Raw genomic sequence first — 54,517 nt, 5'->3', positions numbered from 1 at the left:
GCGCTGATGCTCGGCGCGGGCCGCGTGATCGCGATCGACGAGGTGCCCGAGCGTCTCGCGATGGCCGAGGCAGGCGGCGCGGAGACTATCAACTTCGCCGAGGTCGACAGCGTCTATGACGAGCTCCAGTTCCGCACCAAGGGCCGTGGCCCCGACAGCTGCATCGATGCGGTCGGCGCAGAGGCTTCGGGGCATGGCGCGATGGATGCGGTGATCGACAAGGTGAAGGCGGCGACGTTCCTCGCCACCGACCGCGTACACGTACTGCGCGAGGCGATCATGAGCTGCCGGATGGGCGGCACGGTGTCGATCCCCGGCGTCTATGTCGGGATGGGCGACAAGATCCCGATCGGCGCGATGATGAACAAGGGGCTGACGATCAAGACCGGCCAGACGCACGTCCAGGCCTATACCAAGCCATTGCTCGCTCGGATCGAGGCCGGCGACATCGACCCGAGCTTCGTCGTGACGCACCCGGCCAGCCTCGAGGATGCGCCCGAGATGTACCAGAAGTTCCGCGACAAGCAGGACGGCGTCATCAAGGTCGTGCTCCGGCCGTAACCCCTTCCCCGACCCGGTCCGCTCTTAATGAGCGGCCCGGGTCGGTCTGTTTTTGACCGCTACATTCAGAAGGACATACCGATGAGTGACAAGGTTCAGACCCCTGTGCCCGGCAACTCTGGGAGCAAGGGCGCGCCGGACGGCGTTTCGGACTCGCCCCGCGGCAACGACGATGTTCACGGTCGCAGCGAAGGCGGCGAAAGTGGCGGTGGGTCCTATCCCAACCCGCATGCCGGCAAGACCGAGACGAACACCGGCTTCATGGCGCATGGCGGCCAGACCGACATCGCCTATCACGGTGGCGGTCAGGCCGGCGAAGACGGCGGCAGTGCGGCCAACGGCGTCGCCGGTTCGGGCGGCAGTGACGGCACGACGATCGCCGCCGACCCGGATGCGGACCGCGAGCCGCATGCGATCGCGGCCGAAGGTCGCACGATTGAGGTCGTCGAGACATCGGGCATCGCCGAAGCCGAGGCCAACGGCAAGATCGGCACCGATGCGGACTATGAGGACGAGCAGAAGCAGCCAGGCGCCGGCTGAGGTCGCCGCGCTTCGATCCGCGTTTCCCAAGTTTCAAAACCAGTCGCCGCGCATTCCGCCGGTGAGCCCATAAGGATGGCCCCATGTCTGCACCCGAAGATCTCCAGGAAATCTACACCGACGAGCTGAAGGATCTGTGGTCCGCAAACGACCAGATGAAGAAGGTCCTGAAGAAGATCACGTCCAAGGCAAGCGACGCATCGCTGAAGGAGATGCTGACCAAGTCGCAGGCGGATATCGAGACGCATACCGACCTGCTCAAGGACCTGATCGCGTCGAACGACGAAAAGGTTTCGAAGGAGCATTGCAAGGGCATGGAAGGCCTCGTCGCCGAAGCCACCAAGCATGTGCTCGAAGAAGGTCCCGAAAAGGGTCCGCTGCTCGATGTGATGATCATCGCGCAGTATCAGCGGATGACGCATTACGGGATTGCCGGGTTCGGCACGGCGACGGTGTACGCCAAGGCGCTAGGTCTCAAGGACGACCACAAGAAGCTGAGCGCGGCCACCAAGGACATCTACGGTGGTGATGAATATATGACGAAGCTCGCCGAGACGACCGTCAACATCGACGCCGAAGACGAAGACGAGTGATCTCGAATGCCCGCCGGCATGCAGTCGGCGGGCATCCGCATCCCATACAATGTTGGACGGAAGAGATGAGATCCATGACGACCTATCCGCTGAGTGAGCCAGCCACGATCTACCGCACCGACAAATCGGGCGAGGAGCGGAAGAGCGTTGCACGCGGGTCCTTGGCCGATTGTGCCGACATCCTCGCCGGTTGGTCGTCGGAGGATCGCGCTACGGTCGAGATCGAAGTGGACGACATGACACTGCGCTATGAATCGGATGAGATCGAGGAGCTTCTCCAGTTCCTGCGCGAGGAAGACGCCGATCGGAAGTCTGCCGCCGGATGACGCGTTTGCGGCTATGCGGTCGCATTGGCCTCGGTGGACCAGGTCTACGCGTGCGCGTCAGGCGGAAATGGATCGCTGCACGTGATCCGGCCCGGCGCATCGACGCGACCGGATACGCGACGCCGAAAATGGGGAGCCGTCGCAGTGGTAACCGTGATGTCGTACCAGCCGAAATTGTCGCGGAGAGGCCAGCGATAGCGTGTTTCGGCCAATGGTATCACCTTGGGCGGCATGCCGATCGCCGCAACGCTCGCCACCAGACCATGATCGCGCTGGCTGCCAGGCAGTCGCAGAACGAGATCGTCCGCGGTGGTGATCCACTGCATCCGGTACAGGTGCGCTGGATCGTTTCCGCTGCCGGCGAAATGGCGGTGGAAGCCGTTCGGGCCGAGCACCCACAGATCGTAAAGGCCAGCGTCGTCGAACGGCCAGTGCCCGTCCAACGCGTGCCCGGGCTCGACGGTGAAGCGGCGCGGCGCTTGGGCCAGGTCGGCGCGGTCGTAGACGTGGAACACCGCCGCCTGCGTCCCTTCCGCAGTGAATCGTAGATGGATCGCGCGATCCGCGATTCTCTCGCTGACGGCCAAGGCATAGGGTAGCGGACGAGCGCGGCGAATGCCGGGTTCCTGCCATGGGTGCAGCGACCCGGCTGGTGCCTGGGGGCTTATCTGCTTGGGGATCGCCGCGGCCCGGACGGCATCGGGCCGTGGACCGGGCATCGCGGCGAACGGCGCAGGGTCGGCCGCGGTGAAGTCGAACGCGGACGTCAGGTCGCCGCAGACCGCGCGGCGCCACGGCGCGATGTTGGGTTCGTGAAAGTCGAACCGGCGTTCAAGGAAGCGGATTACCGAAGTGTGATCGAACACCTGCGAGTTGACCCACCCGCCCCGGCTCCACGGCGAGACGACGTACATCGGCACGCGCGGGCCCAGCCCATACGCCCGGCCGCGATACGCGGGCAGATCAAGCGCGGCATCGCTCTTGCTCGGGTGGAGGTGATAGCTGCCATCGAGATCGACCGTCGATCCCCCGAGCAGCGTGCCGTCGGCGGCGTGCGAGGGTGGCGCCGGCGGCGGGACGTGATCGAAGAAGCCGTCATTCTCGTCGAACATCACGAGCAGCACGGTCCGCGCCCAGACCTTGGGGTCCGCGGTCAGCGCGTCGAGCACGTCGGCGGTATAGGCAGCGCCTTGCGCGGGGCTCGAAGGGCCGGGATGCTCGGAGCCTTTCGCGGTGGCGATGACGTACGACACTTGTGGCAGCCGCCCGCCGAGCACGTCCGCGCGCAAGACGTCGAGCCCGCGGGTCGTCAGCGCGCGCTCTCGTAATGCAGGATCCCCATCACCCCGGTGCGCGTCCCGGAACGCGGCGAAGCCGACCAGCGGGTTGTCGGTGAAATTGTCGGCCATGTCCTGGTAGATGCGCCAGTCGACACCCTTCGCCTGCAACCGCTCGACCACCGTCGTCCAGCGATACGGATCGGCAGCGCCGCCGTCCGCGGGAAAACTGTCGTGCGAATTGCCGATCGCCGGACCGCCCAGCGTGCCGCCGGGATCGTTGGTGCCGCTCCACAGGAACAGGCGGTTGGTGTTGGTCCCGGTCTGGACCGAGCAATGATAGGCGTCGCAGACGGTGAACGCCTCCGCGAGCGCGAACTGGAACGGGATGTCCTCGCGCCGATAATGCCCCATCGCGCGCTGGCTCTTCGCCTCTGGCCAGTGCGCCATCCGACCGTCGTCCCAACTGCGTTGCGCATCGGGCCAGCTATGCGGCGTGCCCTCCATCCGCATCAGGTCGAAATTCGTCCGCGTGGCGAGGTGGAACGGCAGGACCGTGCGTGCGCCGCCGGGGGCGGTTCGATCGCCCTGGTACCAGACCGGCGCCGGCTTCGTCGCATTGGCCTCGGACGGGACGGGGATCGGCAACCGGTCCGCAAACCCGCGGACACCGCGCAGCGACCCGAAATAATGATCGAAGCCGCGATTCTCCTGCATCAGGATGACGACGTGCTCGACATCCATGATCGAGCCCGTCTTCACGTCGGGTGCGATCGCCGCCGCCCGCGCGATCGCCGCGGGAAACGCGGACAGCGTCGCACCGAACAGGCCGGCGGCGAGCAGCGTGCGACGAGAAACTTCTGTCATGGCCACGATCCGAATAATGAACGCGCACGATCCGCAAAAGCGTGGGATCGCACAAGATACTGCGCGCCTGCTCCGTATTCCCGATGCGTGTCAGGTCCGTGACACGAGGCGTCGCGCGGGGCGGAGCGTACGTACCGATGATTGGCCCGACGATCGCATCGCTCCGGTTGAGCCTGTGGACCCGCTGCCATATGCTGTGATCGCCGTGCCGGGCGACCCCGGCATTTCGCTCGATCGATCCGGCGATTGCCACGTACGACCCCTCGATCACGTCTTGGGTCTTACCGCGGCGACGATCGACGACGACATGACCGTTCAGCCGAACGCGACGCCAACAACGGAGACGATTATGACCACCGCCTATGACACCAAGCTCGGGCTCTACATCGCCGGCGAATGGCTGAGCGGCGACGGTCGCGAGACTCGCGACGTGCTGAACCCGGCGACCGGTGCGGGACAGGCGGCGTTGCCGCTCGCCAATGCCGCCGACCTCGATCGTGCGCTGGAGGCGGCGCAGCGCGGCTTTATCGCATGGCGTGCGACCCCGCCGGAAAAGCGTGCCGCGATCCTGGTCCGGACCGCGCAGCTGCTGCGCGAACGCGGCGATCACATCGCGCGTATCGCAACGCTCGAGCAGGGCAAGATTCAGGCCGAGGCGAAGGGCGAGGTCGCGTTTGCCGCCGCGCTGCTCGATTTCCACGCCGCCGAGGGCCTGCGCGTCTATGGCCGCGTGCTGCCCCGCCCATCGGGTACGCGCAGCCTGGTCCTGCACCAGCCGGTCGGCCCGGTGGCGGCGTTCTGCGCGTGGAACTTCCCGATCATGAACGTCGTGCGGAAGATCGCGCCAGCGGTCGCGGCCGGCTGCTCGATCATCATCAAGCCGTCGGAGGAAACCGCGGGTAGCGCGGTCGAGGTCATGCGCTGCTTCCAGGACGCGGGGTTGCCCGGGGATGTCGCGCAGTGCGTGTTCGGCGTCCCCGACATGGTGTCGCGCCATCTGCTCGCCTCGCCGATCACGCGGAAACTGAGCTTCACCGGATCGGTGCCGGTCGGCAAGGCGCTGATGAAGCTGGCCGCCGATACGATGATGCGGACGACGATGGAGCTGGGCGGGCACGGCCCGGTGCTGGTGTTCGACGATTGCGATCTCGAGAAGACGCTCGATACGCTGGTCGCGCACAAGTTTCGCAACGCCGGCCAGGTCTGCGTCGCGCCGACGCGCTTCCACGTGCAGGACGGCATCTACGACCAGTTTGCCGCCGGTTTCGCCGAGCGGACGCGCGCGCTGAAGATCGGCGACGGCATGGATGCGGCGAGCCAGATGGGCCCGATGGCCAACGCCCGCCGGCCCGATGCAATCGCCGAGCTGGTCGGCGACGCGACGGGGCACGGCGCCAAGCTGCTCGCGGGTGGCGACTATGGCGGCCAAGGCGGGTTCTTCTTCCAACCGACCGTGCTGGCCGACGTCCCCCTGTCGGCGCGCGCGATGAACGAGGAGCCGTTCGGTCCGGTCGCGTTGCTCAGCCGGTTCGCGACGGACGAGGACGCGGTGACCGAAGCCAACCGCCTGCCGTTCGGGCTGGCAGCATATTGCTTCACCGAGAATTGCCGTCGCCAGAACATGCTCGGCGACGCAATCGAGGCGGGGATGATCGCGATCAACAACGTCCGGCTGAGCTATCCCGACAGCCCGTTCGGCGGCGTGAAGGAGAGCGGGCACGGTTCCGAGGACGGTCCGGAGGGCATTGCCGCGCATCTGGTCACGAAGGCCGTGCATATCAGCTGACCGGGCTGCAAGGCCTTCCGCGGACGGTCGGCCTTGCACGCCGTTGCACTGGATATCGGGTTACGCCGCCCGCCCGTTCGCTCAAGGCTATCCGTCGTCGGCACCGTCTACCGTTCATGTTCGGCTCGCTAATCAGGGCGCGGCTTACGGTGACGGGGATGTGACGATGACGACGATCAAGGGAAGCATGCTGGTGTCGATGCTGGGGCTGGCGTGCCTCGGAGCCTGCGCCTCGACCGGCACGAACGACCGGGCGACGACTGGACTATGCCGCCCCGATGCCGCCGCGGCGCTCGTCGGGCAGAGCGCGCCTAGCGACACGGATATTCTTCGCCGGACGGGGAGCGCCGTGGTCCGTCGGCTCGCACCCGGCGATCCGATGACGCGCGATTACCGGCAGGAGCGCGTGACCGTCATCGTCGCGGACGGCCGGGTGGTCTCCGCGTCCTGTGGTTGAGCGTGGAGCCTGGCTGCTGGCGGCAATCCTGGCATTGGCCGGGACGTTCATCACGGGTTGTACGGCGCATGTCCCGGTCGAAGGTCCGATAGCGCTTGGGCAGACCGCGTTCGTCGACGGACCGAAGGTGCGCGCGGACCGGGTCATCGAAGACAGTCGCTGCCCCGTCGATGTGCAGTGCGTCTGGGCGGGGCGGCTCGTGGTGCGCGCGACCGTCATGGGTGGCGGCTGGTCCAGGCAGATCGATCTGACGCTCGGCATCCCCGTCAACGTCGCGGACGGCGCGCTGACCTTGGTCGCGGCCAGCCCGGTGCGGCGAGTGGATGCTCGTCCCGCAAAGGATAGCGCCTATCGCTTCACCTTCGCATTTCGAGGCGGCCGGTAACGTTGCGAGGCGTTTATCGGGTGGTACGCGGTGCCCTCTGCGTTGCCCCGCGGGACGTCCGGGCCTACACCGTCGACGATGCTGACGTCGACGATCCACCAGATTCTTGTGCTGCGATCGGATTCAGGCGGTCGACCCGGTTTGCGACCGGGCGCTAAACGCAGACGACGCTTGCGGCTTACGGCGAGCGTCGCGCTATTCGCCGGGTGCGGGGTGCTCGCCGCGTGCGATCGGCGGCCGGATACCGGCGCAGTGGTGGTCAGCGCGATCGGCGGGGTCCCGCACGTCGCCGATGCCAGCCGCGTCGCACTCGACACCCCTGCCCGCCTGCTGATGGATTCGACCGCGCAGGGGCTGGTGCGGTTCGATGCCGCGGGGCAGATCGAGCCGGGAATCGCCGAGCGCTGGATCGTGATCGACGGCGGGATGAGCTACATCTTCCGCCTGCGCGAGGGCGACTGGGGCGACGGTACGCCAGTCACCGCCGAGCAGGTGGTGACGATGCTCCGGCGACAGATCGGCGGCCCCGATACCGCACGGGCGGCGGCGGGCGCACGCAATCCGCTCGCCCCCTTCCTGACCGCGATCGACGAGATCGTCGTGATGACCCCGCAGGTGATCGAGGTGCGGCTGTCACGGCCCCGCCCCGACCTGCTGAAGCTGTTCGCGCAACCCGAACTCGCGCTGCTGCGGCTGCGTCCGACCGGCGGGACCGGACCGTTCCGCGTGGCACATCGCGGTCGTGCACCGTTGCTGCGCCCGGCGTTCGATCCCGGCCAAGCCGATCCCGACGACCAGCGCGAGGCAAAGCCGCAGGAGGACGTTCGGCTGATCGGCGAGCGTGCGGCGCGCGCGATCGCGCGGTTCGCCAATCGCGACTCCGATCTGGTGAGCGGGGGCAGCTTCGTCGACTGGCCGTTGCTCGCGATGACCAGTATCGCGCCGGCGAACATCCGCGTCGATCCGGCGGTGGGGCTGTTCGGACTGGCGATCGTCCGGCGCGACGGGTTCCTGGCCGATGCCGCCAACCGCGCCGCCGTGTCGCAGGCGATCGATCGATCGGCGGTGACGGCGGCGGTCGCGCCGAACTGGGACCCGGCGGACCGTATCCTGCCCGATATTCTCGATTCCGCCTCGCTGCCACAGGTGCCGGCATGGACGCTGTTGACGCAGGACGAACGTCGCGCCGCCGCGCGCCAGAGGGTCGCAGGCTGGAAACAGCAGATTCCGGGACCGATCGAACTGCGGGTCGCGCTGCCCACCGGGCCGGGGGCGACATTGCTATATGCGCAGGTCGCGGCGTCGCTGATGGCGATCGGGATCGTCCCCCGGCGAGTCGGGATCGACGACGCGGCCGAACTGAAGCTGGTCGATGCGGTCGCGCCCTATGACAGCGCGCGCTGGTATTTGGCGGCGGCCTGCGTCGCGTGCGGCGATGCGGCGCGAACGGCGCTGGAGGCGGCACGCGAGGCGCCGACGTTGGCCGAACGCGGCGCCAGGATCGCGGCCGCCGATGCCGCGATGAACGAGGACGTGGCGTTCATCCCGCTGGCGCGGCCCTTGCGTTGGTCGCTGGTCTCCACACGCCTCAGCCAGTGGCAGGCGAACACCCGCGCGTGGCACCCGTTGAACCGGTTGCGCGCCGATACCAACTAGGGTCGATGAACCCGCGCACCACCCGCATCGCCCCCGGCGAGATCTTCCAGACGCTGCCGCTCGGCAAGGACGCGCTGTCGGTGCGCCGCCGGGTCGAGGCGATGGAGCGCGTGATGGAGGGATTGTTCGTCATCCCCGGCACCAACCGCAAGGTCGGCATGGACGTCGTGCTGGACCTCATCCCGTTCGCCGGCAGCACGATCGCGGCGGCAGTGGGCGCGTGGATGGCTTGGGAAGCGCGCAACATCGGCATGTCGAAGATTCAGATGGCGCGGATGTTCGGCAATGTCGGGATCGACTGGGCGTTCGGGATGATCCCGTTCGTCGGCGCGATTCCCGACTTCTTCTTCCGCTCGAACACGCGCAACTTGCGGATCATCAAGCGCCATCTTGACAAGCATTATCCTTCGACGACGACGCTTCAGGGGTAGCTCACCACCCACCGTCATTCCCGCGAAGGCGGGAACCCATACTGGCTGGCTTTGCGAGAAATTTCCGATGTCAGCCAATATGGATGCCCGCCTGCGCGGGGATGACTCAACGACGGACGAGTTAGAGTAGCCGTTACGGCCCGACATCCGCATCACGCGCCGCCGGCTTGTAGCTCGCACTCGTTCCAAGCCCCAGCGCGACCGCGACGCGGTCGTTCCAGCCATAGGGATCGGCGCGGATGACGGGCTCGCCGGCGTCGTCGAACAGCACGGTCTGGTACAACAGACGCACCGGTATCTCCTTGGGCAGCTTGACGAACGTCTCCTTGCCGGTCGCGCGGGCGGCATGCCACTGATCGGTCACACCCTCGTCCTTCGCGAGCAGCTCGGCGAACCCGAGCGCATCCTCGACGCGGACGCAGCCATGGCTACGTTGGCGCTGAATCTCGGCGAACAGCTGTTTTGCGGGCGTGTCGTGCAGGTAGATCGCGTGTTCGTTGGACATGTCGAACTTGACGAGGCCGAGCGAGTTCTTCGGCCCCGACTGCTGGACCAGCCAGCCGTTCTTCCACGCAAGGTTGTTGGCGCGCAGATACCCGGCGCCCTTGCCCGCCATCTCCTTCTTCTCGACCGAGCGCGGCACCGTCCAGGTCGGATTGGCGACGAGGCGGAAGATCGGCGACCCGAGTTGCGGCGTTTCCTTGTCGGGCTCGCCGACCACGACCTTGCGGCTGTCGACCAGCTTGCCGTCGCGCCAATAGCTCAGCCGGGCCGCCGCGAGATTGACGTCGATCCGCGTCGTCGGCGCGTTGCGATCGAGCCAGCGGAGCCGCTCCATGTTGACCGCGATCGCGCGTGCGCGGTCCGCATCGGACAAATTGAGGATGCCGAGCGCCGCGCTGCCGATCATGCCGTCGGGCTTGATCCCGTAATCCGCCTGCATCTTCTTGATCGCGAGGATCATCGCCGGCGTCAGGCGGTCGCCCTGCGCCGCTGCCTTGTCGAGATAATCGAACACGACGAGCTGATGCGCGATCGCAGGCACGCGCGGATCGGCTTCGCCCGGCTTAATCTGCTTGCCCGTGTCGGGAATCGCGGACGCCGGCGTCTGCTCCCATTTCGGCGTCGCGAGATAGGCCTTCGATAGGCGCGCGTAATTCTCGTCCTGCGGCGCCAGTCCGGCGAGCCACTTGCCGACGTCGCCGGCCTGAAGCGCCGCAGCGAGGCCACGGCCGAGATCGACCTGCGGGCGCGGCACGGTGTAGACGTCGAACAACTTGGTCGGATCGGTCGCGCCCTGCGACAGCGCCTTGCCGTATGCGAGCGCAGCCTTGGTCAACGCGTCGTCGCCTGCACCGGGCTGCGCGCTCGCATCGAAGCTCATCCGGTCGAGGCCGTGAGCGCCGCGCGCCGCGATCGCCTTGCGCAACTGCCCGGCGGTGGTGGTGGTCCACCCGGTCGACGCAGCCGCCGGAGCCGCCGCCGCCGCGGGCTGCTGCGTGTTCGAGGCGGTCGTCGTCTTCACCTCGCACGCCGAGAGTGCACACGTCATCGCCAGCAGCGATGCACCGATCAAACCAAGACGCACCAGCAATTCCCCCACAATCTGGACATACAACGCTCGGGTGTCGGTCTCCGCTCCACGACGGAGGAGCGGAGACGTAATTCTTCCACCAGATCGACCGCCCGTGCCTTTTGCATGTCACGCACCGTCATTCTGCAACCCGGATCGCGCCCGTCGCGTTATAGGGCCCACGCATGATCAAGGTCGCCAGCTACAATATTCACAAGGGCATCGGGCTCGACCGTCGGCGCAATCCCGAACGCGTGGTCGAGGTACTGCGCGAGATCGATGCGGACGTGATCGCGCTGCAGGAGGCGGACAGGCGTTTCGGGGCCAAGGCCTGCGTGCTGCCGCATCACCTGCTGGAGGAGCATAGCGACTGGAAGCCGGTCGACTTCGGCCTGCGCGCGCTCAGCATGGGCTGGCACGGCAACGTCATTCTCGTCCGCAAGTCAGCGCGCGTGGTCGATAGCGAACCGCTCCACCTTCCCTCGCTCGAACCGCGCGGTGCAGTGATGGCCGATGTCCAGTTCGCGGGCGGCATGCTCCGCGTGCTCGGCATGCATCTCGATCTGTCCGGCCTGTGGCGGCGCAAGCAGGCCGCCGCGATCATGAACCATGTCGATACCTGCGCGCAGGCGCATCCGACGGTGATGATGGGCGATCTCAACGAATGGAGTGCGGGCGCCGGCTGCCTGCGCGATTTCGGCCGCGACTATGCATTCGCGGAGACCGGGGCGAGTTTCCATTCGCGGCGCGCGGTCGCTCGGCTCGACCGGATCATGGTGTCGTCGGACTTGAACGTGGTCGAGTGCGGCGTGCATGCGAGCCCGGCGGCGCGGAAAGCCTCGGATCACCTGCCGATCTGGGCTATCCTGGAGCCAACGACACCGACGAACCGAACCGGCGCCACCGGATAAACCCCGAGCGATCACGCCCGAGCGATCATGTCGGCATGAGGATGTAGAATGCGCGAGAAGGAACTGCGACTGGCGCTCGTCTGCTATGGCGGGATCAGCCTTGCGGTCTACATGCACGGCATCACCAAGGAGATTTGGCGCCTCGTCTGCGCCAGCCGCGCCTTCCACGACGGCGACACGCCGAAGGGCGGCAGCGAGGGCGTGTATCACGCGCTGCTCCAGGAGATCGAGGCGCATGGCGCGATCCGCGTCCGCGTCCTCGCCGACATCATCGCAGGCGCCAGCGCGGGCGGAATCAACGGCATCTTCCTCGCGCAGGCGATCGCGACCGGGCAAAGCCTAGACCCGCTCACCGACCTGTGGATGACATCGGCGGACGTCGAGGCACTGATCGATACCGAGGCAGCACCCAAATCGCGGTTCTCTAAGGCGTGGGCGATGCCGCTCGCGTGGATGGCGGCGGGGCGGAGCACCGACAAGGTCGACGCGCTCGATGATCCGACGCGTGAAGAGGTGCGGACCAAGCTGTCGCATTTCATCCGCTCGCGCTGGTTCGAGCCGCCGTTCGGCGGGAAGACGTTCACCAACCTGCTGCTCGACGCGTTCGACGCAATGGCGGCAAGCGAACGCGGGCCTCGCCTGTTGCCGCCGGGCCAGCCGCTCGACCTGTTCGTGACGGTCACCGACTTTTCCGGGCACCCCGAGCGGTTGCAACTCAATTCACCCGCCGAAGTGGTCGAAACCGAGCATCGCCTGGTGGTCGACTTCACCGACAATGGCGGCGCATGCGACACGCTCGCGCCACCTGCGGAACTGGCGTTCGCGGCGCGCGCGACGTCGAGCTTTCCGGGTGCGTTCCCGCCGTTTACCGTGGCCGAATTGGACGGCGTGCTGAAGGATCGCGCGATCCATTGGCCGGAGCGCCCCGCGTTCCTCGCGCGCGTGCTGCCGCGTCATACGGCGGCCAATGCGGCGGAGAGCGCGGTGCTGATCGACGGCTCAGTGCTCGCCAACGCGCCGTTTCGGCCCGCGCTCGATGCGCTCAAGGAACGGCCGGCGCGGCGCCAGATCGACCGGCGCTTCATCTACATAGACCCCTCTCCCGACATCAAGCTGCGGCTGAACCGCGGCGGCGGGACGCCCGGCTTCTTCCAGACGATCATCGGCGCGATCAGCGACATTCCCCGCCAGCAACCGATCCGCGACAACCTCGAGGCGATCGCCGAACGCTCGGCGCGGATCGACCGGATGCGCGGGATCCTTACTGCAATCCGTCCCGAGGTGGAGGCCGACGTCGAATCGCTGTTCGGCCACACTCTGTTCCTCGACCGGCCGACCGCGCCGCGGCTGATCGCGTGGCGGCGTCGTGCGCAGAAGGCCGCCGCTGTCAGTTCGGGCTATGGCTTCGTCGCGTACGGCCATCTGAAACGCAGCGCGGTGATCGAGACGCTGGCGCTGCTGTTGTTCGACGCCGGGGAGCACCACCGCCCGCAGCGGCTGGCACAGATCCGGGCGGCGATCGTCGCGCATGTCGCAGCCTCGGGCGCGGATCAGCTCGGATCGGGGCATGCGGGCGGCGCAAGTGCCGCGTCGATCGCGTTCCTGCGGACGTTCGACATCGGCTTTCGTATTCGTCGGCTGCGGCTGATGGCGCGGCGCCTGTCGGAAGTTGAGACCGCCGCCGACGAGCCGGAACTGGGGCCGATGCGTGATGCGATCTACGAATCACTGTCGCCGTATCTCGATCGGTTGCGCGCCGAGATGCATGCCGGGCTGCACGATGCGGTGCGAGCGATGCGCGGCGATTCGACCGCGGTGCTGGATACGCTCGGCCGGACGTTCGACCTGGAGCGCCTCGATGCAGAAACCGACCAGCGGCTGGCGGAGGCGTTCGCCGCACTCGCCAAGCCGACGCGGCGCACGCTGTTGCTGGCGTATCTCGGCTTTCCGTATTTCGATACCGCGACGCTGCCGCTGCTGCAGGGCGAAGGGCTGGACGAGTTCGATCCGATCAAGGTCGACCGGATCGCGCCCGACGATGCGACCTCGATCCGCTCCGGCGGCGCCGAGGCGACGTTGAAGGGGATCCAGTTCGGGACGTTCGGCGCGTTCTTCAGCCGTGCCTACCGCGAGAACGACTATCTCTGGGGGCGGCTGCACGGGTCGGAGCGGATGATCGACATCACCGTCTCGACGCTGCCGTCGACCGTGCGGATGAAGCCGGGTCGCGTCGCGGCGATCAAGCGCGCCGCGTTCCTTGCGATCCTCGACGAGGAGGAGCCACGGCTCACCGCGATCCTGCCGCTGATCGCGCAGTTGCGGACGGAAATCGGCTAAAGCTGGCCAAAACGCCGATGTGGCGGTAGCTCTGCATTTCCGAGGGCGTTTCGACGCGATTGGAGCACAAAAGAGGGTCGCCGCATGCAGTTCCTGAAAATCCTGTTCTGGTGCCTGCTGGCGTTCATCGCCGCGGTCTTCACCATCAGCAACTGGAACGCCGTCCAAATCCAGCTCTGGGGCGGGCTGATCGCGGACGTGAACCTGCCGCTGCTGCTGTTCGTGACGTTCCTGATCGGGTTCGTGCCGACGATGCTCTACAATCATGCGATCCGGTGGCGGCTGCGCCAGCGGCTGTCGACGTGCGAGCGCGAGCTGCTGGACCTGCGCACGCCGCGGCCGGAACCGGTGGCGTTCGTGCCCGCCGAGACTCCCGCAACGATCGCGCCGATTGGCACGCCGACCGCTACGCCGCCGGGGTCGCTCCTGTGAGCAACCGGATCTACGTCGCACTCGACACGCCCGACCTCGCCCGTGCCAAGACGATGGCGACGCGCGTCCGCCACCATGTCGGCGGGATCAAGCTCGGGCTCGAATTCTTCTGCGCGCACGGCCAGTCCGGCGTGCATGCGATGGCGGAACTCGGCCTGCCGATCTTCCTCGACCTGAAGCTCCACGACATCCCGAACACCGTGGCCAAGGCGGTGCAGGCGTTGGGCGCGCTGAAGCCGGCGATCCTGACCGTGCATGCGAGTGGCGGGCGGGCGATGCTGGAGGACGCGAAGGCCGCAGCGCCGCTCGGCACCAAGGTGATCGCGGTGACGATGCTGACCAGCCTCGACGCGACCGATCTCGCCGCGACCGGCGTCGTTGGCAACGCGCACGACCAGGTTTCGCGGCTCACCGAACTCGCATGCGAGGCGGGGGTCGACGGGATCGTGTGTTCCGGCGCAGAGGTTGCGGCGGCCAAGGCGATCTGGCCGAAGGGGTTCTTCGTGGTGCCCGGCGTGCGCCTGCCCGACGGCCAAATCGGCGACCAGAAGCGCGTCGTAACCCCGCGCCAGGCGATGAACGCCGGCGCCTCGATCCTCGTGGTCGGTCGCCCGATCACCCAAGCCGAAGACCCAGACATCGCAGCCCGCGCGATCGGCGCGACGCTATAAGCCCGCCCCGTCATCCTGACTTTCGTCAGGATGACGGGGCGGGTTGCTCCCCCAAGGAACGCGAATGACCACCGCCAAGATCTGCGGCCTCTCCACCCCCGCCACGCTCGACGCCGCGATCAAGCACGGGGCGAGCCATGTCGGGTTCGTGTTCTTCCCCGCGTCCCCGCGCCACGTGACGTTTGCGAAAGCCGCCGAACTCGCCGCACGCGTACCGCGCCACGTCGCGAAGGTCGGCGTGTTCGTCGATCCCGAGGACGACATGCTCGAACAGGCGGTCGGCTCGGCGGCGCTCGACGTGTTGCAACTCCACAAGGTGTCTCCGCCACGCGTCGCCGCGATCCGCGCGAAGTTCGGGATCGAGACCTGGGTCGCGGTCGCGGTTCGTACGCGCGGCGATCTCGATGCGGCGCACGGGTTCGTCGGAGTCGCCGATCGCATCCTGTACGACGCGAAGACGCCGGACTCGGCAGCGTTGCCCGGCGGGATGGGCTTGCGGTTCGACTGGGACTTGCTCGACGGGTTCCGGCATCCGCTGCCCTGGGCGCTCTCCGGCGGGCTCGATCCTGCGAACGTGGCAGAGGCCATTCGTCGGACAGGGGCGGAACTGGTCGACGTGTCCTCAGGCGTGGAAAACGAACCGGGCACCAAGGACGAAGCAAAGATTGCGGCGTTCCTCAGGGCGGTCGCCGCCTGAGTTGTTCACCCGCGAAGGCGGGTGCCCAGACTGGATCCCCGTCTTCACGGGGATACAAGGGCTTGGCGCACCGTACCGAGGTGCTAAAGCGCTCAGCATGAACGCTCCTACCCTCGCCCCCAACTCCTACCGCGCCCAGCCCGACGAGCGCGGCCATTTCGGCGACTTCGGCGGCCGCTATGTCGCCGAGACGCTGATGCCGCTCGTCCTCGAACTCGACGAGGCGTACCGCGCGGCCAAGGCCGACCCCGCCTTCAAGGCGCAGTTCGACGACCTGCTCGAACATTATGTCGGCCGCCCCAGCCCGCTCTACTACGCCGAGCGCCTTACCGAGGCACTTCGCGAGTCCGCCGCCGAGGGCATGGGCGCGCAAGTCTGGTTCAAGCGCGACGAGCTGAACCACACCGGCGCGCACAAGATCAACAACTGCATCGGCCAGATCCTGCTGGCGATGCGGATGGGCAAGACCCGGATCATCGCCGAAACAGGCGCGGGCCAGCACGGCGTCGCGACCGCTACGGTCTGCGCGCGCTTCGGCCTTCCTTGCGTGATCTATATGGGTGCCAAGGACGTCGAGCGTCAGGCGCCCAACGTGTTCCGCATGAAGCTGCTCGGCGCCGAAGTCCGCCCCGTGACGAGCGGCGCGCACACGCTGAAGGATGCGATGAACGAGGGCATGCGCGACTGGGTCGCCAACGTCCACGACACCTTCTACATCATCGGCACCGCCGCCGGTCCGCATCCGTATCCCGAGATGGTCCGCGATTTCCAGAGCGTGATCGGCACCGAGGCGCGCGCGCAGATGCTGTCGCGCGTCGGTCGCCTCCCCGACATGCTGGTCGCGGCGATCGGTGGCGGCTCGAACGCCATCGGGCTGTTCCATCCGTTCCTCGACGATGCCGACGTGCAGATGCTCGGCGTCGAGGCAGCGGGCCACGGGCTCGACAAGCAACACGCCGCCAGCCTCGCGGGCGGCTTCCCGGGCGTGCTCCACGGCAACAAGACCTACCTGTTGCAGGACGAGGACGGCCAGATCACCGAGGCGCACTCGATCTCGGCCGGGCTCGACTATCCCGGCATCGGCCCCGAGCATGCGTGGCTCCGCGATATCGGCCGCGTCCAGTATGACAGCGCGACCGACACCGAGGCGCTCGACGCCTTCCAGCTGCTGTGCCGGACCGAGGGCATCATCCCCGCGCTGGAGCCAAGCCACGCGATCGCCACGGTGACGAAGAAGGCCCGCGAGATGCGGCAGGACCAGATCATCCTGGCCAACCTCTGCGGCCGTGGCGACAAGGACATCTTCACCGTGGCCGAAGCACTCGGGGTGGCGATATGATCGCACTTCTGCTCCCCTCCCGCCTGCGGGAGGGGTCGGGGGAGGGCCTGTTCGCTCCTCAGACCTTAACTGTGCGGCTATGTCAGCCCCTCCCCCACCCCCTCCCGCGAGCGGGAGGGGAGCTGTGAGCCGCCTCGCCGCCACTTTCGCGCGCACCGCCGCCGCTGGCCGTGCCGCGCTCGTCGCGTTCGTGACCGCGGGCGATCCCACCACTGAGGCCACCGGCCCGATCCTCGACGCGCTCGTCGCGGGCGGGGCGGATGCGATCGAGCTCGGCATGCCGTTCACCGATCCGATGGCCGACGGCCCGGCGATCCAGGCTGCGAACATCCGCAGCCTCGCGCAAGGGACCCGCACCGCGGACATCCTCGCCACCGCCACCGCCTTTCGCGCGCGGCATCCGGACGTGCCGCTGGTGCTGATGGGCTATGGCAACCCGATGCTCCGGCGTGGCGCGAACTGGTTCGCGCAGGCGGCTGCCGACGCTGGCGTCGACGGCGTGATCTGCGTCGACGTGCCGCCCGAAGAGGACGATGCGCTCGGTCCGCAGTTGCGTGCCGTCGGGATCGACCTGATCCGCCTCGCCACGCCCACAACCGACGCTGCCCGCCTGCCGACCGTGCTCGACGGTGCGAGCGGGTTCCTGTATTACGTGTCGGTCGCCGGCATCACCGGTCTCCAGCAGGCGCAGCAATCCTCGATCGAGGACGCAGTCGCTCGCCTCAAGGCACAGACCGACATCCCGATCGCGGTCGGCTTCGGCATCCGCACGCCTGAGCAGGCGGCCAATGTCGCCCGCGTCGCCGACGGCGTCGTCGTCGGCTCGGCGATCGTCGAACTGGTCGCGCAACACGGTGCCGCTGCAGCCGAACCGGTCCGCGCCTATATCAAGTCTCTCGCCGACGCCGTCGCGAGCGCAAGGAAAGTATCCGCATGAGCTGGCTGAACAGCGTCCGCAACGTCCTGCCCTTCGTCGCGAAGCGCGAGACGCCCGAGAATCTCTGGCACAAGTGCAAGGGCTGCGGGCAGATGGTTTTTACCAAGGAGCTCGAGGACAATCTGTACGTCTGCCCGAAATGCGATCACCACGACCGCATCGGGCCGAAGATCCGCTTTGCGCAGTTGTTCGACGAGGGCAGCTGCAGCGAACTCCCTGCACCGAAAGTGCCCGAGGATCCGCTCAAGTTCCGCGACCAGAAGCGGTATACCGATCGCCTCAAGGCGGCGCGGACCAACAACAGCGAGCAGGACGCGCTGATCAACGCACGCGGCGCGATCGACGGCCACCGTGTCGTCGTCGGCGTGCAGGATTTCGGCTTCATGGGCGGCTCGATGGGCCTGGCCGTCGGCGAGGCGTTCGTTCGCGGCGTCGAGGCGGCGATCGAGGACCGCGTGCCCTATGTGATCTTCACCGCGAGTGGTGGCGCGCGCATGCAGGAGGGCATCCTCAGCCTGATGCAGATGCCGCGCAGCACGGTCGCGATCCAGATGCTCCACGACGCCGGCCTGCCGTATATCGTCGTGCTCACCGATCCGACCTCGGGCGGCGTGATGGCGGCGTATGCGATGCTCGGTGACGTGCAGATCGCGGAGCCGAAGGCGACACTGGCGTTCACCGGGCGCCGCGTGATCGAGAGCACGATTCGGGAGAAGCTGCCCGAGGATTTCCAGACTAGCGAATATTATCTCGAGCATGGGCTGATCGACATGGTCGTCCACCGCAAGGACCTGCGCGAGCAGCTCGGTACGGTGATCGGGTATCTCAGCGCGCGCGAGGCCGCGTAATCTCTACTCCCTCTCCCTCCGGGGAGAGGGTCGGGGTGAGGGTAGCCACAGACGCGGCGCTCGGAACTGCCCCTCACCCCAGCCCTCTCCCCGGAGGGGAGAGGGAGCCTAGAAGAATGCCCGACCACGCGACGTCCTCGTCCCCCGCAGTGCAAGCGCAGCTCGACCGATTGACCGCGCTGTCACCAGGCGCGGACATTCTCGGACTGGAGCGCATCACCGCACTCCTGAGCCGCCTTGGCGACCCGCACCTCGATCTCCCCCCGGTGTTCCACGTCGCCGGCACCAACGGCAAGGGCTCGACCTGCGCCTTCCTCCGCGCCGCGATCGAAGCCGCAGGCCACAGCGTCCACGTCTATTCCTCGCCGCACCTCGTCCGCTTCAACGAACGCATCCGCCTCGCCGGATCGCTGATCGAAGACGACCTGCTCGCCGCCTTGCTGTCGGAAGTGCTCGACCACGCCGCCGACCTCCAGGCGAGCTTCTTCGAAGTCACCACCGCCGCCGCCTTCCTCGCCTTCGCCCGCACGCCCGCCGCCGCGACGATCGTCGAAGTCGGTCTCGGCGGCAGGCTCGATGCGACCAACGTCATTCCCAACCCCGTCGTCACCGGCATCGCCGCGCTCGGCGTCGACCACCAGTCGTTCCTCGGCGACACGCTGCTGGAAATCGCCGGCGAGAAAGCAGGCATCGCCAAGTCCGGTGTGCCGCTCGTCACGATGGACTATCCCAAGGCCCTCCGCGCGAAGATCGCCGCGGTCGCCGATTCCGCCGGCGCTCCAGTGTTCGCCCGGGGCACCGCCTGGACGAGCGAGACCGCACGCTCGACCGTTCGCTACGAGGATACCGGCTTTTCGGTCGTCACCAACCGCCCCCGGCTCGTCGGCGCGCACCAGTCGCGCAACCTTGCGCTCGCGATCGCGATGCTTCGTCACCAGGGCGCGCTGCACGTTCCCGAAGCCGCGATGCGCGCCGCCGCGGACTGGGCGCACTGGCCCGCGCGCATGCAGCGATTGTCGGATGGCCCGCTGCTCGCGCAATTGCCCGACGGCAGCGAGCTGTGGCTCGACGGCGCACACAATCCCAACGCCGCACAACCCGTCGCGCGCGCGCTGAGGACGCTCGCCAAGGGCCGCCCGGTAACGCTGATCCTGGGCATGCTCGCGAACAAGGATGCGGACGCCGTGATCCGCATCCTGTCGCCTTCGGTCGGCCACGTTATCGCGATTCCCGTCCCCGGCCACGCACATCACGCGCCCGAGGCCCTCGCGATGCTCGCCCGATCGTTCGGAAAGACCGCAGGAACAGCCGCCACGCCCAGTGAAGCGCTAGCTTCGATCGCCGCGCAAACCGACCAGCCGCAACTCGTGCTGATCGCAGGTTCGCTCTACCTTGCCGGTGAAGTGCTCGACGCAAACGACCAACCGCCGGACTGAGCTCTTATTGCTATTGACTATCAATAACCAACACGCGACGTTGTGGTCACCACCACGGAGTCGCGTGAATGACCGATACCCGCCCCAATTCGACGACCAACTCGACGGCCGCCTCGACACAGACCATCGCCAGCGCGACCTCGCTGCTGCCCCATGCGCTACCGCCTTGTGAAAACGCGCGAATCGCCTTGTTCGCGATGCGGCGCATGGGCGCACACGGGCTCGCCGATGCCCGCGCTTCGCACACGATGTTCACTGCGTTTGGGCAAGGCTTCCGTCGCCCGCTGGTCCTGCTGAGGGCGCTGATGGCGGACCTTGCCGGCACCTCGGCGGGTACGATCGCGATCGCCCCGTGCTGCTGCGCACGGATGACGCCGGCGGAATCGGCGATGCTGTCGGTGCTCGCGCGCGTCGAGACCGCGCCCGAGATCGCACGCTATCTGATGGCCGACCTGCTCGGCGTCCGCCGCATCGACGGCGTCCTCGCCAGCGCCGCCGCTGTCGCAGCCGCCTTCGCCGACGAGGGTCGCCCGATCACGGTATAGCGGCGGGTGCGTCCGGGGTTTCGTCTGCGCGCGCCCGCCGGACGCTCTCGACCACGAACCCTTGCCGCCACAGGATCCACAACAGCACGAGGCCGGGGATCGCGACGACCATCGTCAGCATCCAGAACCCCGGCCACCCGAGCGCGGTGGCCGCATAGCCGGCAGGGGCCGCTAGCCACGTCCGCCCGACCGCGGCGAACGAGGACAGCAGCGCGAACTGGGTCGCTGTGTAGGCCAGGTTCGACAGACCCGAGAGATACGTCACGAACACGGTCAGGCCGATCCCGCTGGTCACCTGCTCCGTCGCCACCGCGATCGTCAGCCACGTGTTCGAATGGCCGTGCCAAGCGAGGATCACGAAGGTGAAGTTGCTCAGCATCATCAGCACACCCGAGACGAACAGCGCGCGGCCGAGACCGAGCCACGCCATGAACGGTGCACCGAGCGCGGTGCCAACGATCAGCCCCCAGAACCCGACCAACTTGTTGATCGCGATGAATTCGGTGTCACTGAACCCGAGCTCGACGATCATCGGGTTGAGCATCCCCTGCCCCATTGCGTCGCCGAGCTTGTAGATCAGCACGAACAGGAGGATGAGCACTGCGCCGCGCCGCTGGAAGAACTCGCGGAACGGGCCGATGATGGTATCTTCGAGCCAGCGCCCGCCGGTCTCGTGCGGCTGCTTGGCCAGCACGCGATCGTGAAGGCCTCGCCCGGCCCAAAGAGCGGCGAGCGCGCCGGGGATGACGCAGAACGCGGTCAGGCCGTAGCCCAGCGCCCAGCCTAGCCCGAGGCCTTCGGACGAGGCGATCGCGATCGTGCCGACGCCTGCAGCCAGATTGCCGAGGCGGTAGCCGAACTGGTTGTTGGCAGTGCCGTGCGGGAGTTCGTCCTCGGGCAGGATCTCGATCCGATAGGCGTCGATGACGATGTCCTGGGTTGCGCCGAGGAACGCGGTGACGATCGCCCAGAACGCGAAGACGCCGAGATGCTCCTGCGGCGCGCTGAACCCGAGCATCCAGACCGATCCGAACAACAGCGCCTGGACCACGAACAGCCACGCGCGTCGCTGTCCGACCAGGCGGGTCAGCACCGGGATTTCGAACCGGTCGATGAACGGCGCCCACAGGAACTTCAGCGTGTACGGCGTGGTCAGGCCGATCGCGAACCCGATCGTCTTCTTGTCGATACCGACCTTCGAGAGCCAATAGCCCATCGTCCCGAGCAACAGGGCAAGCGGAAAGCCGCTCGATATGCCGAGCAACAACGCGGCGATCGGCCTCGGCCGAAGATATGGTGCGAGCGTGGCCAGAACGGAGCGGCGTTCGACAGGATCGGGGGCTACGGTATCGGTGGACATGCGCCAACCATAGCGCGCTGTCCGAGCGAGGGAAGACGTTAGCAGACCAGCGTCACGCCGTCCGCGGAAACAACGTGAAGCCAGACGGCACGCGCGTCGGCTTGCCGCCACCGAGCATCGCCTCAATCGCTTCGATCGCCGCGATCAGGTCGCGCGGCATATAGGGCTTGGCCATGCAGCCGGCGGCGAGCGTGGTCGCCTCGACCGGGCAGCTTCCCGTCACGAACATCACCGGCACGCCCCGGGCCTGTGCCGCGCGTGCGACGTCAATGCCGGAGCCGTCTGCGAGGTTCACGTCGACCAGCACCAGATCGATCACCGTGTCGCTCGCCAGGATCGGCAAGGCCTCAGCGACCCGGTCGATCGTCGCGACGATCGTGAACTTCGCATCGGTCAGGAAATATTCGGTATCGAACGCGACCAGCGGTTCGTCCTCGACCACCAAAAGCCGGACGATCTGCCGCTTCTTCTTCCCGAACAACATTGCCGAAAGGCCCCCGGACGCGAACGAAAGGTCGTTACGCTCGCGAGTTCTAACGCACCGCCGCACGAACGGTCGCAAATATTTTCGCGCTGAGCGCCGATCCATAGTATCAGCCGCGCCATGACGACTTCAAAAGACGATAACCCGACTGCCAGCCCGTCGAACGACGCGCCCGCAACCTCCCCCGAAACGCCGACCGCACCGATCAAGGGCGACCGTATCGCCAAGCTCCTCGCCCGCGCCGGGATCGCCTCGCGCCGCGATATCGAGCGGATGATCGCCGAGGGGCGCGTCGCGCTCAACGGCAGCATTCTCGACACGCCGGCGACGATCCTGCGCAACCTCAACGGCGTGACGGTCGATGGCGACTCGGTCGAGGCTCCGAGTTCGGCGCGGCTGTTCCTGTATCACAAGCCGACCGGGCTGCTCGTCACCGAGCGCGATCCCGCCGGCCGTACGACGATCTACGACCGCCTGCCGCAGGATCTGCCGCGGCTGGTGCCGGTCGGCCGCCTCGATCTCAACACCGAGGGGCTGTTGCTGATGACCACAGATGGTGGGCTCAAGCGCCAGCTCGAGCTGCCCGCGACCGGGGTCGAGCGTGCCTATCGCGCGCGCGCTTACGGCAACATCACGCAGCCGCAGCTCGAGGAACTGATCGAGGGTATCGAGATCGAAGGCGTCCGCTACGGCTCGATCAACGCGAATATCGAGCGGCGCACTGGCGCGAACGTCTGGATCGAAATGATCCTGACCGAGGGCAAGAACCGCGAAGTCCGCCGCGTGCTGGAGCATCTTGGGTTGCAGGTCTCGCGGCTGATCCGCACGCGCTACGGCCCGTTCGTGCTCGGCGACCTGCCGCCAGGGCAGATCGGCGAAGTGCTCCAGCACGACGTCGTCGCGTTCCAGAAGGAACTGGCCAAGGGTCGACCCGAGGGTCCGGGTGCGCGCGCGAACATCGGGATCAGCGCGAGTGCCGGTGCGGGGGCCGGGATCGGCGCGCGGTCCAGCCAGCGAGGCAGCAACGCGCCGCGGCCTGCGCCGACGGCACGGCCTGCACCGGGTGCGCGTCCGGTTTCGAGCGCGCGGCCTGCTACTGGCGTGCGTGCGCCGGTTCGTAGTCCGTATGCGGCGCCTGCAAGCTCGGGCTTTTCGAGCGGCGCGGTACCGACCGATCGGCCTTCGCGACCGGCCCGTCCGGAGCGGATCCGTCCGACCGCGGCGATGCAGCGCGGCGACGTCAACGATCCCTGGGCGCGGCCTGATGTGCGGAATGCTGCTCGGCCGACGGGGACGCATCACGCCCGGCCGACGAGTGGCGAGACGTCCAAGCCGTACGTGCGGCAGGAGCGTGCGGATCGCGGCGAGGAACTGAGCACGAGCCCCAAGATCAAGCATTTCCGCGCCGCCAAGCCACCGCGGGAGCGCGCTGCGCCGTCGCGAGTCGGCGCTGGTGCTACGGCGCAGCGTCAGGAGCAACCGCGGGGCTTCCGTCCGCAGGCGGACGATTCGCGGGGGCGCAGTTCGCTCGACAAGCGCGCGGCGCGGAGTGCCAGCGGGCGTCCGGGTGCCGAGCCACGACCCGTGCGTTCGGAGGGCCCGGCGCGGCCTGAACGCGGCACTCGTCCTACTGCACCCGGCAAGGGTCCGTCGGGAGGGCGCGGTCATCCGCCCCGTGCACCACGTGGAGGGAAGCGCTGATGCGGATCATCGCAGGACTGTACCGCGGCCGTCAGATCGCCGCGCCCAAGGGTGACACCACCCGTCCCACCGCCGACCGGATGCGCGAGACCTTGTTCTCGATGCTGACCAGTCGCGTCGGAAGCTTCGAGGGGTTGGCGGTTGCCGATCTGTTCGCAGGCTCGGGCGCGCTGGGGATCGAGGCACTCTCGCGTGGCGCGGGGACGTGCATGTTCGTCGAATCGGACAAGCTGGCGGTCGACGCGCTGAAGTCGAACCTCGCCAAGCTGGAAATCCGCGGTGACGTCCGCGCGACGTCGGTGATGGCGCTCGGGCCCGCGCCGGCGCCGCTCGACGTGATCCTGATGGATCCGCCCTACAACACCGGTGCCGGACTGGTCGCGCTCGACAGATTGTCGCGGCTGGGTTGGGTCGGACCGGCGACGTGGATCAGCCTGGAGACGGCAAAGGCCGAAGTCGTCGAACTCGCCGGCTTCGAGGTCGACGCCACACGCGTGCACGGCAAGGCGCGGCTGACGCTCTTGCGGCCAGTGTCCGCGTAAAAGAATGCTCTCCCGCCAAGGCGGGAGAGCATTCTACTTTTCGGTCGTGCGGCCGAGGATCAGCAGCCCGCCAAGGCTCAGCACCCCGGCCGCCATCAGATACCCTCCGACCAGCCACAGCCCATGTGGCGCCAGCGCCTCCGCGACGATCGGCGCCAGCGCACCGCCAAGCACGCCGCCAAGATTGAACGTCATCGACACGCCGGTGTAGCGCACCCCCGCCGGGAACAGGCTCGGCAACCAACCGCCGAGCGGGCCGTAGGCGAACCCCATCACGAACAGCGCGCCCGACAGCCACAGCCATACGGTGAACAGCGATCCCGACCCAAGCATCGGCCCCATCAGCGCGCCGACGCCGATGCACCCGGCAAACCCGATCGCGAGCATGCGCGCTGCCGAATACCGATCCGCGAGCACGCTCGCGACGATCACGCCGCCTGCCAGGAACCAGATCGCGACGAGTTCGACGCCGAGGAACGCCTCGCGCGAATAGCCGAGCGTCTTGGTGCCGTAACCAAGCGCGAACGCGGTCGCGAGATAGAACAGGGCGAAGCATGCGATGACCCCGAACGTGCCCGCCAGCGTCGCGCGGAGATGCTGCGTGAGAAGCGTCGCGATCGGCACCTTGGGGAGCGCTTCGGTCGCTTCCGCTTCGAGGAACGCGGGCGTCTCGGTCAGCTTGAGCCGCACCCACAGGCCGAGCCCGACGAGGATCGCGCTGAGCAGGAACGGGATCCGCCAGCCCCAGGCGATGAACTGCGCCTCGTCGAGCACGAGACCGATGATCAGGAACAGCCCGTTCGCGGCAAGGAAGCCCACCGGGGCACCGAGCGGCGGGAACATGCCCCAGGTGTTCTTGCGGTGCGGCGGCGCGTTCTCGACCGCCAGCAGCGCCGCCCCGCCCCATTCGCCGCCAAGCCCGAGCCCCTGCCCGAGGCGCATCAGGCACAGCAGCGCCGGAGCGATCCAGCCGACTTGTGCATAGGTGGGGAGGAAGGCGATCCCGACGGTCGATCCGCCCATCAACAATAGCGACGCAACGAGGGTGGACTTACGCCCGATCCGATCGCCGAAATGCCCGAACACGATCGCCCCGACCGGGCGTGCAACGAAGGCCAATCCGAAGGTGGCATAGCTCAGCAGCAACTGCGCCGACGCGGACTGGCCCGAAAAGAACAGCGGCCCGAACACCAGTGCCGCGGCGGTCGCGTAGATGTAGAAATCGTAGAACTCGACCGCGGTGCCGACGAGGCTGGCGGCGAGGATGCGGCGATGGGAGGCGAGCGTCGTCATGAACACGGTCTCGCCGCGGTCGCTGTTGAGGTCAACCGGTTGCGGCTTTCGATCCTTCCCCGCCAGGGGGAGGTGGCGCGTAGCGACGGAGGGGGAGGACACGCAACCGACCTCCCCCTCCGTCTGGCAAGCGCCGGCCACCTCCCCCTTGCGGGGGAGGATCAGAGTGGGAGGACTATGCGGGCGACGAGACCGGGCGCGTTGTCGGCGAGTTCGAAGTGGCCATCGTGCAGGCGTGCGACGGCCTCGATCAGCGCCATACCGAGCCCCGCACCGGGGGTCGAGCGGGCGCTGTCGAGGCGGCCGAAGCGCTTCAGCGCCTGGGCACGGTCGGAGGCGGCGATGCCGGGGCCGCGGTCCTCGACCTGGATCGCGACGCCGTCGGTGCGGTGGACGATCCGCAGCGTGACTTCGCCACCGCCGGCGCCGTGACGGAGCGCGTTGTCGATCAAGTTGGTGATCGCCTGGCTGATGAGTTCGCGGTGCAGCTTCATCGGCGGCGGGCGGTCGTCGATCGCGATCGTGAATACCAGGCCGGCATCCTCCGCGACGGGCGCGTAGAGTTCGCCGATCTCTTCGAGCAGGTTCGCGGGCGCGACCTCGATGAAGCGGTCGCGCGAGACCGAGCCCGAGCGGCTGATCTCGATCACCATCGTCAGCATCCGCATCACCAGGTCGGTTTCGACCAGGAGGCCGCCCAGCGCCGCCTCCCGAGCGTCGGGATCGGCGATCAGCACCGCCTGCTCGGTCTTGGTCCGCAGCCGCGCAAGCGGGGAGCGGAGGTCGTGCGCGAGGCTGTCGGTGACGATCCGCAGTTCGGCCATCACGCCTTCGAGCTTGCCCAGCATGACGTTGAGGCGGGCGGCAAGACGATCGAACGCATCGCCGCCACCCGCGATCATGTCGACGCGGCGAGACAGGTCACCTTCGCCCGCCGCCTCGATAGCCTTGGCGATGCCGTCGAGCCTGCGGCTGACGTATCGCGTGAGGACCAGCCCGCCGACCACGCCAAGTGCTAGCGACAGGAACACGGCGACCGCGAGCGCACGTTCGATCGCGCGTTCCTCCGCGGCGATCAGGTCGAGATTGCGGCCTGTCAGGAGCCAATAGCTGCCGAGCGGGTGGAGCGCGTACCCCGTCTCGCGCGCGGACCAGAGTTCGTCTGCACCGAGTCGTGCAATGCGAAACTGCGTGATGCGGAGCGGGACCGCGAGGCGCTCGGGCGCAATGCCGACGACTGCCCTGCCCTTCGGGTCGACCACCGCGAGGACGAGCGAAACGTCGCCGGGGACGACTGCGCTGTCGATCGCCTGACGGATCGCGGGGAGGCCACCGTTACGCCAGACCGCGCGCAGGGCTTCGGATTGTTCGGTGGTCTCGCGCCGGATCGCGTCGATCGCGTCCGCGCTGGTGGTCTTCCAGACGAAGCCGACCAGCGCGAGGTTGGAGACCAGCGCCAGCGCGATCGAGAGCAGCGCAATTCGCGCTGTTACCGAGAGGCGAATCACCCTTCTACGGCGAGCCGGTAGCCTGCGCCGCGGACCGTGTGGAGGATCGGCGTCGGGAACCCTTCCTCGAGCTTGCGGCGGAGACGGCCGATATGGACGTCGACCACGTTCGAGCCCGGGTCGAAGTGATAGTTCCAGATCTTCTCGAGCATCATAGTGCGCGTCACCACCTGGCCGGCGTGGCGGGCGAGGAACTCAAGCAGGTTGAACTCGCGGGCGCCAAGCGGGATCGAGCGGCCGGCGCGCGAGACCGCGCGGGCGAGCAGGTCGATCTCAAGGTCGCCGACGGAGAGCTTGGTCTTCTGCGGCTCGGTCGCGGCACGGTCGGAGCGGCGCAGCATGGCCTCGATCCGTGCGGACAACTCAGCGAATGAGAAAGGCTTGCACAGATAGTCGTCGGCGCCGGCCTTGAGCCCATCGACGCGGTCGTCGACGGCGGCGAGTGCCGACAGGATCAGGACGGGCGTGGCAATGCCTGCGGCGCGAATCGCGCTGACCATCGACAGGCCATCCAGGCCCGGCAGCATGCGGTCCGCGATGATGAGGTCGAAGATGCCCTCGCTGGCGAGGAACAGGCCGTCACGGCCGTCTGCACAGGCTTCGATTGCATGGCCGGCCTCAGCCAAGCCCTTGGCAAGATAGGCGGATGTCGAGGCGTCGTCCTCGACGATCAGGATCTTGCGGCTCAACGCGGTATCACCTTCCCTGCCACCGATTTCGGTCACCATCTCCTGCCCTTATAAACGGAAAGGCCGGCGGAAAGAACCCTTCCCGCCGGCCCCCACGGTACCCCCGGGAGTGACGGGCACCGATCTCTGGAAACTCATGCGACCGTTGCTGGCCACGTGTTCGTTCTAGGATCGGGCGGGGGTCAGGGCGATGACCGAGGGGTGACAATTTCGTCATGTTGATATTGTTGTATAAAGCACTTGATGACGCGGACACACGATGCTCCTCCCCGTCATCCCGGCGAACGCCGGGACCCATGGTTGCGGAGTGGGTAGTGGTCACGCGCCATCATATGGTCCGCCGTATCCGTGGGTCCCGGCGTTCGCCGGGATGACGGATGAGGGTGCGACCGATACATGCGCGATCCGCAGCTCCCGGCGCCATGTCCCCCCGGGCGGCGCCCTTACTTAGCGTCTAGAATCGCAGCGATCGCCGCGCCGACATGTGCAATGTCGGCCATGCCGTCGACCCGGTGGACCAGGCCCCGTGCGTCGTAGATCGGTAGGATCGGCGCCGTCTTCGCACGATATTCGGCCATGCGGTTATGGACAGTTTCCGCATTGTCGTCGGGACGGCGCTTGAACTCGGTCGAGCCGCAGACCTCGCAGACCCCGGCCACGACCGGCTTCTTGTAGCGATCGTGATAGCCAGTGCCGCACTTGGCGCAGGTGTAGCGGCCGACGACGCGGTCGATCAGCGCGGCTTCGTCGACGCCCAACTCGATGACGTAGTCGAGCGTGCGACCGCGGTCTGCGAGCAGGCCGTCGAGCGCTTCCGCCTGTGCCGCGGTGCGCGGATAACCGTCGAATATGACGCCGTTCGCCGTGTCCGGCTGGTCGAGACGCTCGCCGATGATGCCCGACACGATCTCGTCAGACACGAGACCGCCCGATTCCATAACCGACTTAGCTTGAAGGCCGACCGGCGTTCCGGCGGCGACGGCTGCACGCAGCATGTCGCCGGTCGAAAGCTGCATCATGCCGCGCTCGCTGACGAGCGTGGCGGCCTGGGTGCCCTTGCCCGCGCCGGGCGGTCCAAGAAGGATGATATTCACGAAACGCACTCCCCTCGTTCGTGCAGGAATTAAACCGGGTTAGCCCCGCAACTTAACGAAGTCGATTGCCCTTGAGCTTCGCCTTCTTGATCAGGTCGCCATATTGGTGCGCCAGCAGGTGCGACTGGATCTGCGTCACCGTGTCCATCGTCACGTTGACGACGATCAGCAGGCTGGTGCCACCGAGGTAGAACGGGATCTGCAACGCGGTCACCAGATATTCGGGCAACAGACAGATGATCGTCAGATACGCCGCACCGATCACGGTGATGCGCGTCAGCACGTAATCGAAGTAATTCTCGGTGTTCTTGCCTGGGCGGATGCCGGGGATGAACCCGCCATTGCGCTTCAGGTTGTCGGCGGTTTCCTCGGGGTTGAAGACGACCGCAGTGTAGAAGAACGAGAAGAAGATGATCCCGGCGCCGTACAGCAGCATGTACACGGGCGAGCCGTGCTGCAGGTACTGGTTGAGCGTGATGATGAAGTCACCCCACTTCGACTCACCCGCGACACGCTGGCCGGCGAACTGCGAGATCGTCAGCGGCATCAGCAGCAGCGACGAGGCGAAGATCGGCGGGATCACGCCGGCGGTGTTGATCTTCAGCGGCAGATGGCTGCGATCGGCCTGCATGCCGCGCTGCGTCTGGCGCTTGGGATACTGGATCAGGATGCGGCGCTGCGCGCGCTCCATGAAGCAGATGAAGAGGATCAGCACGACCACCGCGACGACGATGCCGATCAGCTTGATCGGATCGAGCGAGCCCGAGCGGCCGCCTTCGAGCAGGTTGACGAGCGTGACGGGGAGATGCGCGACGATGCCGGCCATGATGATCAACGAGACGCCATTGCCGATGCCGCGGCTGGTGATCTGCTCGCCGAGCCACATCAGGAACATCGTACCGCCGATCAGCGAGATGACCGCGGCGACGCGGAACATCATGCCGGGCTCGATGACCGCCTGGATGCCCTGCGCGGCACCGAGCGTCTCAAGGCCGACGGCGATGAAATAGCCCTGCACCGCGGTCAGGCCGACGGTGCCGTAGCGCGTGTACTGGTTGAGACGCTTGCGACCCGACTCACCGTCCTTCTTGATAGCGGCGAGCGTCGGCGACAGCGAGGTCGCGAGCTGCACCACGATCGAGGCGGTGATGTAGGGCATCACGCCGAGCGCGATCAGCGACATGCGGCTGAGCGAGCCACCCGAGAAGGTGTTGAAGAAATCGAGCACGCCGCCCTGCGTCTGCTGCGACAGCAGGCCGAGCGCGGTCGGGTCGACACCCGGCAGCGGGACATAGCTAAGCAGGCGGAAAATGATCAGCGCACCGATCGTGAACCACAACCGCTTCTTGAGGTCGGTCGCCTTCGCGAATTTCGAAAGGCTGATGCTTTGCGCCATCTGGTCGGCTGCGGATGCCATGCGTGTGATCGTCCTGGAAACAAAGAAGGCGGGATGCGTTGTGACCGCCCCCGCCGCTCATATAGGCGCACGGGCGCGCTTGTCTAATGGCTAAGGCTACTTCCGTTCGCCCCCGATACCGTTCGTCCTGAGCGAAGTCGAAGGACATTGCCCCGAGTGACGTACCCTTCGACTTCGCTCAGGGCGAACGGAGGAAGGAAAATCGCTCAGCGGCGGCGGATCAGAAGTGGGCGACGGGAAGGCGCCAAGTCAGGCAAATAAAAAGGGGGCCAGCGCTTTCGCACCCGCCCCCTTTGTCCGGCTTAAGCCTTGAACGACGCCTTGTGCGCCGCACGCTCCTTGTACTTCACGCCCTTCTTGGCGGCAGCCTTCTCGGCTGCGGGGATGAAGTGGATCACCTCGACCTTGCCGCCGATCTTCTCGACCGCTTCGATCGCGCCCTTCGACGCACCGTCGACGGTGAACGAGAGAACCGTGGTCAGCTCGCCCTTGGCGAGGAGGCGGACGCCGTCCTTGCCGCCGCGTGCCAGGCCAGCGGCCTTCAGCGCGTCGTGGTCGAGCGTGGCGTTAGCCTCGATCTTGCCGGCGTCGACCGCGAGCTGGATCGCGCCGAGGTTGACCTCTGCGAAGTCCTTGCGGAAGATGTTGTTGAAGCCGCGCTTAGGCAGACGCATGTGCAGTGGCATCTGGCCGCCTTCGAAGCCGGCGATGGACACGCCCTCACGGCTCTTCTGGCCCTTCTGGCCGCGGCCTGCGGTCTTGCCCTTGCCCGAGCCGATGCCGCGTCCGACGCGCATCTTGGACTTACGGGCACCTTCGTTATCGCGGAGTTCGTTGAGCTTCATGGTAATGCACTCGCTTTCGCTTGTTACGCGCTGGTTTGAAATCGCCGGGTTCGAATCTGGAAATAAGGAAGGGGGCCGTTAGCCCCCTTCCCGGTATTTGTCACTAGGTAGCGTGAAGGCTCAGCCTTCGACCGACACCATGTGCTGCACCTTGCGGATCATGCCGCGGACCTCTGGGCTGTCTTCCAGCTCGCGGGTCTTGTGCATCTTGTTGAGACCGAGACCGATCAGCGTTGCGCGCTGATCCTTCTCGCGGCGGATCGGCGAACCGGTCTGCGTGATCTTGATGGTTGCCATGATCGCTTACTCCGTGATCGCAGCTGCATCGGCCTCGGCGGTCTTCGAACCACCATGGCCGAGCAGGTCGGCGATCTTCTTGCCGCGACGCTGTGCGACGGCCTTGGGCGAGGTCTGCTCGCCAAGGGCCTCGAACGTGGCGCGGATCATGTTGTAGGGGTTCGACGTGCCGACCGACTTGGTCACAACGTCCGCAACGCCCAGCGATTCGAAGACTGCGCGCATCGGGCCACCGGCGATGATGCCCGTACCCTGAGGCGCCGACCGCAGCGTGACCTTGCCGGCACCGAAGTGACCGTTGCCGTCATGATGCAGCGTGCGACCGTCCTTCAACGGAACGCGAACCATCTTCTTCTTGGCAGCAGCCGTGGCCTTCGAGATGGCTTCCGGCACTTCGCGTGCCTTGCCATGACCGAAGCCTGCACGACCCTTGCCGTCGCCGACGACGACCAGCGCTGCGAAGCCGAAGCGCTTACCGCCCTTGACCGTCTTCGAGACGCGGTTGATGTGCACCAGCTTCTCGATCAGCTCTTCGCCGCCATCGTCCGCACCGGGACGACCGCCACGATTGTCGCGACCGCGACCGCCGTCGCGACCACCGCGGTTGCCGCCTGGGCCTCCGCTGCGGTTGCCGCCGGGGCCACCACGACCACCGCCGCCGCCGCCACCGGGACCGCCGCGACCGCGACCGCCACCGTTGTTGCCCTGGTAGCCAGTGCTCTGCGGGACATTCTGAGCCGTGACGTCCTGTGCGGTCGTCTCGGGAGCGATTACTGCCGGCGTGTTGTTTTCGTCAGCCATGTCTTAGAACTCCAATCCGGCTTCGCGCGCGGCATCGGCAAGAGCCTTCACGCGACCGTGGTAGAGGAAACCGCCGCGATCGAACACGACCTGGGTCACGCCCGCTGCCTTGGCAGCCTCGGCGACGCGCTTGCCGACCGAAGTCGCCGCGTCGATGTTGGCGCCGGACGTGCCGCGCACGTCCTTCTCCAGCGTCGAGGCCGACGCGACCGTCGTGCCAGCGGAATCGTCGATCACCTGGGCATAGATGTGCTTGCCCGAGCGATGCACCGACAACCGCGGACGGGTGCCTGCACGTGCGCGGAGCGCGGTACGGTTGCGGCGACGCCGCTTGGCGAAAAGAGAAAGTCCCTTGGTCATTACTTCTTCTTCCCTTCCTTGCGGAAGATGAACTCGCCGTCGTACTTGATACCCTTGCCCTTGTAAGGCTCGGGCTTGCGCCACTGACGAATTTCCGCGGCCAGCTGACCGACCATCTGCTTGTCCGAACCCGAGATCTCGATCGTCGTGTTGTCGGGGGTCTTGACTTCGATCCCCTCCGGCACGTCGATGTTGACGTCGTGGCTGTAGCCGAGCTGCAGCTTGAGGTTGCGACCCTGCGCTGCGGCACGATAGCCAACGCCGGTGATCAGCAGCTTCTTGGTGAAGCCTTCCGACACGCCGGTGACCAGGTTCTGCACCATGGTCCGCTGCATGCCCCAGAACGCGCGCGCGCGCTTGGTGTCGTTGGCCGGCTGCACCGAAATGCCGCCGTCTTCGATCGTGTAGCTGATCTCGTCGCGAAGCGGCATCTTGAGGGTACCCTTGGGGCCCTTCATCGTCAGCTGCTTGTTCTCGATGGTCGGCGTGATGCCTGCCGGTACGGTGACCGGCTTCTTACCAATGCGGCTCATCAGAACACCTCCGCGAGGACTTCGCCGCCGACGTTCTGCTCACGTGCTTCGGAATCCGACAGCACGCCGCGGGGCGTCGAGACGATGGTGATGCCGAGGCCGTTACGAACGCGCGGGAGTTCCTGCGAGCCGGAATAGACGCGACGGCCGGGCTTCGAGACGCGTGCGACATGCTTGATCGCAGGCTGGCCCTCGAAATACTTCAGCTCGATGCGAAGGCCGGCCGCGGGGCCCATCTGCTCTTCGCTATAGCCACGGATGTAGCCTTCGCGCTGCAGAACGTCGAGCACGCGGACGCGCAGCTTCGACGCCGGCGTGAGGACGGAGTCCTTCTTCGCGCGCTGGCCATTACGGATACGGGTGAGCAAATCACCCAGGGGATCGGTCACTGCCATGATTTAGTCCTTACCAGCTCGACTTCGTGACGCCGGGGATGAGGCCCTTGTTGGCCAGATCGCGCAGCTGAATACGGCAGAGCCGGAACTTGCGGTAATAAGCGCGCGGGCGACCGGTCAGCTCGCACCGGTTACGGATGCGGGTCGGGTTCGCGTTGCGCGGCAGTGCCGCCATCTTGAGGCGAGCGATCAGACGCTCTCCGTCGTCGAGCGTCTTGTCCGCTGCGATTGCCTTCAGTGCCGCGTACTTCGGGGCATACTGCTTGACCATGCGCTTGCGGCGCTCGTTCTTGTTGACTGAACTCAGTTTCGCCATCGACTTAAGTTCTTTCTTTGCTAGCTCCCTTCCCGCTTGCGGGAGGGGTTGGGGGAGGGAAGGACCAACGCCTGTTAGGCGCGAGGCCCCTCCCCTGACCCCTCCCGCACGCGGGAGGGGGACTTAGATTAAGCTGCCTTCTTCTCGTCGGCAGCGTCGTCTTCGATCGGGAACGGGAACCCGAACAGACGGAGAAGCTCGCGAGCCTCGTCGTCGGTCTTTGCGGTCGTCGTCACGATCACATCCATGCCGCGGACCTTGTCGACCCGGTCATAGCTGATTTCTGGGAACACGATCTGCTCCTTGATACCGCAGGCATAATTGCCGCGGCCATCGAAGCTCTTCGGGTTGAGACCGCGAAAATCGCGGACGCGGGGAAGAGCGATCGTGATGAAACGGTCGAGGAACTCGTACATGCGCTCGCGGCGAAGGGTGACCTTCACGCCGATCGGCATGCCTTCACGCAGCTTGAACTGCGCGATCGACTTCTTTGCCTTCGTCACGACAGGCTTCTGGCCGGCGATCAGCTCCATTTCGGAAGCAGCCTGGTCGACCTTCTTCTTGTCCTGCGTGGCTTCGCCAACGCCCATGTTCAGCACGATCTTGTCGAGCCGCGGGATCTCCATGACGTTCTTGTAACCGAACTTCTCGGTCATCGCCTTGATGATCGTCTCGTCATACAGCTTGCGCATGCGTGCGACGTAGACGGCCTCTGCGCCGTTCTGCTCGCCAGTGTTCTGATCAACCATTGATCTTCTCCCCGGTCTTGACGGCGACGCGGACCTTCTTGCCGTCCTGCTCCTCGAAGCGGACGCGGGTCGGTTTGCCGTCGGCGGTCACGTGCGCGACCTTCGAAACGTGCATCGGTGCTTCCTTGCGGATCAGGCCACCCTGCGGGTCACCCTGAGTCGGCTTGGTGTGGCGCACGGCGATGTTGACGCCCGATACGACGACCTTGTCGGTCTTCGGCATGGAGACGGTGACTTCACCGGTCTTGCCCTTGTCCTTGCCGGACAGGACGATGACCTTGTCACCCTTCTTGATACGCTGCGACGCCATTACAGCACCTCCGGCGCAAGGCTGATGATCTTCATGTGCTTCTTGCCGCGCAGCTCGCGAACGACTGGGCCGAAGATACGGGTGCCGATCGGCTCCTCGTTCTTGTTGACCAGCACCGCGGCGTTGCCGTCGAAGCGGATGACCGTACCGTCTGCACGGCGGATATCCTTGGCGGTACGCACGATCACCGCGCGGTGAACGTCGCCCTTCTTCACACGGCCACGTGGCTGCGCTTCCTTGATGCTGACGACGATGATGTCGCCAACGCCTGCAACACGACGCTTGGAACCCCCAAGCACCTTGATGCACTGCACCCGCTTCGCGCCGCTGTTGTCAGCGACGTCGAGATTGGACTGCATCTGGATCATGGATCCGTATCCCTTCTCTGTCTCTGGGGTCGATACCGACCGAACCCCGCCTAAAAAATCACCCCGCCACGGACGAACCGCAGCGGGGAGGAGCGGCCGCTTAGCCGTTCCCGTTTACGAAAACAAGAGCGCAGGAGGTTTCCCCCCTGCCCTCTTAACTCAAACCCGTCACCCCAGCGAAAGCTGGGGTATCCCTGTTCGAGCCGATCGCCCCTCACCACGAGATCCAAGCTTTCGCTGGGATGACGGGGTTTGTAGCGTACCAGTTCAGCCCTCGGCCGAAGCCCGCTCCGGCGTCGCGTGGGTGTTGACCCGCTCGATCACCTTCCAGGTCTTCAGCTTGGAGATCGGTGCGGTCTCTTCGATCCGCACGGTCTCGCCCTGCTTGAACTCGTTGCTCTCGTCATGAGCATGATACTTCTTCGAGCGACGGATGATCTTCCCGTAGAGCGGGTGCTTCACCTTACGCTCGACGTTCACGACCACCGTCTTGTCGCCCTTGTCGGACACGACCAGACCGGTCAGCACGCGCTTCGGCATGATGTGTTCCTTACTTCGCGGCTTCAGCGCTGGTGCGCTGAGCCTGCAGGGTCTTGATGCGAGCGATGTCGCGGCGGACCTCACGAACGCGGCTCGGCTTTTCGAGCTGGTTCGTGGCGGCCTGGAAGCGCAGGTTGAACTGCTCGCGCTTCAGTTCGCCGAGCGACTCCGACAGCTGGTCGTCGCTCTTGGTCTTCATGTCGTCGATACGAGCCATGATCTTACTCGCCTCCCAGATGCGAGGTGTCACCCAGGCGGGCAACGACCTTTACCTTGATCGGCAGCTTCATGGCCGCCCGCTCGAACGCCTCGGCGGCGATCTTGCCGTCGACGCCGTCGAGCTCGAACAGGATCCGACCCGGCTTGACGCGAGCGGCCCAGTATTCCGGCGCGCCCTTGCCCTTACCCATGCGGACTTCGGCTGGCTTTCCCGAGACCGGAAGGTCTGGGAAGATACGGATCCACAAACGCCCCTGGCGCTTCATGTGACGCGTGATCGCGCGGCGAGCCGCCTCGATCTGGCGTGCGGTGATCCGGTCGGGTTCCATCGCCTTGAGGCCGTAGGAGCCGAAATTGAGCGAGAAGCCACTCTTGGCGTCGCCCGAAATCTTGCCCTTGAAGGCCTTCCGGAACTTGGTCTTTTTTGGTTGCAGCATGTCTGTTCCTGCCCCTTAGCGACGATCGTCGCGCTGCGGCCGCACGCCGGAGGTTTGAGCCTCCATCATGATGCGGTCGTACGACGTCGGATCGTTGCCGAGAATCTCGCCCTTGAAGACCCAGACCTTCACGCCGCAAACGCCGTAGGACGTATGCGCCGTAGCCTCGGCATAATCGATGTTCGCGCGCAGCGTGTGCAACGGAACCCGACCCTCACGATAGCTCTCCGACCGTGCGATCTCGGCGCCGCCAAGACGGCCACCGCAGTTCACCCGGATGCCCTCGGCACCGAGACGCATCGCCGACTGGACCGCACGCTTCATGGCGCGACGGAAGGCAATACGACGCTCGAGCTGATCGGCGATGCCCTGCGCGACGAGACGCGCATCGACTTCCGGCTTGCGGATCTCGACGATGTTCAGCGACACGGTCGACGACGTCATCTTGCCGATGGTCGAACGCAGCTTCTCGATGTCCGCACCCTTCTTGCCGATGATCACGCCGGGGCGTGCAGCGAAGATGGAGATGCGGGCCAGCTTGGCCGGACGCTCGATGACCACCTTGGAGATCGCGGCCTGCGGCAGCGTCTTCATGATGAATGCGCGGATCTTGAGATCCTCGAGCAGGAGCCGACCATAGTCGGCGCCTTCGGCGTACCAGCGGCTATCCCAGGTACGGTTGATCTGCAGACGCAGACCGATGGGGTTGCTCTTCTGACCCATTATGCTTCTTCCTGCTCGCGCACGACGATGCGCAGACGGCTGAATGGCTTGAGGATGCGGGTCGACTTGCCGCGGCCGCGAGTAGCGAAACGCTTCATCGTGATCGACTTGCCAACCGAAGCCTCGGCGACGACGAGTGCGTCGACGTCGAGGTTATGGTTGTTCTCGGCGTTGGCGATGGCCGAGGCCAGCACCTTGCGCGCTTCGATCGCCATGCCCTTGGTCGAGAAGGCGAGAATGTTCATCGCATCGCCGACCTTCTTGCCACGGATCAGCGCAGCCACGAGGCCGAGCTTCTGCGCGGAACCACGGATCTGCGTACCGACCGAAAGCGCCTCGTTGTCCGCGACCTTGCGCGGGCTGACTTGCTTAGACATCAGCGCTTGCCCTTCTTGTCGGCGGAGTGGCCGGGGAAGTAGCGCGTGGGCGCGAACTCACCGAGCTTCATGCCGACCATGTCTTCGTTGACCGAGACGGGCACGAACTTGCGGCCGTTATAGACGTTGAACGTGAGACCCACGAACGACGGCAGGATCGTCGAGCGACGCGACCAGGTCTTGATCGGCGAACGCGCGTTGGTGTCCTGGGCGGTTTCTGCCTTCTTGAGCAGATGAAGGTCCACGAAGGGGCCCTTCCAGACTGAACGAGCCATGTTAGCCCTTCCTCTTCGTCGAATGACGCGACCGGATGATCATCTTGTCGGTCGACTTGTTATGACGCGTGCGCGCACCCTTCGTCGGCTTGCCCCAAGGCGTAACCGGATGACGGCCACCCGAGGTCCGGCCTTCACCACCGCCGTGCGGATGGTCGACCGGGTTCTTGGCGACGCCGCGCGTCAGAGGACGGATACCCATCCAGCGCGAACGGCCTGCCTTGCCCAGGTTCTGGTTCTGGTTGTCGGGGTTCGAGACCGCGCCAACCGTCGCCATGCAATCGCTACGGATGTAGCGCTGCTCGCCCGAGTTGAGGCGGACCATCACCATGCCCTTGTCGCGACCGACGACCTGCACGTACGTGCCGGCCGAACGGGCGATCTGGCCACCCTTCATCGGCTTCATCTCCACGTTGTGGACGATGGTGCCGACCGGCATCTGACCGAGTTCCATGGCATTGCCTGGCTTCACGTCGGTCTTCTTGGCCGCGAGGACCTTGTCGCCGACGGCCAGACGCTGTGGCGCCAGGATGTAGGCCAGCTCCTCGTCCGGGTACTTGACCAGGGCGATGAACGCGGTGCGGTTGGGATCATACTCGATCCGCTCGACGGTGCCTTCGACGTCCCACTTGCGACGCTTGAAGTCGATATAGCGGTACTTCTGCTTGTGACCGCCGGCGATGCCGCGCGAGGTCACATGGCCCTTGTTGTTACGACCGCCGGTCTTGTGCTTACCTTCGGTCAGCGCCTTGACGGGGCGGCCCTTCCAGAGCGACGACTTGTCGACCAGGATGAGACCGCGGCGTGCCGGCGATGTCGGATTATAATGCTTGAGTGCCATGGCCTCAGATCCCCGTCGTCACGTCGATGGACTGACCGTCCTTCAACGTCACGATTGCCTTTTTCATGTCGGAGCGCGAGTAGTTCGTGCCCTTCCACTTCTTGGTCTTGCCCTTCTGGACGAGCGTGTTCACGCCGACGACGTTCACGTCGAACAGCGCCTCAACGGCCGCCTTGATCTCGGGCTTCGTGGCATCGTTCGATACCTTGAACACAACCGCGTTGAACTCCGACAGGGTCGTCGTCTTCTCGGTGATGTGCGGGGCCAGGATAACGTCGTAATGACGATTATCGATGCCCGCCTTCTGCTTCTTAGCCATGGAAGCGCGCCTCCAGCTTTTCGACAGCGGCGCGCGTCAGCACCAGCGTGTCATGCTTCAGGATGTCGTAAACGTTCGCGCCGGCAGCCGGCATCACGTTCACTTCGTACAGGTTGCCCGCAGCGAATGCGAAGCTGGTGTCGACCATGTCGCCGTCGATGACGAGCGCACGCTTGCCGAAGCCGAGCTTTGCGAGATCGCCCTGCAGCGTCTTGGTCTTGCCACCCTCGACAGCCAGGCTGTCCATGATGACCAGCGAACCCGCCTTGGCGTGGCTGCTGAGAGCCATCCGCAGGCCGAGCGAGCGAACCTTCTTGTTCAGCGACGGGTTGAAGTCACGGACGCGAGCGCCGTGTGCCTTACCACCACCGATGAACACAGGTGCGCGACGATCGCCGTGACGAGCCGTACCGCCGCCCTTCTGGCGACCGAACTTCTTGCCGGTGCGAGCGACGTCTGCGCGCTCACGGGTGCCACGAGCCGTCTCGCGACGCTTCTCGAGCTGCCAGGTGACGACACGGTGCAGGATGTCGGCGCGCGGATCGAGGCCGAAGACCTCGTCGTTGAGTTCGATGTCCGCTGCGTCAGTGCCGGCGAAAGATGAAACCTTGATCTTCACGCTCAGCCCTCCTGGCCGTCGGCTGCAGGTGCGTCGGTCGTTTCGGCCGGCGTGTCTGCTGCGGTGTTGCTGTTTGCGGTCTTGAGACCGGCGGGGAACGGTGCGTCGGCGTGGCGCGCGACCTTGACCGAGTCCTTGACGAAGAGCCAGCCGCCCTTGGAGCCAGGAACCGAACCCTTGACGAACAGGAGACCACGCTCGACGTCCGTCGATACGATCTCAAGGTTCTGCTGGGTGCGATACTTGTCGCCCATGTGGCCGGCCATCTTCTTGTTCTTGAAGACCTTGCCCGGATCCTGGCGCTGACCGGTCGAACCGAGCGAACGGTGCGAGACCGACACGCCGTGGGTTGCCCGCAGACCGCCGAAGCCCCAACGCTTCATGCCGCCCTGGAAGCCCTTACCCTGGGTCTTGCCCTGGATATCGACGATCTGGCCTGCGACGTAGTGGTCAGCCGAGATCTCGGCGCCGACGTCGAGCAAGCCGTCTGCGTTCACACGGAACTCATGGACGACAGCCTTGGGCTCCACTTCGGCCTTGCCGAAATGGCCGCGCTGCGGCTTTGCAACATTCTTCGACTTGGCGACACCTGCACCAAGCTGGACGGCAGTGTAGCCGTCACGATCCATTTCGCGAACGGAAACGACCTGATTGCCTTCGAGTGCCAGAACGGTGACCGGCACGTGCCGACCATCTTCCTGGAACAGGCGGGTCATCCCCATCTTCTTCGCGATCACGCCAGTACGCATGATCTTGTCCCTTCCTAGACAGAGGCCCCGTCGGACTATTCCTCGGGGGCTTGCGGACCATGTCCGGAGCGAGCTCCATGATGCGTCCACCTGACCCCATCCCCGGCAAAAGCCCTGAATGGAGTCGGTTCAACCCGGTAAATACGAAACGTGCCCCCGTCCCGGGCTGGTGCTCCTGCAAATGCGGAAGCGTGACGGGGGACGCTGCCCCGTCGGTTTTCACCGACGGCGGTATCCCAATGTCGAACGGCGCGGGACCATTGCTGGTCGACCGCGCCGCGCCAGCCCTTAGGCCAGCTTGATCTCTACGTCCACCCCTGCTGCGAGGTCCAGCTTCATGAGCGCATCGACCGTCTGCGGCGTCGGCTGGACGATATCCAGCATACGCTTGTACGTACGCACCTCGAACTGCTCGCGCGACTTCTTGTCGATGTGCGGGCCGCGGTTCACGGTGAACTTTTCGATGCGCGTCGGAAGGGGAATCGGACCGCGGATGAGCGCGCCGGTGCGGCGTGCGGTGTCGGCGATGTCGCCAGTGGCCTGATCGAGCACACGGTGATCGAACGCCTTCAGACGAATGCGGATATTGCTGTCCATAGTCCCTACCGATGCGAAAGAGCGGGCCCGTTTCCGGGCTCTTGCTGGTTGATGTTTAAACCGAAGGCGGGCCATTACGGGAGAGTCGCCGAAAACGCAACTGGAGGAGACGAATTTTCCAGGAAGCGGGCAATATCGAAGCGCGCCCCGCCCTCCCCCTCCGTCACCTTCGGCGCCCCCCCCCTGCGGGGGAGGATTGAAGATGTCGACGCTCTTGCCCTAAGATCGCCCATTACTTGATCCTCCCCCGCCAGGGGGAGGTGGCACGCAAAGCGTGACGGAGGGGGAGGCAAGCGATGCGGCTCGAAGGATCCCTACAAGGTCACACCAACGCCAACCGCCTGCGAAAACAAATGACCCCGCCGGAGATAGCCCTCTGGCTAGCGCTGCGAGCTAACGAAGAAGGCCTACGCTTCCGAAAGCAACACGCAGCAGGTCCCTACATCCTGGACTTCTACTGCGCACCAGCCCGACTCGCCATCGAAGTAGACGGCGAAGCCCACAACCACGGCAACCGCCCCGAAAGAGACGCAACCCGCGACGCCTGGCTAGTCGCCCAGAACATCCAAGTCCTCCGCTACCCAGCCCGAGAAATGCTCGCAAACCTCGACGACGTCGTCCACCAGATCACGTCCGTCGCACTTCAACGCCGAACCACCATCGAGAGCTAATCGCCCCCTCCCCCTCCGACGCCTCCGGCGCCACCTCCCCCTAGCGGGGGAGGATTCGCGAGTTCTCTGCTACTCTTCCTAACTCCACCATAAATACCGACATTACACGGCAGATTGCCGTCAGGAATTCTGCAAAAGCAGTTCGGTATCGGAAATGGTCAAGCTGTTCAGTTGTACCAGGTAGAGAATCCCACCTAAATCCTTGTAGCTGAACTGACCTGGCCAACTCAAACGTACGCTAGCTACATTACCCGACTTTTCGACCGGGGCCGCGCTCCACGAATGAGGCTGAGATGTAAGTTGCTTCAGCACCTTCGATAAGGTCGCTATTGGACCGGACAACGTGAGCGCTTGCTTGGGTTGCGGCAAAGCAGCGTCGGCAAAATGCGCTTTGAGCGGCCGAGCCTCAGTCAACCCCACGCGCATTGGGATCCGTAGAGCAGCTAGCACTGCGAGAGTTAGGCTCCTCATTGAGACAGCCTGCACTTACACGCGGGTGTTTGCAATTGGGCGAGGGCAGATGCCACCAGTCAGTACCTAGCGGTTCGCGCTACCCAATCGCAACAACGACACGCTTAAGTGACTTTGTGGCTGTATCGGTGTGCGTGCCTTGTATTTCCCACGGCTTAACTGCCCAATCCACCCGCCCCCAAACACGAAAAAGCCCGGCCTCTCTCGCGAGAAGCCGGGCTCTTCGATCACCTCCCGAAGGAGGAGATGCTTACTTGTCGATCTGGCTGACGACGCCTGCACCGACGGTACGGCCGCCTTCGCGGATCGTGAAGCGCTGGCCCACGTCCATGGCGATCGGTGCGATCAGCTTGATGCCGAGCGACACGTTGTCGCCTGGCATGACCATCTCGGTGCCCTCAGGCAGCTCGACGGTTCCGGTCACGTCCGTCGTACGGAAGTAGAACTGCGGGCGGTAGTTGGCGAAGAACGGCGTGTGACGGCCACCCTCTTCCTTCGACAGCACGTACACTTCCGAGTTGAAGTCGGTGTGCGGCTTGATCGTGCCTGGCTTGCAGAGAACCTGGCCACGCTCGACTTCGTCACGTGCAACGCCGCGGATCAGCGCGCCGACGTTATCGCCAGCCTGGCCCTGGTCGAGCAGCTTGCGGAACATCTCGACGCCCGTGACCGTGGTCTTGCGGACGGTCGGGTGGATGCCGACGATCTCGACTTCCTCGCCAACCTTGACGATGCCGGTCTCAACGCGGCCGGTGACGACCGTACCACGACCCGAGATCGAGAACACGTCCTCGATCGGCATCATGAACGGCTTGTCGAGCGGACGCTCTGGCTGCGGAATGTACTCGTCGACGGCCTGCATCAGCTCAGTGACGGCGTCGGCGCCGAGCTTCTGGTTCGAACCCGACAGCGCGCAGGTAGCAGAACCCTTGATGACGGGGATATCGTCGCCCGGGAAGTCGTACGAGCTGAGCAGCTCGCGGATTTCCATCTCGACCAGCTCGAGGATTTCCTCGTCGTCGACCAGATCGACCTTGTTCATGAACACGACCATTGCGGGCACGCCGACCTGGCGTGCGAGCAGGATGTGCTCACGGGTCTGTGGCATCGGGCCATCGGTCGCCGAAACGACGAGGATCGCGCCGTCCATCTGGGCTGCGCCGGTGATCATGTTCTTCACATAATCGGCGTGGCCCGGGCAATCGACGTGCGCATAGTGACGGTTGGCCGTCTCGTACTCGACGTGTGCGGTCGAGATCGTGATGCCGCGCTCGCGCTCCTCGGGAGCCTTGTCGATGTTGGCGAAGTCGACGGCGGTACCGCCGGTCGTCTCTGCCAGAACCTTCGTGATCGCAGCGGTGAGCGACGTCTTGCCATGATCGACGTGACCGATGGTGCCGATGTTGAGATGCGGCTTGTTCCGCTCAAATTTTGCCTTGGCCATTGTTTCCTACCTTCTGATTCGTATTCCGGTGCCACCCCGGGAACCGCGCGAACGCGGCCCAATAGCGGCTGTTAAAGCGTTGCGCCAGCCCCTGCCTCGATCAGGGAGCCGACACGGAAGTGAATTCCGTGTCGTCGGTCTTCGGGCAAGCCCGAGGCCGGCCGGCCTTTCGGTGTCTCGGAGCCAGGTTACCCTGGCTCCGTGTACCTCTGGCTTAGGCCAACTTCGCCTTCACCTCATCCGCAACGTTCTGCGGCACTTCGTCATAGTGCGAGAACTGCATCGAGTACTGCGCGCGGCCCTGCGTGAATGAACGGAGCGAGTTCACGTAGCCGAACATGTTAGCCAGCGGGACCATCGCCTCGACCGTCTGCGCGTTGCCGCGGCTGTCGGTGCCCTGGATCTGGCCACGACGGCTGTTCATGTCGCCGATGACGTCGCCCAGGTAATCCTCCGGAGTGACGACCTCGACCTTCATGACCGGCTCGAGTAGCGTGATGCCCGACTTCTGTGCGACTTCGCGCATCGCGCCACGTGCACAGATTTCGAACGCCAGTGCCGACGAGTCGACGTCGTGATACGCGCCGTCATACAGCACGATCTCGAAATCGATGATCGGGAAGCCGACCAGCGAACCCGACGCAGCGGTTTCGCGGAAGCCCTTCTCGATCGCCGGCAGGTATTCCTTCGGAATGTTGCCGCCCTTGATCTCGTCCTTGAACGTGATGCCGGAACCGCGCTCGCCCGGCGTGACCTTGACCTTCACGCGACCGAACTGGCCGGTGCCGCCCGACTGCTTCTTGTGCGTGTAGTCGACGTCGACCGGCTTCTTCAGATACTCGCGATATGCGACCTGAGGAGCGCCGACGTTAGCCTCGACCTTGAACTCACGCTTCATGCGATCGACCAGGATCTCGAGATGGAGCTCGCCCATGCCCTTGATGATGGTCTGGCCCGACTCGGGGTCCGACGACACGCGGAACGAAGGATCCTCGCGTGCGAGACGATTGAGCGCGACGCCCATCTTCTCCTGGTCGGCCTTGGTCTTCGGCTCCACCGACAGCTCGATCACGGGCTCGGGGAATTCCATCCGCTCGAGAATGATCGGTGCGTTCATCGCGCAGAGCGTGTCACCGGTCGTGGTATCCTTGAGACCCGCGAGAGCGACGATGTCGCCAGCGAAAGCCTCCTGGATGTCCTCACGGCTGTTCGCATGCATCAACAGCATGCGACCGACCTTTTCCTTCTTGTCCTTGACCGAGTTGGTGACCTGCGATGCGGTCTCCAGCTTGCCCGAGTAGATGCGAGCGAAGGTCAGCGTGCCGACGAACGGATCGTTCATGATCTTGAACGCCAGTGCCGAGAACGGCACCTCGTCCGACGAAGGACGCTCATCCGGCGTCACGCCGTCGAGCTTCAGACCCTGGATCGCGGGAACGTCGAGCGGCGAAGGCAGATAGTCCACGACGGCGTCGAGCAGGGGCTGAACGCCCTTGTTCTTGAACGCCGAACCGCAAACGACGGGGACGAACGCCATGCTCAGCGTACCCTTGCGGATCAGCTTCTTGAGGTCGGCGACGCTCGGCTCGTTACCTTCGAGATACGCCTCCATGAGGGCATCGTCCTGCTCGACGGCCATCTCGATCAGCTCGCTGCGATACTTCGCAGCCTTCTCGACCAGGTCCGCAGGGATCTCGGCATATTCGAACTTCGCACCCAGGCTCTCTTCGAGCCAGATGATCGCACGGTTCTCGACGAGATCGACGAGGCCCTTGAAGCCGCCTTCCATGCCGATCGGAAGATACAGCACGGCCGGACGCGCACCGAGACGATCGATGATCGAGTTCACGCAGAAGTAGAAATCGGCGCCGGTGCGGTCGAGCTTGTTGACGAAGCACATGCGCGGCACGCCGTACTTGTCAGCCTGACGCCACACGGTCTCGGACTGCGGCTCGACGCCGGCAACGCCGTCGAAGCACGCGACCGCGCCATCGAGCACGCGGAGCGAACGCTCGACTTCGATCGTGAAGTCGACGTGGCCGGGCGTATCGATGATGTTGATAAGGTGCTCTTCGCCCTTACCTTCTTCGGCGCGCCACTTGCAGGTGGTCGCAGCCGACGTGATCGTGATCCCGCGCTCCTGCTCCTGCTCCATCCAATCCATCGTCGCGGTGCCTTCGTGCACTTCGCCGATCTTGTAGGACTTGCCGGTGTAATAGAGGATGCGCTCGGTCGTCGTCGTCTTACCGGCGTCGATGTGCGCCATGATGCCGATGTTGCGGTAACGGTCGAGCGGATGGCTGCGGGCCATGATCGTGCTTCCTTAAGGATATGGGGAGCCGAACGTGCCGGCTCCCCAATATATAGGTGTTTGCATGACAGGCGAAAGACCGCCCGTCACACGGATAGCAATGCTAGGCTTCAAAGCCCGCTGTTACCAGCGGCAGGAAGCCCGCTGTTACCAGCGGTAGTGCGAGAATGCACGGTTGGCTTCCGCCATCCGGTGCGTATCTTCACGCTTCTTGACCGCGTTGCCACGGTTGTTGGCGGCATCCATCAGCTCACCCGACAGCCGTGCGGCCATCGTGTTCTCGCTGCGCGAACGCGCCGCACCGATCAGCCAGCGAATCGCCAGCGCCTGTGCGCGCTCGGGACGAACCTCGACCGGCACCTGGTACGTTGCACCACCGACGCGGCGCGAACGGACTTCGATGCCCGGCTTCACGTTGTTCAGCGCATCGTGGAAAACGCCGATCGGATCGCGCTTGGCGCGGCTCTCGACGGTTTCGAATGCACCGTACACGATCAGCTCTGCGACGGACTTCTTGCCGTCCAGCATGACGCTGTTCATGAACTTCGACAGAACCTCATCCCCGAACTTGGGATCAGGCAGGATGACCCGCTTTTCGGGACGACGACGACGTGCCATTTCAATTTCCTTGTAGACTTCAGCCGGTTCCGGAACACGTCCGGGGCTTACTAAGCTTCGTAACTTCCGAGGCGTGGATCCCGGATAAGATCGCCTAAAGCGATCTTTCCGGGATGATCATGCCCCCGGCATGATCACTTCGGACGCTTGGCGCCGTACTTGGAACGCGACTGACGCCGGTCCTTCACACCCTGTGTATCGAGCACGCCGCGCAGGACGTGATAGCGAACACCGGGAAGATCGCGGACACGACCGCCACGGATCAGGACAACCGAATGCTCCTGAAGATTGTGGCCCTCGCCCGGAATGTAGCTGATGACTTCGCGCTGGTTGGTCAGGCGAACCTTGGCCACCTTGCGCAGAGCCGAGTTCGGCTTCTTCGGGGTCGTCGTGTAGACGCGCGTGCAAACGCCACGCTTCTGCGGATTTGCTTCCATCGCAGGGACCTTCGACTTGGCCTTCTGCGGATCGCGGCCCTTGCGGACCAGCTGGTTGATCGTCGGCATTGAAGCCTTCACCTTTCAAGTGGTTACTTTGCTGGAGCCATGAGGCGCCTGAGAATACAAAAAGGACCATAGGAACGCGGGAGCGCCCCTCAGGTCCTGGAATGCATCCAGCAATGTTCAAGCATGCCCGGCGGGAAACACTCCCGAAGAACAGGCCGCGCCTATAGGTCAGGACGTCGCTCGGGTCAACGGGGCGGAATCGGTTTGGGTGCGGGTAGGTTATTGAGTTTGGGAGGAGACGAACGCCGACCTGACACCATCGACGGTCCTTACTAATCCTCACCCGCTAGGGGGAGGTGACACCGAAGGTGACGGAGGGGGAGGAACACGAAACCTGCGTTGTCGCCCCCTCCCCCTCCGTCTGGCAAGAGCCAGCCACCTCCCCCTAGCGGGGGAGGATCGCAGCTCCTCTACCGCGATCGCGTCCCGAGCACCGCCAGCAGCGTCTTCTCGAATCGCGCAGGATCCTCGACCTGCGGCGAGTGACCCAGCCCCTCGAGCATCACTAGGTTCGCATTCGGCATCTGCTTCACCGCCCGCGGCGCGACCATCGGCACAGGCTCGAGGAACTTGCGCAAGTTCGCCGGCGCCTGCGCCCGGCCGAACGCGGTCTTGTCCAGCGTGCCGATGATCAAGGTAGTCGACGGCGTGATCCGGTACAGCTCGTGCGCGACTGATTGCGTCTTGATCATCTCACTCGTCTTGGCCTGCGCGAGCGCCACGGTGTCGCGCCCTGCCCCCTGGTACATGCCGGCCTGCATCCAGACCCAGCGATCATAGGACGGCTTCCACACGCCGTGATAATAGTTCTCGAGCTGATACGCCTTGATCGACGCGTAGCTCGTCTTCTTCTCGTTCGCCCAGAGCGTGTCGACGTCGGTATAGGGCACGCCCTCCTCGCCGCGATCTTTCAGGCCCAGCGGATTGACGAGCACCAGCTTCTCGACCGACGCCGGGTAGAGAATGGCGTATCGCATCGCGAGCATGCCGCCCATCGAGTGCCCGACGAACGTGGCCCGCGTGATGCCACGCGACTCGAGCAACCGCTTGGTGAACGTCGCCAGCATCTCGAAGCTATACTGGGCCGCGCGCGGCTTGGACGATTTGCAGAAGCCGATCTGGTCTGGAACGATCACCCGGTAGCCAACCTCGCTCAGCGCCCGTGCGGTGCTGCCCCAGGTCGCGCCACAGAAGTTCTTGCCGTGGAGCAGGACGACCGTGCGACCATTGGGACGCTGCGGTGCGATATCCATGAACGCCATTTGCGCCGGTGTGCCGACGATATCGACTTCCATCGTCTGCACCGGCCACGGATAGGTGAAGCGTTCGAGCTGCGGCCCCAGGTCCGGCACCTGCGGAACTGGCCCCGCCCCCATGAGCAACGCCGCGACCGGCAGCGCCAGCATCATCAATCCCGCCTTCATAGTATACGCTTCCCACATCCAACGAGACGGCTTTAAGGTTAACGGGCAAATCATACATCGCGCAACGCATCATCCTTACGACGATAGTTGGGGGACGCTTGCAGGACGAATTGCACGCGAGACGCTTGCCCTTCGCGAAAACGCTGGGTAAGGGGCGCGTCCGTGTAGGAGTGTAGCTCAGTTGGTTAGAGCGTCGGTCTCCAAAACCGAAGGCCCTCGGTTCGAATCCGAGCACTCCTGCCACCCCCTTTAAATTCCCTGCAAAAATCGCGGCGATTGCGCTCGCCGCTTTCCCACGCTCATCGCGATTGCAGAAATTGCATTTCATAATGCAATTTTCGCAATTGATCTATGATGTGCTGCGATGCACAACGATCAGGCCTTTCAGGCATCCTCTCCTAAAAACTTTCACGGCCGGTCTTGTACCGGCCTTTTTTTTCGTCCGCGTTCGGCGTACACCTCGGGCGCCGTCGTCAAGCCGAACGATAAATAGAAACCGTGGGAGCGGAGCCGCCGGTCAAACCGGCACCGGCAAGACGATCGTGCGGGGGATAGAGTGACCCAAGCGCTCTCCCCCGCCACTTCTCCCGGTCACCGCCGTGTCGCTTTCGATACGACGCCCGCCCCTCTCCTGCCGCGCACTTGCTTTCACGACGGGTGGAAGCTATCTGCCGCGCTTCCGACAGCGAGGACGGACCTGCCGCCGCTGCCCTTCACAGGGAGCGGCTAGTGGGTCTATGCCTCGCATCCCAAGTTTCTCAATAAGCGGGTGCGAAGAACATCGTGGCGAAAACGTCCCCACTCGAATTCATCCAGCAGGTCCGCAACGAGACCGCGAAGGTCACGTGGCCGACGCGTCGCGAGACGGTCATGACCGGCGTGATGGTGGTGATCATGACGACGATCCTCGCGGTCTTCTTCTTCGGCGTCGACTCGATCCTGCAAGCGATCGTTTCCCTGCTCCTCAAACTCGCTCAGTAAGCAAGGTTCCGTCATGGCGCGCTGGTACATCATTCACGCCTATTCGGGCTTCGAGGGCAAGGTCCGCGACTCGATCATGGCCGAGGCGACCCGGATGGGTCTCGAACAGCTCGTCGAGCAGATCGAAGTTCCGACCGAAACCACCACCGAAGCCCGTCGCGGCAAGAAGATCGCGGTCGAACGCAAGTTCATGCCTGGCTACGTGCTGGCAAAGCTGAACATGAACGACGACGTGTATCACCTCGTGAAGAACACGCCGAAGGTCACCGGCTTCCTCGGCAGCATGGGCAAGCCGCAGGCGATCAGCGAGGCGGAAGCCACGCGGATGCTCAACAGCAAGGAAGAAGCCGCCGCTGCGCCCAAGCAGAAGGTCAAGGTCGACTACGAGATCGGCGACCAGGTCAAGGTCCTCGACGGCCCGTTCGCGACCTTCAACGGTTTGGTGGAAGAACTCGATTTCGACCGCAGCCGCGTCAAGGTTTCGGTGTCGATCTTCGGGCGTGCGACGCCTGTTGAGTTGGAATTCGAGCAGGTCGAGCGCAGCAAGTAAGGCCAAGCCGCACGCGATTAGCCAAGGGCTAATTGCGAGACGGCGCCAGCCCGGCCGGCGGGCCAACGGCCCGGCCGACGACGCGGGATTTACTCCCGCGTCGCGTCAGCGGCTAACGCGTGCGATACGAAAGGCTTGTTTGCCCGCGAAGGCGGGGATCCAGACTGGGCTCCCGCCTTCGCGGGAGAACAAGGCAGGCGTAGTGATCGCCCTAGACCGTGCCTATGTCCGGTCGGGGCAACTGCAAACAGCTCGCGCGCCTCAAAACCGCACGCTATCCACTACCGCCCGAGCCGCCGCCGCGCTACGGTCGTAGTAGTACAAACTTGGCGCCTCGTACGTCACCAGATACAGCTTCCCGCCAACCACCGCACCGCGTGCTTCGCCACGCCGCTGCAGCGTCTCGTTCTGTTTCGAGAAGGTGTAGGTGAAACGTACGCCCTTGTTGCCGGCGAACTCGATCGGCGCGATCGTGTCGATCGCCATCGACGATGCGTCGCGCGCGATGCGGTAGCTGTTCTCGAGCAACACCGGGATGTCGGTGATCAGCATCGTTGCAGAGACCTTCGGCAACGGCTTGTTCTTCTTGTCGACTTCGCGAAACAGCGGCCTGCCGGACTCGATGCCACCATAGAAGCTGAGATCGTTCAGTTCGTCACCGTCCTGCGTCCAGGTTTCGGCGTTGCGACCGGGGCGCTCGGACAGCTTGTTCCATTCCGTGCCCGGCTGCACCGTCATCGCCGACTTGGCGACGGCGATGCGCTGGCCGGCTGGGATGAGCTTGTTGCCGGCCGCGACGGGCGCTGCGAGCGAGAGCATTGCGACTGCGGCAAGCAGGGCGAGTTTCCTGGACATGGTCGTCCTCCTTACGAGATCAGCGTGGCGATGAGCGCGGCGTCGGTCGCGGCCGGCTTGAGGCGGAGATACGTCGCGAGCGCGGCCTGGCCTTCGGCAACCTGCTGGCCGCGGAGCAACGCCAGCCCGAGGCCGCGATACGCCTCGGGCGGCGCGTCACCCTTGCCGATCGCCTCTTGGTAGAATTGCGCGGCGCTGACGAGATCGCGCGGATTGCCGCGCTCGCGGTACAGGTCGCCGCGCGCGCACAGCAACGGTGTCGACCATCCGGTGCCGTCCGCCAGATTGGCGAGCAGATACTCGCTGCCGCCGAAATCGTTGAGCTTGATCTGGTCGTTGAGGAAGACCGGCAGCCATTTGGCCATCGCCGCCTGATGCGTGTCGACGACCGCGGGCTTGACGTCATGCGCCTCGATCGACGCGGCGCGGAGATACGTTGCACGCGCGAGATCGGTCGGATGCGTGGCGAAGACGCCCACAACGTATTTGTGTTGCGCCCTGCCCCTGCGACCGATGGCGGTCGCATCGGCCTCGCCCATGACGTGCTCCCAGACGTCCGCGGCGGCCGACGACGGGTATTGCGAACGTGCGAGATACTGGAAGCCCGTCATGTCGGCCTCGCGTTCCTGGTCGCGGCTGAAGGCGTACATCTGGCCCACCACGGAGTATTGGATGTTGGCGCTGTTGCGGATGAGGATCGACGCCCACGCCATGACGTCGGTGCCGGTGCGGTGGCTCTTGAAGTCCTTGAGCGAATGCCGGAGCTCGAAATGACCGAACTCGTGGCCGAGGATCGCCCCCAGCTCGGCTTCGCTCCGGACACGAAGCAACAGTCCGGTCCAGACGACCATTGCGCCGTTGGGCGTCATGTACGCGTTGAACGCCGGCACCTCGTCGATATAGAGCCGGACCGATCGACACCGGTCCTCGCCGACGGTCCGGCACAGCACGCCGCGGACATAGGCGTTGAGCGCCGGGTCCTTGATTAGCAACCGGGAGTCACGCTGCACCCGCTCGCGTTCGTCCGCCTCCATCCATATCCCGCGCTCGTCGACCGTCGTCGGGGTATAGGCCTGGGTATAGGTCGGAAGCGGCGGGCGCTTGTCGGCGGCGAGCGCAGACGTACCGATCGCGCTTGCGAGCAGAAGGCCGACCATAGGGATCCGCATGTCAGTGCGCCGCAGCTATGACGGGCGCGGCGGCGATCGGAGCATCGATCGGTTTCCCTGGGAACCCCTCCAGCAACTGCCGCACGCGCTTGTCCGCGCCCTCCGCGTCACGGACGTCGCCGCCCATCTGCATATCGGCGTTCAGCCAGACCAGTTCGCCGGTACGTAGATCGACAAGCCCGGCAAAGCCCTTGTGGACGCCCGCGGTGATCGGAACGCGTGCCATCGCCGCGAAGACCTGCAGCACCTTCCGCCCAGTCGAACCGAAATGATCCTCCGTCGTGATGAACAGCGCATAGTCCGCTTTATCGAGCCCAGGCAGCGTGCGGACATCGGGGCCGAGCCCCCATTCGAACTGGTCCTTGCGCTTCTTGGTCGGCAGGCGGTTGCCCTTGAAGAACTGATACTCGATCACCGACGACGCGACCGCCCCGAACAATTCCTGATATTCCGCGACCTTCGCCGAACCCGCACCGACCGGCTCGACATAGCCGACGACGCTGTTGCCGAGCCCGGTCTGCGCCTTGGCGAGCGCGGTGGCGATGTTCTCCTTCGCCTGATCCGTCCAGTCGGCGTTCGGCTCGTACATCCCGCCGGTCGACTGCGCACCGACCCGGATCGATGGCCGCATCAACACGATCCGCGCGGTACCGGGCGCCAGGACGAAACCAGGCTTCAGCCCAGTCTTCTCCTGCGCATACGCCGGCGCGATCGCCGAAACCGCGAGCATTAGCGCGACCAGCGTCGCACGGCACAAAATGATCATACCCACCCCTGTTCCCGGATGCCCCCATCCGATTCAGGGCATATTAGAGCCGGAGCAGCTCATCGTCCGAGAATTATTTGGTTCAAAACGAGTGCTTTCCGACCTCCAAGGGCCGAACTCTTGCTCTGTGCATCATGGCCGGCTCGACCTGCTTACTCGGGCGGATAAAAATGTTCGCCTACCAGCCATATATGTCGCGTCGAAGAAGAATACCGGATCGATACCTTTACTTGCGCCGCAATATCATTCGGCGAATCAAAATATATTTCACTCGCGAGGCGCAATAACTATTGGTCGAACTGGCATAGATTTGTTCATTATCATCGGGTTGACCTGCACACCTCCTACACCCGAAACGATACCGCATTTATTTTACGTTTGGTTAACCATAACTAGTTATATTGCGCTAACATTTGTAGGACATCCGCGTACAAGACGTTGCGTAGTTACCAATACGCCAAACGAATATGACGTCCGGCGTTATCGGTAAACTCTATGTACCCCATGACCAGCTCGACACGCATGCAACCGTATTCAGCGATCCGCCTACAGGAAATGACTGATGCCTCTGACGACCACGGCCTTAAAGAAATCGCTCGAGCATGGCGATCACTTGCGTTTAGGGATTGCGACGGCTCGCCCGTCCCCGGAGTCAAACGAAGCCGGTCATCGTATCTTGTTCCTCGACCTTGAGAATGCAGCCGCCAACGGCGTTCGTCGTGAACTCGAAGAGATGGGCCACAAAACCGCGTGGATCGGCTTGGCCAGCGAAGAACGCGCCGGGCTGGCGTTTCAACCAGACCTCATCGTGATCAACCCCGATGCCTCGATCGGCAATCGTCACGCGTTTATCGCCTTGTTGGACAAAGAACAGTTTTCCGGGACACTGACGCTGTTGCGGCCCAGCGTGCATTTCCGGGATGCGATTGCCCTGGCGGAGCAGTCCGGGATCGATCACGTCGACTGGCTCGACGCGCCCTATAGCGCGCAGGACATTGTCGACCGCCTGGCCCATATCGCCCGGCAACCGCATGACGGCGACACCGGCGACCGTCATTTCCTGTCGTGGCTGATCCAGCAGGGCCGGTTGCTGCCCAATCTCACGCATGAATTCCATGAGAAACGCAGCCTGCACGACGACATCATCGCCGGCTACGAAACACTCACGCGGTTGCGCAATCGGCCGTCACTCAACCCCGAGCACATCTTCGCACCGTCGACGATCCTCTCGCTGGAGGTCGCCGCGACGTCGCTTGCGGTGGAAGCGGCTGCCCGCCTGCTCGCGGCGCTGGAGGCCGAGGGCAGGCCAGTGCCTATCGCGGTGAACTGCAGCGCCGCCGTGCTCGCGCATCCGGATTTCCTCGCCGCGATGCCGATCCTGTTGCGAC

Annotated in this window: 64 protein-coding genes and 1 tRNA gene (2 of these 65 running past the window's edge); 26 read left to right on the top strand and 39 right to left on the bottom strand. The window is 65.0% G+C overall.

Translation table 11 applies throughout. From position 1 onward, the window contains the following. The 4 genes from AC59GX_RS03180 to AC59GX_RS03165 all read left to right on the top strand — a co-directional run. On the top strand, positions 1 to 561 hold the end of the coding sequence (locus tag AC59GX_RS03180) for a zinc-dependent alcohol dehydrogenase (protein WP_426281022.1). It extends 612 nt beyond the left edge of the window; the window shows 561 of its 1,173 coding nt (coding positions 613–1,173); its start codon lies off the left edge, out of view; its stop codon occupies positions 559 to 561. A gap of 81 nt (positions 562 to 642) precedes the next feature. Further along, on the top strand, positions 643 to 1,101 hold the full coding sequence (locus AC59GX_RS03175) for a hypothetical protein (protein WP_426281023.1): 459 nt from the start codon (positions 643 to 645) through the stop codon (positions 1,099 to 1,101). Positions 1,102 to 1,184: 83 nt separating this feature from the next. After that, complete coding sequence (locus AC59GX_RS03170; protein ID WP_426281024.1) at positions 1,185 to 1,694, top strand: ferritin-like domain-containing protein; 510 nt, start codon at positions 1,185 to 1,187, stop codon at positions 1,692 to 1,694. Positions 1,695 to 1,768: 74 nt separating this feature from the next. Continuing rightward, positions 1,769 to 2,020, top strand: coding sequence for a hypothetical protein (locus AC59GX_RS03165; protein WP_426281025.1), 252 nt, complete (start codon positions 1,769 to 1,771; stop codon positions 2,018 to 2,020). Positions 2,021 to 2,064: 44 nt separating this feature from the next. On the opposite strand, the gene AC59GX_RS03160 is transcribed toward AC59GX_RS03165, so the two are convergent. Then, on the bottom strand, positions 2,065 to 4,164 hold the full coding sequence (locus AC59GX_RS03160; RefSeq protein ID WP_497300796.1) for a phosphocholine-specific phospholipase C: 2,100 nt from the start codon (positions 4,162 to 4,164) through the stop codon (positions 2,065 to 2,067). Between the two features lie 349 nt (positions 4,165 to 4,513). Here AC59GX_RS03160 and AC59GX_RS03155 point away from each other — a divergent pair, with 349 nt between their 5' ends. From AC59GX_RS03155 to AC59GX_RS03135, 5 genes are all read left to right on the top strand, one after another. Continuing rightward, positions 4,514 to 5,950: an NAD-dependent succinate-semialdehyde dehydrogenase gene (locus tag AC59GX_RS03155; RefSeq protein WP_426281114.1), complete on the top strand. Its 1,437-nt coding sequence runs from the start codon at positions 4,514 to 4,516 to the stop codon at positions 5,948 to 5,950. Positions 5,951 to 6,116: 166 nt separating this feature from the next. Then, the gene (locus AC59GX_RS03150; RefSeq protein WP_426281027.1) at positions 6,117 to 6,407 is read left to right on the top strand and encodes an I78 family peptidase inhibitor; all 291 of its coding nucleotides are present in this window, start codon (positions 6,117 to 6,119) and stop codon (positions 6,405 to 6,407) included. Then, a complete protein-coding gene (locus AC59GX_RS03145; RefSeq protein WP_426281028.1) occupies positions 6,400 to 6,792 on the top strand; it encodes a hypothetical protein in 393 nt (130 codons plus the stop codon). The genes AC59GX_RS03150 and AC59GX_RS03145 overlap by 8 nt, the downstream gene beginning before the upstream one ends. Before the next feature lie 171 nt (positions 6,793 to 6,963). Further along, positions 6,964 to 8,448, top strand: coding sequence for an ABC transporter substrate-binding protein (locus AC59GX_RS03140; RefSeq protein ID WP_426281029.1), 1,485 nt, complete (start codon positions 6,964 to 6,966; stop codon positions 8,446 to 8,448). Positions 8,449 to 8,453: 5 nt separating this feature from the next. Continuing rightward, a complete protein-coding gene (locus AC59GX_RS03135; RefSeq protein WP_056060449.1) occupies positions 8,454 to 8,879 on the top strand; it encodes a DUF4112 domain-containing protein in 426 nt (141 codons plus the stop codon). A 133-nt stretch (positions 8,880 to 9,012) separates the two neighbouring features. On the opposite strand, the gene AC59GX_RS03130 is transcribed toward AC59GX_RS03135, so the two are convergent. Then, a complete protein-coding gene (locus tag AC59GX_RS03130) occupies positions 9,013 to 10,467 on the bottom strand; it encodes a L,D-transpeptidase family protein (protein ID WP_497300795.1) in 1,455 nt (484 codons plus the stop codon). Positions 10,468 to 10,637: 170 nt separating this feature from the next. Here AC59GX_RS03130 and AC59GX_RS03125 point away from each other — a divergent pair, with 170 nt between their 5' ends. From AC59GX_RS03125 to AC59GX_RS03080, 10 genes are all read left to right on the top strand, one after another. Further along, complete coding sequence (locus AC59GX_RS03125) at positions 10,638 to 11,363, top strand: endonuclease/exonuclease/phosphatase family protein (protein WP_056486827.1); 726 nt, start codon at positions 10,638 to 10,640, stop codon at positions 11,361 to 11,363. Between the two features lie 48 nt (positions 11,364 to 11,411). Beyond that, entirely contained in the window at positions 11,412 to 13,700 is a 2,289-nt protein-coding gene (locus AC59GX_RS03120; RefSeq protein ID WP_426281032.1) for a patatin-like protein, read from the top strand. A gap of 84 nt (positions 13,701 to 13,784) precedes the next feature. Continuing rightward, on the top strand, positions 13,785 to 14,132 hold the full coding sequence (locus tag AC59GX_RS03115; RefSeq protein ID WP_426281033.1) for a hypothetical protein: 348 nt from the start codon (positions 13,785 to 13,787) through the stop codon (positions 14,130 to 14,132). Further along, entirely contained in the window at positions 14,129 to 14,803 is a 675-nt protein-coding gene (pyrF, locus tag AC59GX_RS03110) for an orotidine-5'-phosphate decarboxylase (RefSeq protein ID WP_426281035.1), read from the top strand. Before AC59GX_RS03115 ends, pyrF begins: the two co-directional genes overlap by 4 nt. A gap of 64 nt (positions 14,804 to 14,867) precedes the next feature. Then, on the top strand, positions 14,868 to 15,500 hold the full coding sequence (locus AC59GX_RS03105; protein WP_426281036.1) for a phosphoribosylanthranilate isomerase: 633 nt from the start codon (positions 14,868 to 14,870) through the stop codon (positions 15,498 to 15,500). A 97-nt stretch (positions 15,501 to 15,597) separates the two neighbouring features. Beyond that, positions 15,598 to 16,839, top strand: coding sequence for a tryptophan synthase subunit beta (trpB, locus tag AC59GX_RS03100; RefSeq protein ID WP_426281037.1), 1,242 nt, complete (start codon positions 15,598 to 15,600; stop codon positions 16,837 to 16,839). A gap of 124 nt (positions 16,840 to 16,963) precedes the next feature. Beyond that, complete coding sequence (gene trpA, locus AC59GX_RS03095; protein ID WP_426281038.1) at positions 16,964 to 17,776, top strand: tryptophan synthase subunit alpha; 813 nt, start codon at positions 16,964 to 16,966, stop codon at positions 17,774 to 17,776. Next, positions 17,773 to 18,624 (top strand): acetyl-CoA carboxylase, carboxyltransferase subunit beta, encoded by an 852-nt coding sequence (accD, locus tag AC59GX_RS03090; protein WP_497300792.1) that lies wholly within the window; start codon positions 17,773 to 17,775, stop codon positions 18,622 to 18,624. The genes trpA and accD overlap by 4 nt, the downstream gene beginning before the upstream one ends. 116 nt (positions 18,625 to 18,740) lie before the next feature. Further along, positions 18,741 to 20,060 carry a bifunctional folylpolyglutamate synthase/dihydrofolate synthase gene (locus AC59GX_RS03085; RefSeq protein WP_426281040.1) on the top strand — a complete coding sequence of 440 codons (1,320 nt, stop codon included), beginning with the start codon at positions 18,741 to 18,743 and terminating at the stop codon, positions 20,058 to 20,060. Between the two features lie 68 nt (positions 20,061 to 20,128). Further along, positions 20,129 to 20,605, top strand: coding sequence for a DUF6628 family protein (locus AC59GX_RS03080; protein ID WP_244186687.1), 477 nt, complete (start codon positions 20,129 to 20,131; stop codon positions 20,603 to 20,605). Here the strand turns inward: AC59GX_RS03080 and AC59GX_RS03075 are convergent. Together AC59GX_RS03075 and AC59GX_RS03070 are read right to left on the bottom strand one after the other, a co-directional pair. Beyond that, positions 20,595 to 21,965 carry an AmpG family muropeptide MFS transporter gene (locus tag AC59GX_RS03075; RefSeq protein ID WP_426281041.1) on the bottom strand — a complete coding sequence of 457 codons (1,371 nt, stop codon included), beginning with the start codon at positions 21,963 to 21,965 and terminating at the stop codon, positions 20,595 to 20,597. The two genes, AC59GX_RS03080 and AC59GX_RS03075, sit on opposite strands and share 11 nt — an antisense overlap. Positions 21,966 to 22,017: 52 nt before the next feature. Then, on the bottom strand, positions 22,018 to 22,449 hold the full coding sequence (locus tag AC59GX_RS03070) for a response regulator (protein ID WP_056060487.1): 432 nt from the start codon (positions 22,447 to 22,449) through the stop codon (positions 22,018 to 22,020). 120 nt (positions 22,450 to 22,569) lie between these two features. On the opposite strand from AC59GX_RS03070, the gene AC59GX_RS03065 reads away from it, so the two are divergent. Both AC59GX_RS03065 and rsmD read left to right on the top strand, forming a co-directional pair. Then, positions 22,570 to 24,150, top strand: a complete 1,581-nt coding sequence (locus AC59GX_RS03065; RefSeq protein ID WP_426281042.1) for a pseudouridine synthase — start codon at positions 22,570 to 22,572, stop codon at positions 24,148 to 24,150. After that, positions 24,150 to 24,692, top strand: coding sequence for a 16S rRNA (guanine(966)-N(2))-methyltransferase RsmD (rsmD, locus tag AC59GX_RS03060; protein ID WP_497300789.1), 543 nt, complete (start codon positions 24,150 to 24,152; stop codon positions 24,690 to 24,692). The genes AC59GX_RS03065 and rsmD overlap by 1 nt, the downstream gene beginning before the upstream one ends. Positions 24,693 to 24,725: 33 nt before the next feature. Here the strand turns inward: rsmD and AC59GX_RS03055 are convergent, their stop codons facing one another. The 26 genes from AC59GX_RS03055 to rpsJ all read right to left on the bottom strand — a co-directional run bounded on the left by AC59GX_RS03055 (position 24,726) and on the right by rpsJ (position 41,363). Continuing rightward, the gene (locus tag AC59GX_RS03055) at positions 24,726 to 25,985 is read right to left on the bottom strand and encodes an MFS transporter (RefSeq protein ID WP_426281115.1); all 1,260 of its coding nucleotides are present in this window, start codon (positions 25,983 to 25,985) and stop codon (positions 24,726 to 24,728) included. 161 nt (positions 25,986 to 26,146) lie between these two features. Then, positions 26,147 to 27,493, bottom strand: a complete 1,347-nt coding sequence (locus AC59GX_RS03050; RefSeq protein WP_426281044.1) for a sensor histidine kinase — start codon at positions 27,491 to 27,493, stop codon at positions 26,147 to 26,149. Then, complete coding sequence (locus AC59GX_RS03045) at positions 27,490 to 28,182, bottom strand: winged helix-turn-helix domain-containing protein (RefSeq protein ID WP_056050249.1); 693 nt, start codon at positions 28,180 to 28,182, stop codon at positions 27,490 to 27,492. The genes AC59GX_RS03050 and AC59GX_RS03045 overlap by 4 nt, the downstream gene beginning before the upstream one ends. 443 nt (positions 28,183 to 28,625) lie before the next feature. Continuing rightward, positions 28,626 to 29,276: an adenylate kinase gene (locus AC59GX_RS03040; protein WP_426281045.1), complete on the bottom strand. Its 651-nt coding sequence runs from the start codon at positions 29,274 to 29,276 to the stop codon at positions 28,626 to 28,628. A gap of 52 nt (positions 29,277 to 29,328) precedes the next feature. Then, complete coding sequence (secY, locus tag AC59GX_RS03035) at positions 29,329 to 30,693, bottom strand: preprotein translocase subunit SecY (protein WP_055872627.1); 1,365 nt, start codon at positions 30,691 to 30,693, stop codon at positions 29,329 to 29,331. 302 nt (positions 30,694 to 30,995) lie between these two features. Beyond that, positions 30,996 to 31,538 carry a 50S ribosomal protein L15 gene (gene rplO, locus AC59GX_RS03030; RefSeq protein WP_497300787.1) on the bottom strand — a complete coding sequence of 181 codons (543 nt, stop codon included), beginning with the start codon at positions 31,536 to 31,538 and terminating at the stop codon, positions 30,996 to 30,998. A gap of 120 nt (positions 31,539 to 31,658) precedes the next feature. Continuing rightward, positions 31,659 to 31,835, bottom strand: coding sequence for a 50S ribosomal protein L30 (gene rpmD, locus AC59GX_RS03025; RefSeq protein WP_055872633.1), 177 nt, complete (start codon positions 31,833 to 31,835; stop codon positions 31,659 to 31,661). A gap of 6 nt (positions 31,836 to 31,841) precedes the next feature. Continuing rightward, positions 31,842 to 32,636, bottom strand: a complete 795-nt coding sequence (gene rpsE / locus AC59GX_RS03020) for a 30S ribosomal protein S5 (RefSeq protein WP_060524133.1) — start codon at positions 32,634 to 32,636, stop codon at positions 31,842 to 31,844. Positions 32,637 to 32,639: 3 nt separating this feature from the next. Continuing rightward, entirely contained in the window at positions 32,640 to 32,996 is a 357-nt protein-coding gene (rplR, locus tag AC59GX_RS03015) for a 50S ribosomal protein L18 (protein ID WP_426281047.1), read from the bottom strand. After that, positions 32,996 to 33,529, bottom strand: a complete 534-nt coding sequence (rplF, locus tag AC59GX_RS03010) for a 50S ribosomal protein L6 (RefSeq protein ID WP_056047628.1) — start codon at positions 33,527 to 33,529, stop codon at positions 32,996 to 32,998. The genes rplR and rplF overlap by 1 nt, the downstream gene beginning before the upstream one ends. After that, entirely contained in the window at positions 33,529 to 33,924 is a 396-nt protein-coding gene (rpsH, locus tag AC59GX_RS03005; RefSeq protein ID WP_031393751.1) for a 30S ribosomal protein S8, read from the bottom strand. The genes rplF and rpsH overlap by 1 nt, the downstream gene beginning before the upstream one ends. A gap of 10 nt (positions 33,925 to 33,934) precedes the next feature. After that, positions 33,935 to 34,240: a 30S ribosomal protein S14 gene (gene rpsN / locus AC59GX_RS03000; RefSeq protein ID WP_056015537.1), complete on the bottom strand. Its 306-nt coding sequence runs from the start codon at positions 34,238 to 34,240 to the stop codon at positions 33,935 to 33,937. 128 nt (positions 34,241 to 34,368) lie between these two features. After that, positions 34,369 to 34,932 (bottom strand): 50S ribosomal protein L5, encoded by a 564-nt coding sequence (gene rplE / locus AC59GX_RS02995; protein ID WP_082441396.1) that lies wholly within the window; start codon positions 34,930 to 34,932, stop codon positions 34,369 to 34,371. A 49-nt stretch (positions 34,933 to 34,981) separates the two neighbouring features. Further along, on the bottom strand, positions 34,982 to 35,299 hold the full coding sequence (rplX, locus tag AC59GX_RS02990; protein ID WP_056047623.1) for a 50S ribosomal protein L24: 318 nt from the start codon (positions 35,297 to 35,299) through the stop codon (positions 34,982 to 34,984). Continuing rightward, positions 35,299 to 35,667 carry a 50S ribosomal protein L14 gene (rplN, locus tag AC59GX_RS02985; protein WP_031393755.1) on the bottom strand — a complete coding sequence of 123 codons (369 nt, stop codon included), beginning with the start codon at positions 35,665 to 35,667 and terminating at the stop codon, positions 35,299 to 35,301. Before rplN ends, rplX begins: the two co-directional genes overlap by 1 nt. Positions 35,668 to 35,934: 267 nt before the next feature. Continuing rightward, the gene (rpsQ, locus tag AC59GX_RS02980; protein ID WP_031393756.1) at positions 35,935 to 36,207 is read right to left on the bottom strand and encodes a 30S ribosomal protein S17; all 273 of its coding nucleotides are present in this window, start codon (positions 36,205 to 36,207) and stop codon (positions 35,935 to 35,937) included. A 10-nt stretch (positions 36,208 to 36,217) separates the two neighbouring features. Further along, positions 36,218 to 36,424, bottom strand: a complete 207-nt coding sequence (rpmC, locus tag AC59GX_RS02975; protein ID WP_055872644.1) for a 50S ribosomal protein L29 — start codon at positions 36,422 to 36,424, stop codon at positions 36,218 to 36,220. A 4-nt stretch (positions 36,425 to 36,428) separates the two neighbouring features. Further along, complete coding sequence (rplP, locus tag AC59GX_RS02970; protein ID WP_031393758.1) at positions 36,429 to 36,863, bottom strand: 50S ribosomal protein L16; 435 nt, start codon at positions 36,861 to 36,863, stop codon at positions 36,429 to 36,431. A 15-nt stretch (positions 36,864 to 36,878) separates the two neighbouring features. Next, positions 36,879 to 37,586 (bottom strand): 30S ribosomal protein S3, encoded by a 708-nt coding sequence (gene rpsC, locus AC59GX_RS02965; protein WP_055872646.1) that lies wholly within the window; start codon positions 37,584 to 37,586, stop codon positions 36,879 to 36,881. Next, the gene (gene rplV, locus AC59GX_RS02960) at positions 37,586 to 37,963 is read right to left on the bottom strand and encodes a 50S ribosomal protein L22 (RefSeq protein ID WP_056047621.1); all 378 of its coding nucleotides are present in this window, start codon (positions 37,961 to 37,963) and stop codon (positions 37,586 to 37,588) included. The genes rpsC and rplV overlap by 1 nt, the downstream gene beginning before the upstream one ends. After that, entirely contained in the window at positions 37,963 to 38,238 is a 276-nt protein-coding gene (gene rpsS / locus AC59GX_RS02955; protein ID WP_031393761.1) for a 30S ribosomal protein S19, read from the bottom strand. Before rpsS ends, rplV begins: the two co-directional genes overlap by 1 nt. A 1-nt stretch (position 38,239) precedes the next feature. Next, positions 38,240 to 39,079: a 50S ribosomal protein L2 gene (gene rplB / locus AC59GX_RS02950; protein WP_055872649.1), complete on the bottom strand. Its 840-nt coding sequence runs from the start codon at positions 39,077 to 39,079 to the stop codon at positions 38,240 to 38,242. A 4-nt stretch (positions 39,080 to 39,083) separates the two neighbouring features. Continuing rightward, positions 39,084 to 39,398, bottom strand: a complete 315-nt coding sequence (locus tag AC59GX_RS02945; protein WP_056047618.1) for a 50S ribosomal protein L23 — start codon at positions 39,396 to 39,398, stop codon at positions 39,084 to 39,086. Further along, on the bottom strand, positions 39,391 to 40,017 hold the full coding sequence (gene rplD, locus AC59GX_RS02940) for a 50S ribosomal protein L4 (RefSeq protein WP_056047616.1): 627 nt from the start codon (positions 40,015 to 40,017) through the stop codon (positions 39,391 to 39,393). Before rplD ends, AC59GX_RS02945 begins: the two co-directional genes overlap by 8 nt. Positions 40,018 to 40,019: 2 nt before the next feature. Next, positions 40,020 to 40,766 carry a 50S ribosomal protein L3 gene (gene rplC / locus AC59GX_RS02935; RefSeq protein WP_056060507.1) on the bottom strand — a complete coding sequence of 249 codons (747 nt, stop codon included), beginning with the start codon at positions 40,764 to 40,766 and terminating at the stop codon, positions 40,020 to 40,022. A 288-nt stretch (positions 40,767 to 41,054) separates the two neighbouring features. Continuing rightward, entirely contained in the window at positions 41,055 to 41,363 is a 309-nt protein-coding gene (rpsJ, locus tag AC59GX_RS02930) for a 30S ribosomal protein S10 (protein WP_007406109.1), read from the bottom strand. Between the two features lie 296 nt (positions 41,364 to 41,659). On the opposite strand from rpsJ, the gene AC59GX_RS02925 reads away from it, so the two are divergent. After that, entirely contained in the window at positions 41,660 to 42,034 is a 375-nt protein-coding gene (locus AC59GX_RS02925) for an endonuclease domain-containing protein (protein WP_426281049.1), read from the top strand. A 120-nt stretch (positions 42,035 to 42,154) separates the two neighbouring features. Here AC59GX_RS02925 and AC59GX_RS02920 read toward each other — a convergent pair whose 3' ends face one another. The 6 genes from AC59GX_RS02920 to AC59GX_RS02895 form a co-directional block, all read right to left on the bottom strand. Then, positions 42,155 to 42,460 carry a hypothetical protein gene (locus AC59GX_RS02920; protein ID WP_497300779.1) on the bottom strand — a complete coding sequence of 102 codons (306 nt, stop codon included), beginning with the start codon at positions 42,458 to 42,460 and terminating at the stop codon, positions 42,155 to 42,157. A 295-nt stretch (positions 42,461 to 42,755) separates the two neighbouring features. Then, positions 42,756 to 43,949: an elongation factor Tu gene (tuf, locus tag AC59GX_RS02915; protein ID WP_132741515.1), complete on the bottom strand. Its 1,194-nt coding sequence runs from the start codon at positions 43,947 to 43,949 to the stop codon at positions 42,756 to 42,758. A gap of 214 nt (positions 43,950 to 44,163) precedes the next feature. After that, the gene (gene fusA / locus AC59GX_RS02910; RefSeq protein ID WP_120299323.1) at positions 44,164 to 46,260 is read right to left on the bottom strand and encodes an elongation factor G; all 2,097 of its coding nucleotides are present in this window, start codon (positions 46,258 to 46,260) and stop codon (positions 44,164 to 44,166) included. A gap of 147 nt (positions 46,261 to 46,407) precedes the next feature. Further along, positions 46,408 to 46,878, bottom strand: a complete 471-nt coding sequence (gene rpsG / locus AC59GX_RS02905; RefSeq protein WP_031393769.1) for a 30S ribosomal protein S7 — start codon at positions 46,876 to 46,878, stop codon at positions 46,408 to 46,410. 134 nt (positions 46,879 to 47,012) lie between these two features. Next, positions 47,013 to 47,384: a 30S ribosomal protein S12 gene (gene rpsL / locus AC59GX_RS02900; RefSeq protein WP_010164594.1), complete on the bottom strand. Its 372-nt coding sequence runs from the start codon at positions 47,382 to 47,384 to the stop codon at positions 47,013 to 47,015. Positions 47,385 to 47,794: 410 nt separating this feature from the next. Continuing rightward, a complete protein-coding gene (locus AC59GX_RS02895) occupies positions 47,795 to 48,808 on the bottom strand; it encodes an alpha/beta fold hydrolase (RefSeq protein ID WP_426281051.1) in 1,014 nt (337 codons plus the stop codon). 166 nt (positions 48,809 to 48,974) lie between these two features. Between AC59GX_RS02895 and AC59GX_RS02890 the strand changes: the two genes are divergently transcribed. The 3 genes from AC59GX_RS02890 (at position 48,975) to nusG (ending at position 50,339) form a co-directional block, all read left to right on the top strand. Next, positions 48,975 to 49,051, top strand: a tRNA-Trp gene (locus AC59GX_RS02890). Positions 49,052 to 49,591: 540 nt separating this feature from the next. Further along, on the top strand, positions 49,592 to 49,789 hold the full coding sequence (secE, locus tag AC59GX_RS02885) for a preprotein translocase subunit SecE (protein WP_056486886.1): 198 nt from the start codon (positions 49,592 to 49,594) through the stop codon (positions 49,787 to 49,789). 13 nt (positions 49,790 to 49,802) lie between these two features. Beyond that, positions 49,803 to 50,339, top strand: a complete 537-nt coding sequence (nusG, locus tag AC59GX_RS02880) for a transcription termination/antitermination protein NusG (protein WP_055872668.1) — start codon at positions 49,803 to 49,805, stop codon at positions 50,337 to 50,339. Positions 50,340 to 50,600: 261 nt separating this feature from the next. Here nusG and AC59GX_RS02875 read toward each other — a convergent pair whose 3' ends face one another. The 3 genes from AC59GX_RS02875 to AC59GX_RS02865 are packed head-to-tail and all read right to left on the bottom strand — an operon-like array spanning position 50,601 to position 53,129. Continuing rightward, complete coding sequence (locus AC59GX_RS02875; RefSeq protein ID WP_426281052.1) at positions 50,601 to 51,194, bottom strand: hypothetical protein; 594 nt, start codon at positions 51,192 to 51,194, stop codon at positions 50,601 to 50,603. Positions 51,195 to 51,205: 11 nt separating this feature from the next. Further along, a complete protein-coding gene (locus AC59GX_RS02870) occupies positions 51,206 to 52,363 on the bottom strand; it encodes a M48 family metallopeptidase (RefSeq protein WP_497300773.1) in 1,158 nt (385 codons plus the stop codon). Between the two features lies 1 nt (position 52,364). Beyond that, positions 52,365 to 53,129 (bottom strand): hypothetical protein, encoded by a 765-nt coding sequence (locus AC59GX_RS02865; protein WP_426281117.1) that lies wholly within the window; start codon positions 53,127 to 53,129, stop codon positions 52,365 to 52,367. A 562-nt stretch (positions 53,130 to 53,691) separates the two neighbouring features. Between AC59GX_RS02865 and AC59GX_RS02860 the strand changes: the two genes are divergently transcribed. Further along, positions 53,692 to 54,517 carry the 5' portion of an EAL domain-containing protein gene (locus tag AC59GX_RS02860; protein ID WP_497300772.1) on the top strand. It continues 416 nt past the right edge of the window, so 826 of the gene's 1,242 nt are visible here — the first part of the coding sequence; its start codon is at positions 53,692 to 53,694; its stop codon lies beyond the right edge, outside the window.

The organism is Sphingomonas sp. 320_CC, from assembly GCF_059691795.1.
This window is presented reverse-complemented; position numbering and strand designations above follow the sequence as displayed.

Excerpts from the sequence above, each read along its gene's own strand:
- rplB (WP_055872649.1), bottom strand. The coding sequence starts at position 39,079 with ATGGCACTCAAGCATTATAATCCGACATCGCCGGCACGCCGCGGTCTC.
- nusG (WP_055872668.1), top strand. The coding sequence starts at position 49,803 with ATGGCGCGCTGGTACATCATTCACGCCTATTCGGGCTTCGAGGGCAAG.
- rpsE (WP_060524133.1), bottom strand. The coding sequence starts at position 32,636 with ATGGCTGACGAAAACAACACGCCGGCAGTAATCGCTCCCGAGACGACC.
- rplR (WP_426281047.1), bottom strand. The coding sequence starts at position 32,996 with ATGACCAAGGGACTTTCTCTTTTCGCCAAGCGGCGTCGCCGCAACCGT.
- rpmC (WP_055872644.1), bottom strand. The coding sequence starts at position 36,424 with ATGGCTCGTATCGACGACATGAAGACCAAGAGCGACGACCAGCTGTCG.
- AC59GX_RS02925 (WP_426281049.1), top strand. The coding sequence starts at position 41,660 with ATGCGGCTCGAAGGATCCCTACAAGGTCACACCAACGCCAACCGCCTG.
- rpmD (WP_055872633.1), bottom strand. The coding sequence starts at position 31,835 with ATGGCAACCATCAAGATCACGCAGACCGGTTCGCCGATCCGCCGCGAG.
- AC59GX_RS03075 (WP_426281041.1), bottom strand. The coding sequence starts at position 21,965 with ATGTCCACCGATACCGTAGCCCCCGATCCTGTCGAACGCCGCTCCGTT.
- rplC (WP_056060507.1), bottom strand. The coding sequence starts at position 40,766 with ATGCGTACTGGCGTGATCGCGAAGAAGATGGGGATGACCCGCCTGTTC.
- AC59GX_RS03070 (WP_056060487.1), bottom strand. The coding sequence starts at position 22,449 with ATGTTGTTCGGGAAGAAGAAGCGGCAGATCGTCCGGCTTTTGGTGGTC.
- rplV (WP_056047621.1), bottom strand. The coding sequence starts at position 37,963 with ATGTCTAAGCAAGTCAGCCCGCGCAAGGTCGCGGACAACGAGGCGCTT.
- rsmD (WP_497300789.1), top strand. The coding sequence starts at position 24,150 with ATGCGGATCATCGCAGGACTGTACCGCGGCCGTCAGATCGCCGCGCCC.
- fusA (WP_120299323.1), bottom strand. The coding sequence starts at position 46,260 with ATGGCCCGCAGCCATCCGCTCGACCGTTACCGCAACATCGGCATCATG.
- AC59GX_RS03165 (WP_426281025.1), top strand. The coding sequence starts at position 1,769 with ATGACGACCTATCCGCTGAGTGAGCCAGCCACGATCTACCGCACCGAC.
- AC59GX_RS03175 (WP_426281023.1), top strand. The coding sequence starts at position 643 with ATGAGTGACAAGGTTCAGACCCCTGTGCCCGGCAACTCTGGGAGCAAG.
- rpsJ (WP_007406109.1), bottom strand. The coding sequence starts at position 41,363 with ATGGACAGCAATATCCGCATTCGTCTGAAGGCGTTCGATCACCGTGTG.
- AC59GX_RS02870 (WP_497300773.1), bottom strand. The coding sequence starts at position 52,363 with ATGCGGATCCCTATGGTCGGCCTTCTGCTCGCAAGCGCGATCGGTACG.
- tuf (WP_132741515.1), bottom strand. The coding sequence starts at position 43,949 with ATGGCCAAGGCAAAATTTGAGCGGAACAAGCCGCATCTCAACATCGGC.
- rpsH (WP_031393751.1), bottom strand. The coding sequence starts at position 33,924 with ATGGCAGTGACCGATCCCCTGGGTGATTTGCTCACCCGTATCCGTAAT.
- secY (WP_055872627.1), bottom strand. The coding sequence starts at position 30,693 with ATGGCATCCGCAGCCGACCAGATGGCGCAAAGCATCAGCCTTTCGAAA.
- rpsN (WP_056015537.1), bottom strand. The coding sequence starts at position 34,240 with ATGGCGAAACTGAGTTCAGTCAACAAGAACGAGCGCCGCAAGCGCATG.
- rpsC (WP_055872646.1), bottom strand. The coding sequence starts at position 37,586 with ATGGGTCAGAAGAGCAACCCCATCGGTCTGCGTCTGCAGATCAACCGT.
- rplO (WP_497300787.1), bottom strand. The coding sequence starts at position 31,538 with ATGAAGCTCAACGAACTCCGCGATAACGAAGGTGCCCGTAAGTCCAAG.
- rpsL (WP_010164594.1), bottom strand. The coding sequence starts at position 47,384 with ATGCCGACGATCAACCAGCTGGTCCGCAAGGGCCGCGATCCGCAGAAG.
- rplP (WP_031393758.1), bottom strand. The coding sequence starts at position 36,863 with ATGCTGCAACCAAAAAAGACCAAGTTCCGGAAGGCCTTCAAGGGCAAG.
- AC59GX_RS03160 (WP_497300796.1), bottom strand. The coding sequence starts at position 4,164 with ATGACAGAAGTTTCTCGTCGCACGCTGCTCGCCGCCGGCCTGTTCGGT.
- rpsQ (WP_031393756.1), bottom strand. The coding sequence starts at position 36,207 with ATGCCGAAGCGCGTGCTGACCGGTCTGGTCGTGTCCGACAAGGGCGAC.
- accD (WP_497300792.1), top strand. The coding sequence starts at position 17,773 with ATGAGCTGGCTGAACAGCGTCCGCAACGTCCTGCCCTTCGTCGCGAAG.
- trpB (WP_426281037.1), top strand. The coding sequence starts at position 15,598 with ATGAACGCTCCTACCCTCGCCCCCAACTCCTACCGCGCCCAGCCCGAC.
- rplN (WP_031393755.1), bottom strand. The coding sequence starts at position 35,667 with ATGATCCAGATGCAGTCCAATCTCGACGTCGCTGACAACAGCGGCGCG.
- AC59GX_RS03080 (WP_244186687.1), top strand. The coding sequence starts at position 20,129 with ATGACCGATACCCGCCCCAATTCGACGACCAACTCGACGGCCGCCTCG.
- AC59GX_RS03135 (WP_056060449.1), top strand. The coding sequence starts at position 8,454 with ATGAACCCGCGCACCACCCGCATCGCCCCCGGCGAGATCTTCCAGACG.
- AC59GX_RS02895 (WP_426281051.1), bottom strand. The coding sequence starts at position 48,808 with ATGAAGGCGGGATTGATGATGCTGGCGCTGCCGGTCGCGGCGTTGCTC.
- AC59GX_RS03115 (WP_426281033.1), top strand. The coding sequence starts at position 13,785 with ATGCAGTTCCTGAAAATCCTGTTCTGGTGCCTGCTGGCGTTCATCGCC.
- AC59GX_RS03150 (WP_426281027.1), top strand. The coding sequence starts at position 6,117 with ATGACGACGATCAAGGGAAGCATGCTGGTGTCGATGCTGGGGCTGGCG.
- AC59GX_RS03085 (WP_426281040.1), top strand. The coding sequence starts at position 18,741 with ATGCCCGACCACGCGACGTCCTCGTCCCCCGCAGTGCAAGCGCAGCTC.
- AC59GX_RS03065 (WP_426281042.1), top strand. The coding sequence starts at position 22,570 with ATGACGACTTCAAAAGACGATAACCCGACTGCCAGCCCGTCGAACGAC.
- rpsG (WP_031393769.1), bottom strand. The coding sequence starts at position 46,878 with ATGGCACGTCGTCGTCGTCCCGAAAAGCGGGTCATCCTGCCTGATCCC.
- AC59GX_RS03120 (WP_426281032.1), top strand. The coding sequence starts at position 11,412 with ATGCGCGAGAAGGAACTGCGACTGGCGCTCGTCTGCTATGGCGGGATC.
- AC59GX_RS02945 (WP_056047618.1), bottom strand. The coding sequence starts at position 39,398 with ATGGCTAAGAAGCAGAAGGCGGGCATCGATAATCGTCATTACGACGTT.
- AC59GX_RS03155 (WP_426281114.1), top strand. The coding sequence starts at position 4,514 with ATGACCACCGCCTATGACACCAAGCTCGGGCTCTACATCGCCGGCGAA.
- AC59GX_RS03170 (WP_426281024.1), top strand. The coding sequence starts at position 1,185 with ATGTCTGCACCCGAAGATCTCCAGGAAATCTACACCGACGAGCTGAAG.
- AC59GX_RS03055 (WP_426281115.1), bottom strand. The coding sequence starts at position 25,985 with ATGACGACGCTCGCCTCCCATCGCCGCATCCTCGCCGCCAGCCTCGTC.
- AC59GX_RS02875 (WP_426281052.1), bottom strand. The coding sequence starts at position 51,194 with ATGTCCAGGAAACTCGCCCTGCTTGCCGCAGTCGCAATGCTCTCGCTC.
- AC59GX_RS03125 (WP_056486827.1), top strand. The coding sequence starts at position 10,638 with ATGATCAAGGTCGCCAGCTACAATATTCACAAGGGCATCGGGCTCGAC.
- rplE (WP_082441396.1), bottom strand. The coding sequence starts at position 34,932 with ATGCGCAAGCTGTATGACGAGACGATCATCAAGGCGATGACCGAGAAG.
- AC59GX_RS02865 (WP_426281117.1), bottom strand. The coding sequence starts at position 53,129 with ATGATCATTTTGTGCCGTGCGACGCTGGTCGCGCTAATGCTCGCGGTT.
- rpsS (WP_031393761.1), bottom strand. The coding sequence starts at position 38,238 with ATGGCTCGTTCAGTCTGGAAGGGCCCCTTCGTGGACCTTCATCTGCTC.
- rplX (WP_056047623.1), bottom strand. The coding sequence starts at position 35,299 with ATGGCGTCGCAGCGTATCAAGAAGGGTGACAAGGTCATCGTCCTGTCC.
- rplF (WP_056047628.1), bottom strand. The coding sequence starts at position 33,529 with ATGAGCCGCATTGGTAAGAAGCCGGTCACCGTACCGGCAGGCATCACG.
- AC59GX_RS02920 (WP_497300779.1), bottom strand. The coding sequence starts at position 42,460 with ATGCGCGTGGGGTTGACTGAGGCTCGGCCGCTCAAAGCGCATTTTGCC.
- AC59GX_RS03105 (WP_426281036.1), top strand. The coding sequence starts at position 14,868 with ATGACCACCGCCAAGATCTGCGGCCTCTCCACCCCCGCCACGCTCGAC.